The sequence below is a fragment of the Flavobacterium niveum genome (genome assembly GCF_055231775.1).
The window spans coordinates 980,418-1,038,088 of the sequence record NZ_JBUYSX010000001.1 but is presented as its reverse complement, the minus strand read 5'-3'; the positions used below and the strand labels follow the sequence as shown (position 1 = coordinate 1,038,088).

The 57,671-nt window shown below is 44.8% G+C and carries 53 protein-coding genes and 5 tRNA genes (2 of these 58 cut by a window edge); 18 read left to right on the top strand and 40 right to left on the bottom strand.

All coding sequences use genetic code 11. The features are described from left to right. From ACZIX4_RS04255 to ACZIX4_RS04185, 15 genes are all read right to left on the bottom strand, one after another. A protein-coding gene (locus ACZIX4_RS04255; RefSeq protein WP_463334368.1) for a S8 family serine peptidase crosses the window boundary here: on the bottom strand, positions 1-1,666 show its 5' portion. The gene continues 863 nt to the left of window position 1, outside the view; 1,666 of the gene's 2,529 nt are visible here — the first part of the coding sequence; its start codon is at positions 1,664-1,666; its stop codon lies off the left edge, out of view. Positions 1,667-1,668: 2 nt separating this feature from the next. After that, the gene (locus ACZIX4_RS04250; RefSeq protein ID WP_463334367.1) at positions 1,669-3,222 is read right to left on the bottom strand and encodes a hypothetical protein; all 1,554 of its coding nucleotides are present in this window, start codon (positions 3,220-3,222) and stop codon (positions 1,669-1,671) included. Continuing rightward, positions 3,212-4,228 carry a caspase family protein gene (locus ACZIX4_RS04245; protein ID WP_463334366.1) on the bottom strand — a complete coding sequence of 339 codons (1,017 nt, stop codon included), beginning with the start codon at positions 4,226-4,228 and terminating at the stop codon, positions 3,212-3,214. Before ACZIX4_RS04245 ends, ACZIX4_RS04250 begins: the two co-directional genes overlap by 11 nt. An 8-nt stretch (positions 4,229-4,236) precedes the next feature. Continuing rightward, on the bottom strand, positions 4,237-5,301 hold the full coding sequence (locus tag ACZIX4_RS04240) for an alpha/beta hydrolase (RefSeq protein ID WP_463334365.1): 1,065 nt from the start codon (positions 5,299-5,301) through the stop codon (positions 4,237-4,239). A gap of 44 nt (positions 5,302-5,345) precedes the next feature. Further along, positions 5,346-5,732 carry a hypothetical protein gene (locus ACZIX4_RS04235; protein WP_463334364.1) on the bottom strand — a complete coding sequence of 129 codons (387 nt, stop codon included), beginning with the start codon at positions 5,730-5,732 and terminating at the stop codon, positions 5,346-5,348. A 231-nt stretch (positions 5,733-5,963) separates the two neighbouring features. After that, positions 5,964-6,512, bottom strand: coding sequence for a DNA-3-methyladenine glycosylase I (locus tag ACZIX4_RS04230; protein WP_463334363.1), 549 nt, complete (start codon positions 6,510-6,512; stop codon positions 5,964-5,966). 19 nt (positions 6,513-6,531) lie between these two features. Continuing rightward, positions 6,532-7,446 carry a helix-turn-helix domain-containing protein gene (locus ACZIX4_RS04225; protein ID WP_463334362.1) on the bottom strand — a complete coding sequence of 305 codons (915 nt, stop codon included), beginning with the start codon at positions 7,444-7,446 and terminating at the stop codon, positions 6,532-6,534. Positions 7,447-7,484: 38 nt separating this feature from the next. Beyond that, entirely contained in the window at positions 7,485-8,288 is an 804-nt protein-coding gene (locus tag ACZIX4_RS04220) for an SDR family oxidoreductase (RefSeq protein WP_463334361.1), read from the bottom strand. 161 nt (positions 8,289-8,449) lie between these two features. Continuing rightward, positions 8,450-8,926 (bottom strand): nuclear transport factor 2 family protein, encoded by a 477-nt coding sequence (locus tag ACZIX4_RS04215; protein WP_463334360.1) that lies wholly within the window; start codon positions 8,924-8,926, stop codon positions 8,450-8,452. A gap of 11 nt (positions 8,927-8,937) precedes the next feature. After that, the gene (locus ACZIX4_RS04210; protein ID WP_463334359.1) at positions 8,938-9,774 is read right to left on the bottom strand and encodes an oxidoreductase; all 837 of its coding nucleotides are present in this window, start codon (positions 9,772-9,774) and stop codon (positions 8,938-8,940) included. Between the two features lie 18 nt (positions 9,775-9,792). Next, positions 9,793-10,431 carry a putative quinol monooxygenase gene (locus ACZIX4_RS04205; RefSeq protein ID WP_463334358.1) on the bottom strand — a complete coding sequence of 213 codons (639 nt, stop codon included), beginning with the start codon at positions 10,429-10,431 and terminating at the stop codon, positions 9,793-9,795. A 5-nt stretch (positions 10,432-10,436) separates the two neighbouring features. Then, positions 10,437-11,078, bottom strand: a complete 642-nt coding sequence (locus tag ACZIX4_RS04200; protein ID WP_463334357.1) for an SDR family NAD(P)-dependent oxidoreductase — start codon at positions 11,076-11,078, stop codon at positions 10,437-10,439. 182 nt (positions 11,079-11,260) lie between these two features. Then, complete coding sequence (locus tag ACZIX4_RS04195; RefSeq protein ID WP_463334356.1) at positions 11,261-12,190, bottom strand: AraC family transcriptional regulator; 930 nt, start codon at positions 12,188-12,190, stop codon at positions 11,261-11,263. A 111-nt stretch (positions 12,191-12,301) separates the two neighbouring features. After that, the gene (locus ACZIX4_RS04190; RefSeq protein WP_463334355.1) at positions 12,302-13,114 is read right to left on the bottom strand and encodes an SDR family oxidoreductase; all 813 of its coding nucleotides are present in this window, start codon (positions 13,112-13,114) and stop codon (positions 12,302-12,304) included. A 64-nt stretch (positions 13,115-13,178) separates the two neighbouring features. Then, positions 13,179-13,571, bottom strand: coding sequence for a GlcG/HbpS family heme-binding protein (locus ACZIX4_RS04185; RefSeq protein ID WP_463334354.1), 393 nt, complete (start codon positions 13,569-13,571; stop codon positions 13,179-13,181). Between the two features lie 380 nt (positions 13,572-13,951). Here ACZIX4_RS04185 and ACZIX4_RS04180 point away from each other — a divergent pair, with 380 nt between their 5' ends. Then, positions 13,952-14,479, top strand: coding sequence for a VOC family protein (locus ACZIX4_RS04180; RefSeq protein ID WP_463334353.1), 528 nt, complete (start codon positions 13,952-13,954; stop codon positions 14,477-14,479). A gap of 89 nt (positions 14,480-14,568) precedes the next feature. On the opposite strand, the gene acs is transcribed toward ACZIX4_RS04180, so the two are convergent. The 11 genes from acs to ACZIX4_RS04125 all read right to left on the bottom strand — a co-directional run bounded on the left by acs (position 14,569) and on the right by ACZIX4_RS04125 (position 26,258). Beyond that, positions 14,569-16,476 carry an acetate--CoA ligase gene (gene acs, locus ACZIX4_RS04175; RefSeq protein ID WP_463334352.1) on the bottom strand — a complete coding sequence of 636 codons (1,908 nt, stop codon included), beginning with the start codon at positions 16,474-16,476 and terminating at the stop codon, positions 14,569-14,571. 85 nt (positions 16,477-16,561) lie between these two features. Then, positions 16,562-16,927 carry a response regulator transcription factor gene (locus ACZIX4_RS04170; RefSeq protein ID WP_463334351.1) on the bottom strand — a complete coding sequence of 122 codons (366 nt, stop codon included), beginning with the start codon at positions 16,925-16,927 and terminating at the stop codon, positions 16,562-16,564. Further along, positions 16,924-19,623: an ATP-binding protein gene (locus tag ACZIX4_RS04165; RefSeq protein WP_463334350.1), complete on the bottom strand. Its 2,700-nt coding sequence runs from the start codon at positions 19,621-19,623 to the stop codon at positions 16,924-16,926. The genes ACZIX4_RS04170 and ACZIX4_RS04165 overlap by 4 nt, the downstream gene beginning before the upstream one ends. Then, a complete protein-coding gene (locus ACZIX4_RS04160; protein WP_463334349.1) occupies positions 19,616-19,810 on the bottom strand; it encodes a hypothetical protein in 195 nt (64 codons plus the stop codon). The genes ACZIX4_RS04165 and ACZIX4_RS04160 overlap by 8 nt, the downstream gene beginning before the upstream one ends. Positions 19,811-19,872: 62 nt before the next feature. Continuing rightward, positions 19,873-20,094, bottom strand: a complete 222-nt coding sequence (locus ACZIX4_RS04155; RefSeq protein WP_463334348.1) for a DUF6814 family protein — start codon at positions 20,092-20,094, stop codon at positions 19,873-19,875. 11 nt (positions 20,095-20,105) lie between these two features. Next, positions 20,106-21,641 carry an MFS transporter gene (locus ACZIX4_RS04150; protein WP_463334347.1) on the bottom strand — a complete coding sequence of 512 codons (1,536 nt, stop codon included), beginning with the start codon at positions 21,639-21,641 and terminating at the stop codon, positions 20,106-20,108. A 26-nt stretch (positions 21,642-21,667) separates the two neighbouring features. Continuing rightward, positions 21,668-23,044 (bottom strand): porin, encoded by a 1,377-nt coding sequence (locus ACZIX4_RS04145; RefSeq protein WP_463334346.1) that lies wholly within the window; start codon positions 23,042-23,044, stop codon positions 21,668-21,670. Between the two features lie 87 nt (positions 23,045-23,131). Beyond that, complete coding sequence (locus ACZIX4_RS04140) at positions 23,132-23,551, bottom strand: IS1/IS1595 family N-terminal zinc-binding domain-containing protein (RefSeq protein ID WP_463334345.1); 420 nt, start codon at positions 23,549-23,551, stop codon at positions 23,132-23,134. 242 nt (positions 23,552-23,793) lie between these two features. Then, entirely contained in the window at positions 23,794-24,816 is a 1,023-nt protein-coding gene (locus ACZIX4_RS04135; protein ID WP_463334344.1) for an LLM class flavin-dependent oxidoreductase, read from the bottom strand. A 31-nt stretch (positions 24,817-24,847) separates the two neighbouring features. Continuing rightward, complete coding sequence (locus ACZIX4_RS04130; protein WP_463334343.1) at positions 24,848-25,861, bottom strand: LLM class flavin-dependent oxidoreductase; 1,014 nt, start codon at positions 25,859-25,861, stop codon at positions 24,848-24,850. Positions 25,862-25,886: 25 nt separating this feature from the next. Next, a complete protein-coding gene (locus tag ACZIX4_RS04125; RefSeq protein ID WP_463334342.1) occupies positions 25,887-26,258 on the bottom strand; it encodes a winged helix-turn-helix transcriptional regulator in 372 nt (123 codons plus the stop codon). 101 nt (positions 26,259-26,359) lie between these two features. Here ACZIX4_RS04125 and ACZIX4_RS04120 point away from each other — a divergent pair, with 101 nt between their 5' ends. The 5 genes from ACZIX4_RS04120 to ACZIX4_RS04100 all read left to right on the top strand — a co-directional run bounded on the left by ACZIX4_RS04120 (position 26,360) and on the right by ACZIX4_RS04100 (position 30,268). Next, entirely contained in the window at positions 26,360-27,103 is a 744-nt protein-coding gene (locus ACZIX4_RS04120; RefSeq protein WP_463334341.1) for an SDR family NAD(P)-dependent oxidoreductase, read from the top strand. Between the two features lie 145 nt (positions 27,104-27,248). Beyond that, on the top strand, positions 27,249-28,175 hold the full coding sequence (locus ACZIX4_RS04115; RefSeq protein WP_463334340.1) for a helix-turn-helix domain-containing protein: 927 nt from the start codon (positions 27,249-27,251) through the stop codon (positions 28,173-28,175). Positions 28,176-28,275: 100 nt separating this feature from the next. Next, positions 28,276-29,013, top strand: coding sequence for an SDR family oxidoreductase (locus ACZIX4_RS04110; protein WP_463334339.1), 738 nt, complete (start codon positions 28,276-28,278; stop codon positions 29,011-29,013). Positions 29,014-29,026: 13 nt separating this feature from the next. Next, positions 29,027-29,506, top strand: coding sequence for a DUF1097 domain-containing protein (locus ACZIX4_RS04105; RefSeq protein WP_463334338.1), 480 nt, complete (start codon positions 29,027-29,029; stop codon positions 29,504-29,506). A gap of 9 nt (positions 29,507-29,515) precedes the next feature. Next, on the top strand, positions 29,516-30,268 hold the full coding sequence (locus tag ACZIX4_RS04100) for an SDR family oxidoreductase (RefSeq protein WP_463334337.1): 753 nt from the start codon (positions 29,516-29,518) through the stop codon (positions 30,266-30,268). Positions 30,269-30,547: 279 nt separating this feature from the next. Here ACZIX4_RS04100 and ACZIX4_RS04095 read toward each other — a convergent pair whose 3' ends face one another. Further along, positions 30,548-31,105: a hypothetical protein gene (locus ACZIX4_RS04095; RefSeq protein WP_463334336.1), complete on the bottom strand. Its 558-nt coding sequence runs from the start codon at positions 31,103-31,105 to the stop codon at positions 30,548-30,550. A 128-nt stretch (positions 31,106-31,233) separates the two neighbouring features. Between ACZIX4_RS04095 and ACZIX4_RS04090 the strand changes: the two genes are divergently transcribed. Further along, a complete protein-coding gene (locus ACZIX4_RS04090; RefSeq protein WP_463334335.1) occupies positions 31,234-32,109 on the top strand; it encodes a LysR family transcriptional regulator in 876 nt (291 codons plus the stop codon). A gap of 24 nt (positions 32,110-32,133) precedes the next feature. Here the strand turns inward: ACZIX4_RS04090 and ACZIX4_RS04085 are convergent, their stop codons facing one another. Then, complete coding sequence (locus ACZIX4_RS04085) at positions 32,134-33,459, bottom strand: sensor histidine kinase (RefSeq protein ID WP_463334334.1); 1,326 nt, start codon at positions 33,457-33,459, stop codon at positions 32,134-32,136. A gap of 6 nt (positions 33,460-33,465) precedes the next feature. Further along, positions 33,466-34,815 (bottom strand): sigma-54-dependent transcriptional regulator, encoded by a 1,350-nt coding sequence (locus ACZIX4_RS04080; RefSeq protein WP_463334333.1) that lies wholly within the window; start codon positions 34,813-34,815, stop codon positions 33,466-33,468. Between the two features lie 142 nt (positions 34,816-34,957). Here ACZIX4_RS04080 and ACZIX4_RS04075 point away from each other — a divergent pair, with 142 nt between their 5' ends. The 5 genes from ACZIX4_RS04075 (at position 34,958) to ACZIX4_RS04055 (ending at position 43,381) form a co-directional block, all read left to right on the top strand. Further along, complete coding sequence (locus tag ACZIX4_RS04075; RefSeq protein WP_463334332.1) at positions 34,958-36,196, top strand: efflux RND transporter periplasmic adaptor subunit; 1,239 nt, start codon at positions 34,958-34,960, stop codon at positions 36,194-36,196. A 110-nt stretch (positions 36,197-36,306) separates the two neighbouring features. Then, entirely contained in the window at positions 36,307-37,011 is a 705-nt protein-coding gene (locus ACZIX4_RS04070) for an ABC transporter ATP-binding protein (RefSeq protein ID WP_463334331.1), read from the top strand. 115 nt (positions 37,012-37,126) lie between these two features. After that, entirely contained in the window at positions 37,127-39,544 is a 2,418-nt protein-coding gene (locus ACZIX4_RS04065; protein ID WP_463334330.1) for an ABC transporter permease, read from the top strand. Beyond that, complete coding sequence (locus tag ACZIX4_RS04060) at positions 39,545-41,977, top strand: ABC transporter permease (protein ID WP_463334329.1); 2,433 nt, start codon at positions 39,545-39,547, stop codon at positions 41,975-41,977. It abuts the gene before it with no gap. 72 nt (positions 41,978-42,049) lie between these two features. Beyond that, the gene (locus ACZIX4_RS04055; protein ID WP_463334328.1) at positions 42,050-43,381 is read left to right on the top strand and encodes a TolC family protein; all 1,332 of its coding nucleotides are present in this window, start codon (positions 42,050-42,052) and stop codon (positions 43,379-43,381) included. Positions 43,382-43,438: 57 nt separating this feature from the next. Here the strand turns inward: ACZIX4_RS04055 and ACZIX4_RS04050 are convergent, their stop codons facing one another. The 10 genes from ACZIX4_RS04050 to ACZIX4_RS04005 form a co-directional block, all read right to left on the bottom strand. Further along, positions 43,439-43,984: a 3'-5' exonuclease gene (locus tag ACZIX4_RS04050; protein WP_463334327.1), complete on the bottom strand. Its 546-nt coding sequence runs from the start codon at positions 43,982-43,984 to the stop codon at positions 43,439-43,441. A gap of 142 nt (positions 43,985-44,126) precedes the next feature. After that, on the bottom strand, positions 44,127-45,224 hold the full coding sequence (locus tag ACZIX4_RS04045) for a slipin family protein (RefSeq protein WP_463334326.1): 1,098 nt from the start codon (positions 45,222-45,224) through the stop codon (positions 44,127-44,129). Positions 45,225-45,802: 578 nt separating this feature from the next. Continuing rightward, the gene (locus ACZIX4_RS04040; RefSeq protein ID WP_463334325.1) at positions 45,803-46,189 is read right to left on the bottom strand and encodes a hypothetical protein; all 387 of its coding nucleotides are present in this window, start codon (positions 46,187-46,189) and stop codon (positions 45,803-45,805) included. Positions 46,190-46,325: 136 nt separating this feature from the next. Beyond that, positions 46,326-46,646: a hypothetical protein gene (locus tag ACZIX4_RS04035; protein ID WP_463334324.1), complete on the bottom strand. Its 321-nt coding sequence runs from the start codon at positions 46,644-46,646 to the stop codon at positions 46,326-46,328. Between the two features lie 38 nt (positions 46,647-46,684). Continuing rightward, positions 46,685-46,758, bottom strand: a tRNA-Phe gene (locus ACZIX4_RS04030). Positions 46,759-46,761: 3 nt separating this feature from the next. Then, a tRNA-Tyr gene (locus ACZIX4_RS04025) sits at positions 46,762-46,848 on the bottom strand. Positions 46,849-47,207: 359 nt separating this feature from the next. Then, positions 47,208-47,279 (bottom strand) — tRNA-Asp (locus tag ACZIX4_RS04020). Between the two features lie 14 nt (positions 47,280-47,293). Continuing rightward, positions 47,294-47,366 (bottom strand) — tRNA-Leu (locus ACZIX4_RS04015). Positions 47,367-47,573: 207 nt separating this feature from the next. Further along, positions 47,574-47,646, bottom strand: a tRNA-Asn gene (locus ACZIX4_RS04010). An 832-nt stretch (positions 47,647-48,478) separates the two neighbouring features. Further along, a complete protein-coding gene (locus ACZIX4_RS04005; protein ID WP_463334323.1) occupies positions 48,479-49,900 on the bottom strand; it encodes an RtcB family protein in 1,422 nt (473 codons plus the stop codon). A gap of 134 nt (positions 49,901-50,034) precedes the next feature. On the opposite strand from ACZIX4_RS04005, the gene ACZIX4_RS04000 reads away from it, so the two are divergent. The 6 genes from ACZIX4_RS04000 (at position 50,035) to ACZIX4_RS03975 (ending at position 56,355) form a co-directional block, all read left to right on the top strand. Then, entirely contained in the window at positions 50,035-51,066 is a 1,032-nt protein-coding gene (locus ACZIX4_RS04000; protein WP_463334322.1) for a helix-turn-helix transcriptional regulator, read from the top strand. 100 nt (positions 51,067-51,166) lie between these two features. Then, positions 51,167-51,682, top strand: coding sequence for an RNA polymerase sigma factor (locus tag ACZIX4_RS03995; protein WP_463334321.1), 516 nt, complete (start codon positions 51,167-51,169; stop codon positions 51,680-51,682). Between the two features lie 57 nt (positions 51,683-51,739). Then, positions 51,740-51,949 (top strand): hypothetical protein, encoded by a 210-nt coding sequence (locus tag ACZIX4_RS03990; protein WP_463334320.1) that lies wholly within the window; start codon positions 51,740-51,742, stop codon positions 51,947-51,949. Between the two features lie 11 nt (positions 51,950-51,960). Continuing rightward, positions 51,961-52,803, top strand: a complete 843-nt coding sequence (locus ACZIX4_RS03985; protein ID WP_463334319.1) for a FecR family protein — start codon at positions 51,961-51,963, stop codon at positions 52,801-52,803. 97 nt (positions 52,804-52,900) lie between these two features. After that, positions 52,901-55,525, top strand: coding sequence for a TonB-dependent receptor (locus ACZIX4_RS03980; RefSeq protein WP_463334318.1), 2,625 nt, complete (start codon positions 52,901-52,903; stop codon positions 55,523-55,525). Between the two features lie 5 nt (positions 55,526-55,530). Then, positions 55,531-56,355 (top strand): DUF4249 domain-containing protein, encoded by an 825-nt coding sequence (locus ACZIX4_RS03975; RefSeq protein WP_463334317.1) that lies wholly within the window; start codon positions 55,531-55,533, stop codon positions 56,353-56,355. 80 nt (positions 56,356-56,435) lie between these two features. Here the strand turns inward: ACZIX4_RS03975 and bglX are convergent, their stop codons facing one another. Next, positions 56,436-57,671 carry the 3' portion of a beta-glucosidase BglX gene (gene bglX, locus ACZIX4_RS03970; protein ID WP_463334316.1) on the bottom strand. 1,053 nt of this gene lie beyond the right edge of the window, so 1,236 of the gene's 2,289 nt are visible here — the last part of the coding sequence; its start codon lies beyond the right edge, outside the window — the gene reads right to left on this strand; the stop codon is at positions 56,436-56,438.

The window sequence follows — 57,671 nt, the reverse complement described above, 5'->3', positions numbered from 1 at the left end:
CAATTATAACCCCGTTTTCATAGGCCCTGTTAACCGCTTTTGCCACACGCCTGGTAGGATATCCTGCCATAGACATGGTTATTACATCGCACTTGTTATCTACGGCATAGTCTATAGCTTCAGCCACATCATTGGCATTAAATAAATTATATACCGTATCGCATACCCTTATAGGTATTACCTCTGCAAAAGGCACAGCGCCTATAGTATGGCTTTTGCCGGTGTAGGTGTCTTCTTCACTTATTACACCACCTGCCAGCAGCGCCAGGGTTGCAGCCCCGTGGCCGTCCTGCTCTGCAGGGAAGTTAGTATCTAACTCATCGATACCCTTGTTTTTACCATTCTCTTTTTTAAAAAAGCTGGTACCTAAATTTTTAAGCAGGTTTACCGGTATACTCACGTGCCCGGGGATATAACCGGTATCTATATGCCCTATCCTTACTTTAGGTGTGGCAACAGAACTTATTACTTTAGCAGATGCTTTGGCTAACTGCGAATGTTTATCATCAAGGTGCCATATAAATTCGGTTTCAGAAGCATCGGGCTTCGGCCAATTTATCAGATAATTGTTTTCTGCCTGCGACCTTGAAAATTCGCGCACCTTAAATGGTGATGTTACATCGGGCTCTACAAACTTTACATTAGTATCCTGCAAATATTTCTCATAAGCCGCATCCCAACCGGAACCTTCGTTTTTTTCAAAACGTGTTTCGCCGCCGGTAAGGCTCCTGCTTCTGTGTGGTGCGTTAAGTTCTACGATAAGGCCCGATGCTGTTTCATTATCTTCTGCCGGTGCCTGGCGTGTGTCTTCTGCCCAGTCAATCACAGCACCATTTACATCTATAATAAAAGGCAGGCTGTCTGTAAAATCGTATTGACTGTTGCCGTACTTGTACAAAGCAGGCTTTTGCCCCGCGTCAAATCCTTCCAGTATTTTTGCATACAGGTTTTTATAAGTTACAGCGTTGTAGCCCAGTACGTTTTTAAGCTTTGAGGTAAACATACCGTTACCCCACACTTCCATAGCTTCCTCATCGTCCTGGCAGGCGCCAAATTGCAGTACAAACGCAGCTATGCTGTTTTTATCTATGTTATTATTCTTTTCTTTCTCCTTATACAATTCCTCGTTTGCCTTAAAGGTCCTGTACATTATAGACAGCGGTGCCATACGGCTCCTTCTCGCCATTTTTGGGTCACTCGAAGTTGGCTCTGCAACTGCTGTTAAACGTGCTATGCTCCCGGAATGGCAGCTATCTGAAAAGACAAGTATGCGTACCCCTTCTCCAAATCCCGAAAAAAGTACAAACAACTCGTCGTCTATCATTTGCTGGTCATAAAGGCACCAGGTTTCATCCATAATATCGCCTTTACCATTATCCCGTTTTTCGTCACCGTTAAGGTCGGCAACAGAACCTCCGTGGCCGGCATAGGAAATAAAAAATATGTCCCCCTTTTTAAGTTTCCCTGCTGCCGATACTATAGCGCCCTTTACATTTTCTATAGTAGCGTCGGCAGTAAGCAGCTTCTGCGTTTCATAACCTGCTTTTTTAGCGATGCTTTCATATACTTCAGCATCATTTTCGCAGCCACCAAGTACACCGTCCCATCCGGCATAATGTGCTGGTGATACGGCATTAAGCCCAATGTGTAATGAGATACCTTTCATAATTATATATCGTTAAAATTTTTTCTCAGGGTGTCTATGTTTTGACTGCTGTACAATTGGTTAAGAGGGACAGTACCTTCTTTACCTAATGCACGGGTAGCTTTTTGTACCATTTGGCTGCTGCCAATAATGGTATTTACCGTTTCCTTTACTAATGAAGGGGTTACCATAAGCTGGCGGGCCACTTCTTTTACGTTTGTTATTGCGCTAAGTTCTTCTACTATTGCCTGGTGCAGTTCTTTAGGTTTCTTTTCGGCAGAGGCCATTACAGCAGAAGCCGTATTTGATATGCTCATAATAGATTTTGCAAGATCTGACTCCAGTATGGCCTTTACCGCCTTATCTCCTGTAGACTCATGCTGTAGTATAGGCAATGGCTTATAAGTTGTAAAGACTGAATTGTGCATAAGCCCCGGCGACATTTTTTCCATAACAGAATCTTTTTCTATTATTTTAGGGTAGAGCAGCACAGCCTCAAGCAGCGCCCTGGACGAACGTAACAGCATTGGCGGCTCTGTGGCAACACCATCAGGGAAAGGCTCATTAAAAAATGTTGCTTTAAGTATGTTCAGTGCTATAACATCGGGGCAGTCTTTGCCCAGTATTTTTTCAAGGTTGCCTATTACCTCCCTGTAAAGGTTTTGTGTTTCTATACTGCTTGATGTGGTGGTAACATTATGCTCTTTTGCAAAATACACGTGTGCGGCCAATATGCCCTTTAACGGATTTTCCCATTTACGATCTTCAAATTCCTCCATCAAACTATCGGGCACATAGTATATACCGTTGTAGAGTTTTTGCAGTACCCCTTCTATCTGCAATGTATCTTTTTCAAGCCTTTCCGGGGAATCCAGATGATAAACCGGTTTTATAACCGAAAGGCTTGCCGTGTTGAACAGTGGTATATCGGTAAAGAAAAGGCAAAATTCTGTTTGCCAGTCCGCAAAAACACGTAGCGGTATTTCTAAAGGCTCTACATTCCCTACTCCCTTAAATATAAGGTAGTAATTACCCACAGGCAGTTTTGAATTAAAAGCAAGCCATCCGTTTTTTTCTTCCTTTTTAACGTGCTTACCTGCTATAGAGCAAATGGTTTGGCGCCGCTCATTAAGCAATATAAACCTCCTGAATGGGTTAAGCTTATCATTTGCAGCGCGGTCAGTGGCCTTACCGTCTACTATTTTCTGCTGGAAAAAAATATACAGGCTGCCGGAATCTGCTTTTTCTAAACGGGCATCTACGGCAGTTGTTTCTGTTGCACCGTATTTGTGGAACATCCTGCGGTAATCTGCAGGCAGGTCAAGGTCACTGTATTGCTTATTGTATTTCTCAATTTCAAAGTCAACATGTACATCTTTTTCTAATGCCACAAACTGCTTCTTAACCACTTCATTATATGTGGCTTCTATACAATATAATCCTTTTTCGAGTGATAAAGCCTTAGCAAAGAAGAATCCGGTAATTTCTGCCATAGCGGCATCATACACCTTAAAGTAGAAAAATTCAGCAAAAGGCCCCACACCTTGTATGCTTAGTGTAAATTTTTCAGTATTCATATGTAAAAGGGTTTGTTGAAAATTCTACTGCAAAAAGCTCCTTATCTGCGTTGTTATCACCGCTTATCATGTACAGCCCCTGGGGCAATTGCAGCTGCCAGCTATCGCCTACAGCTACAGTAGCGACCTTAATAGGTGTAATGGCCGGTGCACCATAAAGCGTTATATGGCCTGCCTTGGTAAACTTAATAGTAGTACTTATATCAGGAACAGCACCAGGTTTAATAACAAAGTTACCTACAGTCTTTGGCATGCTTAATTGCGCATTTTGGACATGTCCTTTCGCAGCAGCTAATTCTTTTGTGCGCCTGGCCACAAAACTGTGAAGCGAGTTAACAGTAATATCCCCTGTAAGTGGGTCAGCTGCACCTCCTTTAAGGCCTTCAATAAGCGCTTTAGAAAAATAACCTGTAATATAGGATCCTGTAGCATCATTTACCCATCCTTCGCGGGCTACATCCTCATAATCAGTGGCATGCATTGTCATAATATTATTGCACTGCCTGCCACCAAGCCTGGGCCAGCCTACAGCGGGCTGTAAACCCTGCACCCCAATTTTCCTGGTACGGCAGCAATCTAAAAAGAAATATACCTCGTCAAATAAATTTGATGTAACAAAATAATTAAGATACGCATTTGTAGACATTGCATAATGAAGCCTTGATTCTGACCACTTAGGGAGGCACAGGCTAACATCGCTCCAGCTTACACCAATACCATGCCCCGAAAAAAAGAAATATAACCTGCGATACCCTGTTTGCTGGCCTTGATCCATAATTTCTATGAGGGCATCATCTATATCGTCTATTATGGGTGGATATGGTGCCTTGTCCAAATCATTTATGTTTTCAATAAATTTTATATTGTTCAAAGGCACATCCCCTCCTGTGGCGTCGTTAAGCCATTCGCTAAAGCTTAGCGCATCACTAATAGGGGCATCAAGGCACTTTAAAACATCATAGTTTTTTATCCCTATAATTACGGCGTAATCCTGGTCGTTTGCCATTTTTCGGTTTATTTAGATAGTATATACGCTATGCTGTCCATGGTTATTTCTCCATCGTCATCAAAAGCACCGTGCTTTTGCGAACCGCTTTTTAAACCATCAAGGGCACCTTCATCAGTTACCGAGTAAATGGTCCTGTTTTCGGCTGCCTTAAAAAAGCCAATTATACTATCCAGCACTGCATCACCTCCGTAAGGCGTATTGCCAAGGTGGTAGCGCTCCATACCTAAAATGTAAGCATCGTCCTCATCTTCTTCCAGGATGCCGCTTATAAGGTACAGCAGTGAGCGGGTATATAAAAATGGCACCAGGTGGTCTTTTATTTCAACGGAATCATACATGGTAAACATCCTAAAGTTTTGCACCATGGTCGAGTTAGCCACAACATTTTCATTAAACAAGTCGGCACGGCAGGCAGGTGCCATAAAAATAATGTTCCTTATTTCGGCCTTTACCCCCAGGCGTTGCAGCTCTGCTACCATATGGCAAACGGCTATGGAACCTGCAGAGTGGCCTATAAGGTCTAAGGTTATGCCCCCGTCTTTAGAATATTCAGCAAGCTTTTTAAGGAAGTAAGCACCGGTATGCATACTTCCAGGAGCGGTACCCGGGGCATCTTCAATCCACAAATCGCGGGCCTTATCTTTCATGGCGCCCCACAGCCAGCAGCCTATATCTGCTATATATACCTCACGCAGTATTTCTTCTATAATGGTGGGGTAAAAACCGTGGTCGCGTTTACTTACATGCCTCTTAATTACTTTATATATAATTTTAATTGCTGCTTTTATAACGCCTGCCCACGAAAAGAATCCCTTAGTGCCTTCCTGGTCATTTCCATCAAAAAGTTCGGGCTTCAACAACTCCTTTTCTTCATCAGAAAGGGCATTGAATGCTTCCTCAAACTCTTCGGTGCTGCTAAATTCATACTCTACTTCTGCGTAGATACGGTTTTCCAGCTGTATATCGTCCATTGTTTCAATGCGGTTGGCAGCCTTTTTACCTTCATCAATACTGTAATCTTCAAAAGGCGCCTCGCGTGAAAGCTCAACTTCAATTTCGTTGTATTCCATTCCCCCCACACCTTTGGTACCTACTAAGGTATCGGCATCTATACCTAACTGCTCCCCTGCAATTTTAATAACCCTTTTAAGGATAGCTTTTGCATTTTAAGGATAGCTTTTGCAAAAGAGGTATTTATAGATGAACCAAGGTTTTGCTTGATGGTTTCAAGAGGGCCGGTTTCCCAAATAAAAGATACTGGGTGTACGCCGGTTTTTTCCAGGGTCTTTTTGGTAAACCGCTTTGCCGTATCCATGCCCGACTCCTCATCTACAAGCCCGCCGTGAAAGTATACGGCAATGCGCTTTTTATTATTTTGTTTCAGGTATTCAAAAATGGCGTCTACATCTGCAGGTACAGAATCATAGGCAGTATTGCCCGAAGCGGAAAATGTACCATTTTTACCGGCATTGATGTAATATAATTTTGAAAGTGTATCCATAGTAAGGTTTTTGATGGTGATTAGTATAATTGGTGGTTAAATTTAACCAAATTTTATGAGCCGCATATACCCATCAATAGGTATTTTATTCACATCAAAAACATAGAACACTAAAATACAACACATTAAATTTATACCTGAGAAAATATTTCATATTGATTTAACAGCAAAAAAAACCTGCTTGTATGTAAGCAGGTTTTTTTTGCTGAACCGGGAATACCCCTGTAAATCTTATTTTATTGCCCACATGGGGTTTAGCTTTAGTATCTCTTTATGTACCGGGCAGTTTTCGGCATGGGCGCCCTTGAGGTAACCGATGCTCATTAAAAACTCATTTACAATTTCGCCACCTGTAAACCGGAATGTCTTTTTAAACAGTTTTACCCATTCATCCTTTGTTTTGGGGTGATGGTGTTCCAGCCATCTTTCAAACGAACCAAATTCCTTTTGCAGGCCAAGGATAGTCTTTGCGTTTTCTATAGCGGCATTTACCTTCAGCCTGTTACGTATTATACCGGCATCAGCCAGCAGCCTTGCACGGTCTTCTTCGGTATAGGCTGCTACTTTTTCGATACTGAAATTACTGTACGCCTGCCTGAACGACGCTTCTTTTTTAAGGATGGTTTCCCAACTCAGGCCTGCCTGGTTTATTTCTAAAATCAGCCTGCCAAACAGTTCATTATCATCATGTATCGGGAAACCGTAATGGTTATCGTGGTAATTTTGGTGCAGGCTGCGGCTGGGTTCCTTCATATTAGGGATATAACTGCAATAGCTCATAATGTATCTGTTAGTTGTTTTAATTAAAAGAGTGTTTAAATGCTACAGGTGTAAGTTTTGTGCGGCGTTTAAACAGCTTGCTGAACGACTGTTGCTGTGCAAAGCCCAACTTAAAGGCGATTTCCCCTACCGACATTTCGGTTGTGGTGAGGTACTCCTTTGCCACTTCTATAAGCTTGCTGTGTATGTGCTGCTGCGCATTTTGCCCCGTTACCGAACGCAGCATATCGCTAAGGTAGCGCGCCGAAACATTTAGCTTGGCCGCAAGGTAATCTACCGTGGGCAAACCGTTTTCCATAGGAATGCCCTGCTCAAAATACGCATCCAGAACCTGTTCTAAACGGGTTAACAGCTGGCTGTTAGCAGGCTTACGGGTTATAAACTGCCGCTTGTAGTACCTGTAGCAGTAATTAAGCAGTACCTCTATGTGAGACACCAGCAAATCCTGTGTGGTATCGTCTATATCAGAGTTCAGTTCGTCCTGTATATTACCAAATATCTTCAGGATGGTTTGCTTTTCCTTATCCGACAAAAAAAGCGCCTCACTGGCAGCATATGAAAAGAAACCAAAATTTTTAATGCGTGTGGCAAGCGGGTAGCCCGTTATCAGGTCCGGATGGAAAAGTAATGTATAACCCGACAAATCTTTATCGCCCTCTCCCCTTGCCAATACCTGATTTGGCGCCACAAAAGCCATGCGGCCTTCGTCAAAGTCATAGCTGTGCTGGCCATAGCCTATTTTCCCTGTAAGGTTCAGCTTGTACGAAATTTTATAGAAGTTAAACACAAATGCCTCAGGCTGTTCGTCAAACGGCGTTTGCATATCGGCATAGTTTACAAGGCTCACCAAAGGGTGCAGGGGTTTGGGAAGCCCCAAAACCCTGTTAAGTTCTGAAAGTGAATCAAATTTTGCAATCTTACCCTGCTTTTTCATAACTATTGTGTGGTAGTTTACCGGATGCAATTTACTTATTATGCAAACGCGCCCTTAATTTTTTTGTAATGCGCCTCGGCACCGTTTTGCTCCCTTTCAGTGTATTGGGCTATGGCATCGGTACCGGCCACATACCTCAATTGGTCTTTGCCGTCGGTTGCGGCATCGTAAATTATATTGGCAATATTTTCTGCCGTTGCAAACTGTTCTACCTTTTCGGGGCTGTAACCCTCCATAACCTTCTGTTCCAACACCTTGTAAGCCTCATGCTGGCCGCCATCAAGCGAACGCCCTGCAAAATCGGTCTGTATGCCACCCGGCGCTACTACTTTTACCTGCACGCCAAATTGGGCAAGCTCATACGCCAGGCTTTCTGAAAATCCGTCCATGGCGAACTTCGTAGCCGAATATACCGAACAGGTAGGATAACCGAACAGCCCCAGCATAGATGAAACATTAACAAAGACTCCTTTACCCTGTGTACGGAAATGCGGCACAAAAGCTTTGGTAACCCTGATAACCCCAAGCAGATTGGTGTCTAACTGCCGTGTAATCTGTGTATCGGTTAATGATTCCAGTACGCCTACAAGGCCATAGCCCGCATTGTTCAGCACCACATCTACCGAATGTTTGGCTAGGGTTTCTGCCACTGCTTCATTGATTTGGGTTGCATCAGAAACATCAAGCTTTAAAAGCGTTACGTTACCCAGTTTGGTAAGTTCTGTTTCTTTTTCAGGGTTACGCAGGGTAGCGATTACATTCCAGCCCTTTGACTGGAACAATACAGCGGCGGCTTTCCCCACTCCCGAAGAAGCGCCCGTAATAAAAATTGTCTTTTGCATGTTCTTGTTATTAAATTTTGATACTGCAAAGTTTTAAAGAAATACAGCCAGCGGTGTTCCCCTATTGAGTTATGTTGTAGCCAAAATGACGTGCTGATTTATAAACAACACAAAAAAAATCCCAACCTGATTTTGGGTTGGGATTAGAGTTAATATGCTAATTATTCCTGTACCGTTATGCGCTTCATAATATCAGCAAACTGTATTCCATCCAGGAAGGCATCAACCTTTACAATCTTACCGTTTTTCATCTGCATAAACCAGGCATACGACATGTTGTAGGGTTTACCGTCTTTGGCAGTAGCCTTGCCATCCATGCGTACAATAACCACATCGCCTTCGGCATAAAGCGCACGTACTGTAGGTACTATTTTTTGCGAAAGGCGCAAGTTCAGCGGGTTTATCACCTCGTCCAAAAACTGCTTTTTATTAGTATAGGTTTTAGATAGGGGCGCACTGCCGTTTATCGTCCACTGCACATCATCGGTCAGCAGTTCAAAAAAACTGCCTTCGCCTTTGGTCCAGCGTTCAAAACCTGCTTTTACTATCGCTTTGTTTTCTTCCGGGGTTTGTGCCTGTACTACAACACCTGTGGCGGCAAACAACAGTACCACCATACTTTGCTTAATGCGTTTCATGATATTGTGTTTTAATTATCAAATCCTGTAGACAGGGTTATATGCTTAGACTGTTCAAATTCCTCCTGGAGCCAGGCGGCCTTTTGCGTGGCTATTTTGTAGGCATCTTCTCCCAGCAATAGCCTGAAAGGTGGGTTCTCAGCTTCGGTAATGTTCACAATGGCCGCTACTGCCTTTTCGGGGTCGCCAGCCTGCTTACCATTATTGGCCAACAGTATCTGTTTAAAGTTGCCCGCAGTGGCATCGTAGTCGGCTATGGCATGTTGCGCTACGGCCAGCGAGCTATCTAAAAAATTGGTACGGAAAGCCCCCGGCTCTATCAGGGTCACTTTAATGCCCAGGTTTTTCACTTCGTGGTACAGTGCTTCGGTGTAGCCTTCTACGGCGTATTTTGCCGCATTATAAATACCAAAGCCCTGAGTACTCCTTACCCCTTGTATAGAACTAAGGTTTATAATATGCCCCTTGCCCGCTTTGCGCATTACCGGCAGCACATTCCTGGTCATCCTTATTGATGCTTCAAAGTTTATGGCCATCACCTGGTTAACTTCGGCTTCGGTAGCCTCTTCTATAGCCCCGGCAAAACCATAGCCTGCATTGTTTATCAGTACATCTACAGTGCCATATTTTTCGGCTATTGCAGCTACGGCATCTTTTACGGCGGCTTCGCTTGTTAGGTCAAGCGATACCACCTCAAGTTGCGGATTGGTACGCAGCACAGCATCAAACTTGTCTGCATTACGGGTGGTGGCTATCACCCTCTGGTCCCTGCTCAGCAGGTATTTTACTGTTGCCAGTCCCAGCCCTTGTGAGGCGCCGGTAACCAGCCATGTTTTTGTATTTTTCATGATTTTTATTTTAAAATTTTAACTTACATCTTCAGCAAACAATACAAAACTGATAACCGGCGCTGTAACCAACTGCTGCACACTGTTTACCAGAGTAGCAGTGGTTTGCAACGCATTATGGGCATCCAGGTGTGCCTGGGTTTCCCAGCGTTCATACAGTACATACCTGTTTTCATTGCCCTCCACAGTATGGAAGTGGAACTCCACATTGCCGGGTTCCTGCCTCACCTGCGGTACAAAATCATTGAACAATGCTACCAGTTCAGTACCCTTTCCGGGCTGTACCTCAAAGTGTACAATCAGCGTGGTAAGCGGCCTGTGTTGCTCCTTTATCCGGCTGCTTTCTAATGGCAAAATGTCGGCCAGGTAATTCATTTCAATGGGTGCCGTGAGGTGGCCGTTTTGCAGGTCGAATGCCCCTTGTGTATAAGGTTGGGCAAAGTGATACTCCAGTGCTGCCCTGCTTTCCCAGCGCTCAAAAAAGTAAAAGCTATCAGGCTCACCTTCGGCCTTATACAGTTCCATTTTATAGTTACCGGGTTCTGTCCTTGCGCCCAGTACATCGGCCAGCAGCGCTGCTTTGGCTACTTCAGCACTCTCTGGTTTAGCGGCTACCTTTACAAAAAGGATAACCGTTTGGTTTTTACTTGTTTCCATGATTTTTATTGTTGATGTTCTACAGCATCCCTTTCACTGTACAATTTCCAGAACAGGTTAGCCAGCACTTCCGGCGAATGGGTTTCACTCTCCGGTGAAATAAGCCCCGCTACGGTAAGCAGGCCTACGTAAATATTATCCTGCTTCAGCCTGTCGCTTAGCTGGTACGCCAGGCTGCGGATACCCGCCTTGCCTATAGACAGCGAACCATAGTCGGCACTTGGTGTAATGCCGAAGCCACCGCCGGTAAGTAAAAAGGCGCCCTGCTTTTGTTTAAGGCCGGGGTAAGCGGCTTGCACAGTGTGCAGCGCATTGGCTACATTTGTGGTAAACTCCTGCGTAAGGCTTTCGCTTGTTTCCTCAAAAATGTCTTTTGCCTTAAGTACGGCAGCATTATACAGCACGGCGTCAAACCCGCCCACCGTTGCAGAAAGCGCGTTTATGGCATTGCCCAACTGTGCGGCATTACCGGCATCGGCTGTAGCATAACGGATAACTATCTCTTCAGCGGCAAGCTCCTGCTTTATGGTTTCAAGGTTTTGTGCATTACGGCTTATAAGGTTTACGGTAAAGCCTTCGGCGGCAAATTTTCGGGCAACACCCCTGCTTAAACCCGGGCCTGCCCCAATGATCAGTATTGATTTCATGGTTATAAAAATTTATTGTTTTAATACTGATACAAAGTTCGGTACACACCCTGCCTTACCCCTTAGCCATACCAAAGGGGGTATTATTAAAATCAAAGATTAAAGTATTACAACTTGATTTTCAGCAATAAAAAAAGCCTTCCACATAGTGAAAGGCCTGTACAGTAATGAATATGTTTTACTTAAAAACTCCGCCTGAACTCTGCCGGGGTTACACCCGTGTTCTTTTTAAAGAACTGGTTAAAGTTAGGCTGGTCTGCAAAACCTATACTAAAGCTTATGTCCTGAAGGCTCCAGTCGGTTTGTACCAGCAGTGCCTTGGCTTCGTCCAGTATGCGGTTGCGTATGTGGGTACTGGCGTTTTGGCCGGTATGCTTTTTTAAAACCGCATTAAGGTAGTTAGGGTGCATTTGCAGGTCGCCCGCAAATTCCTTGGCCGTTTTTATACGGATGGGCGTATCGTAATTAATGCCCGAGGTTTCTTTTTCCAGCAGCGCAAAAAAACTGTGTATGTGCGAGAAATCCTGGGTTACCACGTCGGGCTTGGGGTAGCGTGCCACCTTCATGCTCTCTACCATAAGCAGCTGCAAAAAGGCCTGCAGGGCATCTTCCCTAAAGTCGGCATTGTCCTTGTCCTGCTCTTCCTCCTGCATCTTTTCAAAATACTGGATAATGCGCGGCACCTCATTTTCAGCCAGGCGGATAACGCTCTTGTCCTTATCGGTAAACAATGCAAAGCGGTCTATAATTCCCTTAAGGTGTGTGTGGTGGTTTATGAATGTTTTTTTAAAGAGTACATAATACCCACCCGATTCTTCCGAAAGGTTTTTCCACGATATAATATCATTAGGGTGTATGTACAGCAGCGTAGGCTCCTCTATATAATAGGTATTAAGGCCCATAGTAAACACGCCGCTGCCTTTGGTAATCAGCAGCACCTTATAAAACTCGCGCCGGTTTGGCGACAGGTAGTTGCGGCATTCGTGCTGTTCGCGGTTAAACACACGTATGGTCCAGTCTTCAAAAAATTCGCGGAATACCGGAATCATGTCCGGCAGGTCGCGCAGGGTATTAATTTCCTTACTGTCAAGTGTTTCTCGTACCATCCTCATAGCTAATTGGGTATTGTAAAGCTAATTAAAAAAACAATTACTTTGATACTTTGATAAAACAATACGGACGGCACTATTGCCGTCCGTAAAGATTATTGCATTTTTTGGGGATTAAATGGTGTTTTCCCAGGCTTTAAGCTGATGCTCTTTCAGCATGTCTTCTACAAACTGTGGCACCACATTACGGAATTTACCGGTGTCTGATGGCACTATCTGTATCATGGCATCAATCATCTCCTGAGGATCAAGCCTGCCTTGTGGTGTACCAAGTAGCGAATCGAAATTGGCTTTCATATCGGCACGTTTGGTAAAGTTAACCTCATCATCTAACCAACGGAAGGCGTTTTCGGCCATAGTTTCGTTGTAGCCGGTAAGGTAAGCACCCGGGTTAATGGTTTGTATTTTAATGCCGTAAGGGTTCAGTTCATCGGCAAGGGCTTCGGCTACGGCTTCAAGGGCGTGTTTGGTAGATACATATATACCGTAACCGCTTGGGGTAAACAGCCCACCCATAGAAGAGGTAAATACTATTTTGCCTTTTTTGCCTTCCCTTATCCATTTGGCGCTAAAGCCTTGTGAAAGCTGAAGCGGGGCAAACACGTTGGTTTCATAGTTGGCACGTACCAGGTCTAGCGGGATTTCAAATACCGGGCCGCTTTCGCCTATACCTGCATTGCTGAAGAATACATCGATATCCAGTTTCAGTGCATTTTTAACGTCGTACTTGTCAAGGATGTCCAGTTTTATAACGGTAATGTTGTCTTGCAGGCCTGCTGCTTCTACTTTTTTACGCAGTGCGGTAAGTTCCGGTGCTATTTGCACACCTGCGTAAATTTTGTGGCCAAGTTTTGCAAGGCCAAATGCTGTTCCTTCACCAAATCCGGAACCTGCTCCGGTAATAAGAATTGTTTTTGTTGTTGACATGATTTCTAAAGTTTTAATTGTTTGTAAAAATTTTATGTAATATGATTAATTGTTTCTTAAGGAATTATAGTTGGCTGCCTGCGGTTGCTATTTCAAAATCCTGGTCAGGGCTGCCGCCGCTTACGCCTATGTAAGCTATTATTTCACCTGCCTGTGTTACCGGTACACCACCTTTAAAACCTACCAGTCCGCCGTTTGTAAGTACCATACCGTGGGTTTTGTTTTCGGGGTTTAAAAACTCGCCTACCGCTTCAGAGTTCATCCTGAAAAGCATGGCGGTTTTTGCCTTGCCCATTGCTATATCTATAGAGCCTAAGTAGGCATTGTCCATGCGGGTAAAGGCTTTAAGGTAACCCGCTGTGTCCAGCACGGCTATGTTTGCAGGTACACCCAGTTGTTGTGCTTTTTCAATAGCTTTTTCTATTGATGCAAAAGCTTGTTTTTGATTTGCTTCCATGATACTTTGTTTTTGAGGTTATTGTTTTGTTTTATTATCCTGTTTTGTATGAAGCAAAGTTCGGCACAAACAAAGAGGTAGTTTATAGCGATACCAAAGGGGGTATTATGAAAATCAAAGATGTGGTGAAAAAAATGTTTTTTTATTTACCAAAGAACAGGTAATACGCTGTAATATAGCAGTATACTTTAATAGTGCGCACGTGTGTATACGGGCGCGTATATCTATATAGCAACGTCTTTTTTACCCATTTCCCAATCCTTCAAAACGCCATATTTGATTTTCATAATAAAGGCTGTGATAATGCTAAGCCCGGGCACGCCCCCTTGCCCGAACTTTGTATGAGTAAAATTTTAGAAACAATTAAATCTTTTTAAATCATGAAAACTTTTATTAAAAACACAGCCATCGCTTTAACCCTTATTGCAGCAGTAACCGTAAACGCCCAGGAAAAAAGGGACGTAAAAATGCCGGCGCTTAACCCTGCCAGCCCACTGGCCGGCCTTAGCGGCAACCACGTAGGCCTGCGCGTACCTGATTTTAAAGCCGCTGTAAAATGGTATACCGAAAAACTGGATTTCCGTGTGGTGCACGAGTGGGATTATGCCGATGAAAAGCTTGCATATATAGCCCCGGCCAACTCTAATGCCTTTATGATAGAGATACTGGGCAATGGCAAACTGAACACACAGGTAAAATATAACGACCTGGGCAAAAGCCTTGAAGAACCGGGCTACCACCACCTGTGCCTTGAGGTAAATAACATCGAAAAAACCGTAACCGAACTTAAAAAACGTGGCGTTACCGTAGTAGGCGATATTTTTTACCTGCCTGCCATAAGCCGTAAGCTGGCCTTTATACAAGACCCATGGGGTAATATGATAGAACTGGCTGAAACGGTAAAATAAGTAACCTCGCATAACGCAAAAAGCCCCACGATTAACGTGGGGCTTTTTGCGTTATCCAACTAAAATGAGACCGTTTGGGTTGCCTCATTTTATACTTTGCCGTTCTTGATTTCTTCTACAATTTCGGGATTCAGCAGTGTGCTGGTATCGCCAAAGTTACTGAAGTCGCCTTCGGCTATCTTGCGGAGTATACGGCGCATAATTTTACCCGAACGCGTTTTTGGCAATCCGCTTACAAACTGTATTTTATCGAGTTTGGCAATAGGCCCTATGTGGCTGGAAATATGTTCGTTTATTTCCTTAACAAGGTTTTCCTGCTTTCGCCATGCACCGGCTTCTTTTAGTATAATAAATCCGTAAAGCGCATTGCCCTTCACATCGTGCGGGAAGCCCACAATAGCCGATTCGGCCACCGAAGGATGTTCGTTAATGGCATCTTCTATAGGCGCCGTACCCAGGTTATGGCCCGAAACGATAACAACATCGTCTACCCTGCCCGTAATGCGGTAATAGCCTACTTCATCCCTTAATGCGCCATCTCCCGTAAAATACTTACCCGGATAAGCAGAGAAATATGTTTCCTTAAACCTTTTGTGGTCGCCCCAAATGGTACGTGCCATACCCGGCCACGGGAATTTAATACACAAACTGCCCACTACCTGGTTGCCCTCTATCTCGTTTCGGCGCTCATCCATAAGTACCGGCTGAATGCCCGGTAACGGCAGCGTAGCATAGGTAGGCTTTGTAGGTGTTATAAACGGCAGGGGCGATATCATGATGCCGCCCGTTTCAGTCTGCCACCAGGTATCAACAATGGGTGATTTCTTTTTACCCACGTGGTCGTTATACCAGTGCCATGCTTCCTCGTTAATCGGCTCACCTACAGAGCCTATTACTTTAAGTGAGGTAAGGTTGTGCCCGTCTACCCACTTCCAGTCTTCTTTGGCAAGCGAACGTATGGCTGTAGGTGCCGTATAAAACTGGGTAACTTTATGCTTATCTATCACTTCCCAAAAACGCCCAAAATCAGGGTAAGACGGTATGCCTTCAAAAATAACTGTAGTGGCCCCGTTTAGCAGCGGGCCGTATAGTATGTAAGAGTGCCCTGTTATCCAGCCAATATCGGCGGTACACCAGTACACATCGTTTTCTTCGTAGGCAAATATGTTTTTGAAGGTATAAGCAGCATACACCATATAACCGGCAGTAGTGTGTAACATCCCTTTTGGCTTGCCTGTAGAACCCGATGTATATAATATGAACAGTGGGTCTTCGGCATCCATAATCTCCGCTACGTTGTTGTCTATAGCCTCATCAAGAAGCGGCTGCAGCCACAGGTCGCGCCCCTCCTGCATATTTATTGTTGCATTGGTACGTTTTGCCACCAGCACATTTTCTACCGATGGGCAGGTTTTAAGGGCTTCATCCACAATACCTTTAAGGTCTATGGTTTTGTTGCCACGGTAACCGCCGTCAGATGTTATTACCATTTTACAACCGCAGTCTATTATCCTTGCGGCCACCGCAGATGCCGAAAAGCCTGCAAAAACCACCGAGTGTATGGCACCTATCCTCGCACAGGCCAGTACAGCAACGGCAAGCTCGGGGATCATGGGCAGGTAAATGCATACCCTGTCGCCTTTTTTAATGCCTTGTTCACGCAGTACATTGGCCATTTTAGAAACCCGTTCATACAGCTCGTTGTAGGTTATGTGCTGTGCCGGTTCGTCGGGGTTATTGGGTTCAAAAATAATAGCGGTTTTGTTGCCCCGTTTGGCAAGGTGGCGGTCTATGCAGTTCTTTACAATATTAACTTTAGCATTGGTAAACCATTTAAAATCGGCTTCCTGCATGTCAAATTCAAGTACTTTATCCCATTGCTGGTACCAGGTAAAATTTTCATGGGCTATACGGTCCCAAAATTTGCGGGGCTCGCGTATGGATTTATTGTAATGCTTAAAATATTCTTCAAAATTACTGACTTTGTAATAGCTCATTTTCAGTTTGTTTATTGTTATAGTATTGTAAATATAACACCCTTTACCCTGAAAACATCATGTATTTATGCTAAAATACTATACACTATTCCGCCAGTAAACCGTTAACCTGCTCCACCAGTTTTTTTAAAGAAAAAGGCTTGGTAATGTACAGGTTAGCCCCAAGGGATAAACCCTTTTCTATATCGCTTTCCTTGTTCTTTGCCGAAAGGAAAACTACTTTACACCCGCTTAACCTTTCATCCTGCTTTATGGCCTCAATGGTTGCAAAACCATCTACCATCGGCATCATTACGTCAAGCATTATCAGGTCGGGTATTTTGTTTTGCAGTAAGTCCAGCGCCTCCTGCCCGTCGCGGGCTATAAATACCTCGTAACCGCTTTTCCTGAAGGTATATTCAAGCGACATTACTATGTTAGGTTCGTCATCGACAATCAAAATCTTTTTCATTCTTTCTCGGTTTGCTGTTTTGGTAGTGTAAAGATAATACTTGCACCGCCTTCAGTCCTGTTTTCTGCCCAAATTTTACCTTTATGGTATTCTATAATCTGGCGGGTAATGGCCAGCCCAAGCCCACTGCCCACAGGTTTTTTAATATTCTGGTTGGTAGACTGGTAAAACTTATCAAAAACATTCTCTATATCTTCTGCCTTGATCCCCTTACCGTTATCGTTTATTACAGCCTTAATACTGTCCGTTCCGGTTTCTATATAAATGCTGATAATACCCCCGGTTTCAGGACAAAATTTAATGGCATTTGAAATCAGGTTGGTAATAACCTGTATCAGGCGGTCTTCATCATATTCTGCCTCTACCCTGTTATTATCATCAAAAACTACAGCAATACCCTTATTACGGATAAGCTGTTGCAAGGGTTCAAGTGCATTGACTATAGTAGCGGTAAGGTTATGCAGGCCAATATTTATTTTCTGTTTGCCGGTCTCAAATTTCTCCAGGTCGAGTATCTTATCTATCAAACGGTTAAGCCTATCCGATTCGGAGATGATGTTCTGCAAAAACTGCCGCCTCATATCATCGGGTATATCGTCGTCTTCGTACAATATTTCGCCTGCGGCCTTAATCGCGGTTATGGGTGTACGCAGCTCGTGGGTTACGGTATCCAGGAACTCGTCTTTCTGGCGGTCTTTCCACAACAGTTTTTCATTGGCGGCCTGTAGCTGGTTGGTGGCGGCTTTCAGTTCTATAGAGGTTTCGGTGAGCTTTTTATTGATGGTAATATTCTCCTGCGACTCTTCCAGTATACGCAGTACTTCAGGCAATGTAATCTTCTCTTCCTTAACCACACTGGATATTAAAATTTTGGCGGAAGCCGTACCAATATGCCCCGTAAGCAGGTTCTCGGCAAACTTAATAAGGCGGGCATCGGCCAGTTCCCTGTCATTCTCCACACCATATTTAAGGTTAAAGAGCTTAAACGCCCTCGCCGTACGTTCTTCACCCAAAAAGCGCTTTACTACTTTCAAAATATCAGACGTATAAGCGGTGCCCTTCCATATAAAAGCATTTTCATGCATGGTAATGTATTTGTCTACATCTATAAACATTTCGGCATAGTTGCGCTCGCGGTAGTTGCCTTTAAAGCTCACCGAAACCGCCATATAGGTGAATACATTGGCCAGCATACTCCAGAAAAACGCATGGGCTATCGGGTTAAGGTAATCCAGCCCGAAAAGTGCGAACGGTTTTAATAATGCGATGCCAAACAAACCCTTATTTATAAACCCGCTATCGGCATTTACTGCACCGGTTACATAAGGTATAAGCATGGTGTAGGTGCAGACTGTAAAGCCAATTATAAGGCCCCATATAGCACCAAGGCGTGATGCCCTCCTCCAGAACAATGCACCAAAGAACGACGGTGCCAACTGCGAAATGATTACAAATGCAACAAGCCCTATGGACACCAAACCGTAATCTAACGCTACCATACGGTAAATAAAATACGAGATAATAATAAGGCTGAATATGCCCACCTTACGGATGTTTACAATACGCTTGTTGTTATCCTGAGGATTGCCCGATTGCAGCGTCCCCAAAAAGCCGTAAGGTATAATAATGTTATTACTCAGCATGGTACTGAGGCTGATGGATGCCACCACTATCATGGATATAGCCGCCGAAAACCCACCCAAAAATACCAATACGGTAATGGTAGTGTTGTCAAAAAACTGCGGTATCAGCAACGAATAAGTGTCGGGGTTGGCAGTAGTATCTTTAAAAAGGATGTTGCCGCCCCATGCTATAGGGAATACAAATATATTGATTATCAGCAGGTACAGCGGGAACAGCCACAGGGCAACTTTTATATGGTTTTCGCGGTTGTTTTCTACCACGCCCATCTGGAACTGGCGGGGCAACAGGAAAATAGCAAACAACGACGTCATACACAAAAAGAACCAGTTTATGGCTTGTGGCAGCCCGCCTATGGTATTTTTTGCAGCGAAATCCTCAAGTACCGATGCTTTGGCATAAATATCATCGAATCCGTCAAAAACGTAAAATGTTACATACAGCCCTACCAATACAAAGAAGAACAGTTTCAGCAGGCTTTCGAGCGCTACAGCCGTTACTATCCCTTTACGTTTCTCAGAAGCATCTACATAGCGGGTGCCATAATAGGACGCAAACAGTGCCAGTGCTACGGCTACGTAGGTAGTGGTATCGCTAAATATATCAGAATGCACGGAGGTACGTGTCACCACGTGAAAAGTTTCTGAAATGGCCTTTAGCTGTAATGATATATAAGGGATAATACCAAAAAGGCAGGTTAGTGTAACCAGTGCGCCAAGGAAACGGCTGTTGCCATAACGGAGGGATATAAAGTCGGCAATGCTGGATATTTTATTCACCCGCGATATCCTGATTATTTTGCGGAGGATAATAATCCACGCCGGTATGCCTATAATGGGGCCAATGTAAGTGGGCAGGTAGCTTAGCCCCGATGTGGCCGCCACACCTATGCTGCCATAGTACGTCCATGCAGAGCAATACACCGCTAACGACAGCGTATATACATAAGGGTTATTTGCCCAGCGGGAATTGTTTTTCTTTTCGGCCCAGTGCGCCACATAAAACAGCAGTGCCAGGTACAGCGACAGGATGAGCAATAAAACAGCACTACTCATAATACTTTTTTACTATTATATAGCTTAACAATACGCCCAGCAGCCATACCGAAAACAGGTATACATAAATAACCGGTATGCCCCTTATAGCCTGCGAACTGTCGAAAATAAGCAGCAGCGGTAAGTTAAATGCCATGAGCAGCAGTATGGCCAGTATTATTAGTTTTTGTTCGTGCCTTTTTTTCATATAAATAAAAATGCCATAGCCCCCTTACAGGAGGCTATGGTAAATTATGGAAAATAAATTAATTACACATCATCATATTCGCCTTTTAGCGCATACACCCCAAAAGTGCCCAGGCCAAGTACAATAAGTGGTGTAAGTACACATAGTATGATTATACCAAACACCAGGTCGTCCTGCTTGCCGGTGGAAAACTTTGGCAAACCAAATTCAATAATGCAAAAGTATGCGGCTGCGGCGGCAAGAGCCAGCCATACTATGCCAAGTATTCTTTTTAATGCTTTCATATTCAGACAGATTAATCGTGGTCAATATTATTTTTTCTCTTAAGGTATACCATGCCTATTACAAAGCTTATGGCGGCAATAATTATCGGGTACCAAAGCCCTTCAAGGTAAAACTTGGCATCACCCGCATTCTTGGCATTGGTAGCCAGGTAAGTAGATATTGCCGGAAGCAATCCACCGAAGATACCGTTACCCACGTGGTATGGCAGCGACATGGATGTGTAGCGTATTTTTACCGGGAACATTTCCACAAGGAATGCCGCTATAGGCCCGTAAACCATGGTTACAAAAATTACCTGTATAAACACCAGGAATATCAGCGACCATTTATCAAAATCATTGATTTCAACAGTGGTCTTAATATCCGTTTTGGCTTTTCCGTCTACCATTATAGGCTGCCCGTTTTCTAAATGTACGGTTTTTAGCTGTTTAAACTTGGTGCCGTCGGTATATTCCTTCGAAATATCGTAGATGGAATCGCTTTTGCCCTCACCAAGGTCTTTTACAGATTTACTGATAAGTGATTTCTCGGCAACTTCAGTTTTAAGCGCCACATCGGTAGTGGTGTACATTTTATCATATATGGGCCTGTACAGTAATATAGCTGCCAGCATACCCAGCATCATAATGGTTTTGCGGCCTATTTTATCACTCAACCAGCCAAACACCACAAAAAACGGTGTGCCAAACAGCAGCGCAATACCCAATAGCCCGTCTACCTGAGATGAATCTACAAACATTACCGTTTTAAGGAAACTCATGGCATAAAACTGGCCCGTGTACCACACCACACCCTGGCCCATAGCAGCACCAAACAGCGCAAGGAGTACAAACTTAAGGTTGTATTTGTTGCCAAAACTTTCCTTTAATGGGTTTGTGGTAGTTTTACCTTCTGCCTTTGCCTTAGCAAACACAGGCGATTCGTGCATGTTTTTCCTGATGATGTACGACACGATTACCATAAGTATCGAAATCCAGAACGGTACCCTCCAGCCCCACTCGTCAAAGGCTTCACTGCTCAGGCTGCCCCTTGTAATAAGGATTACCATAAGCGAAATAAAAAGTCCGAAGGTAGCCGTGGTTTGTATCCACGATGTCCAGTAGCCCCTCTCCCCTTTCGGTGCGTGTTCGGCTACGTAAGTGGCAGCACCACCATATTCACCTCCCAGTGCAAGGCCCTGTAGCAACCTTAGCAGCAGCACCAGCAGCGGCGCCATAAAGCCTATGGTTTCATAACTGGGTATACAGCCTATTAAAAACGTGGCTCCACCCATAAGCAGCAGCGTAACCATAAAGGTATACTTACGGCCTATCAAATCACCCAGGCGGCCAAAAAACAGCGCCCCGAACGGCCTTACCACAAAACCTGCGGCAAAGGTGGCCAGTGTAGACAGGAATGCCGCCGTAGGGTTATCTGCCGGGAAAAATTTGGTGGAAATAACCACGGCAAGGCTCCCGAAAATGTAGAAGTCGTACCACTCAATCAATGTTCCTAAGGACGAGGCTGTAATAACCTTCCAGATTCCTTTTGTTGATTTTTCACTCATAATGTGTTTTGCGTAAAGTGTTTGTGTTATAGATATACTTGAAGTTGAAGAATAAATTCGCCTTTGCTTGTCCTGGAGTCAGGTGCAGTATACACCGGCCTTGTAGAGTATTGGGTGGTAATTTTGGCATGGTGCCCGTCTAAAAAGAAGTTGGCCCCTATGTCAAACTGTGTACTGGCTTTTTCAAGCGCTTCAAAGTTTTTGTAGGTAAAAGCCCCGAACGGCTGTATGCGCACTGCCGGTTTCTCGTTAGCATTTGGCAACAGCACACCGGCCTGTGTGTACCATATATTACCCGAACCTATGGTAGGCTGTGCATTACCCGGGCCAGCCATTGCAGGGGCACCGGTAAAAGCAGGGTTAGCCACACCCACATTCATAATACCCAGGTTACGCAGGTAGTTAGGGCCAAAATCGTAGCTATAGAATACACTGTATGCCGTTAACGCCATTTTGTTTTCAGGTTTTCCAATAGGCATATCGGCAAAAACATCGGCTGAGAATAGATTGATGTCGTGCTTTTCAAGGGTACCGTTTACCGAAGTACGTGTACCATCCGGTGCCATATAAAAACCTGCGCCTATGTTAAACACCTTTTTGGTACCCAGGTAGCTTCCCACCTTGTATGGCAACAAATTCGATTCCTGGTCCAGGAACTGGTATTCTACATACCCGGCCTTGCTCCATTTGGTATTACCGTTGTTGTCTACTGCTACGGCTATATCGCCATTTGGCGCGTCTACAGGAACAAGGTTGGTTGCAAAAGGCTTGTTGTAGCTGAACCTGTACTCCAGCTTACCGTACTTACCCTTGGCAAAGATGCCCATCTGGCGGGCAAACTGGTCTGAGTTTTCAATGAGCGGCCAACTTAGTATAGGTGAATCTATAGTTAAAAAATTAAGCGTAGAGGCCATAGTAATACGCGACAGCCCCATGTAGTAATGCAATCCGCCACCCAGCGACAGGCTGAACTTGTTAGCCTCGCCAGGCAATACTACAGCATATTCGTTCCACGCATCGTGGAAAAACATACCCGGTTTTTTACCGGCGCCATAGCCGCCCGTACCCGTTGTACTTACCGCCCCGCCATTAGTAAACGTCTGGTTGTTTACCCCAAAGTGGGTAAGCACCATATAGCGTTTAGATATCTGTGCATACAGCAGCACCCTTAGCCTTCGGTTACCTATATCAGTACTTGTAGTGGCTTCTTCGCCGTTTATCATAGTACCGGGGTTCATTTCACTTGAGCGGAGCCATATCTGGTTCCAGGCGATAACCCGCATGTACTTAGAGCCGTCTTCATTCAGGTTAAATTTTAACCCCGAACCGTATTCTGTAGAGCCTTGCGAAAAGCCCTTTAAGGATAGCAGTAATAATCCTGCCAGTAGAGAAATTCGTTTCATAGAGCAGCGTTATGTTTGTTACTGCCAAATTCCAAAAATGTAACGAACGGGAGAAATTTTGATATATACAGCTGTAAACAGGTATAGCTAATCTTTAAAACGCTCCCATTTTATAAGCATAAACTTATCGCCCAGCTCAGTAATAATCATGCCCGCGCCCGATAGGTTCTCTTTATTTTTAAGGTGTTCCACCACTTCCGCATGGCTATAAATCTTATACGTAGGGTGATAATCGCCGTGCGATGGCTTTTTCACCTTAAATTCCTTTACCCAGTTGCTCACCGTAACGTGCGACACACCTATAATACGCTCTATCTCACGGTAGCTAAGGCCTTCCAGGTAGAGCTGCAATGCCTTAGTAACATAATAGTTGTCTATCTTTTTACCAATCTTGTTTACGGTGAAGTAATACTTACACTTTTTACACAGGTAGCGTTGCTTATCGTTAATTATACCGCTCTTAACTATATGGTTATCGCCGCATTTGGGGCATGCTAAAATCTGCATATATATTATTTTTGCATAAATATAGTAAATTAGCAAATATACTCCCTAAAAAATTATTCACTATGTAATTTTAGTTAGATTAAATTTTATAATGTGTTTTTTTAACCTAAAAATACTAATAATACTTCTAAAAAAGCTTACTCCTCAAAGTATATGTCTTGAAAAATCCCCACACCAAAATCCAATAAAAAAAGGTTGCCCCAATTTCGAGGCAACCTTTGTCGTTTTTATTTCTGTTTAAATTACTTCCAGCCCAATGCAGGCGCTACATGCTCTAATATAGCCGAAAGCACGTGTATGTTATAATCCACACCCAGCGTATTCGGTATGGTTAAAAGTATAGTGTCAGCTTCCTGTAGCGCTTCATCCTGTGCAAGTTCTGCAACAAGTTTATCCGGTTCAGCAGCATAGCTTTTCCCAAAAATAGCGCGTTTGTCGCTTTCTATATAGCCAAAACTATCAGCCCCTTTAGCCTGCTGGCCAAAGTAAAGCCTGTCCTGATCATTAACCAGCGCAAAAATGGAACGGCTTACCGAAACCCTTGGTTCTCTCGTGTGGCCGGCATCTTTCCATGCTTCCTTGTAGGCCCTTATCTGTTCAGCCTGTTGTATATGGAACGGTTTGCCATTCTCGTCAAACTTCAGGGTTGAACTTTGAAGGAACATACCGTTTTCAGCAGCCCAGACAGCTGTTGCATTAGATGCCGCTCCCCACCAGATACGCTCACGCAATCCCTCAGAATGCGGCTCCAGTCGCAACAGCCCCGGCGGATTCGGGAACATCGGGTATGGGTTTGGCTCTGCAAACCCCTTGCCTTTAAGCCTTTCAAGGAACTCCAGGGCTTTTTTACGCCCCATATCGGCATCGGTTTCACCGGGTTCTGGCTCGTAGCCAAAGTAACGCCAGCCATCTATAACCTGCTCCGGCGAACCACGGCTGATACCAAGTTGCAAACGCCCTTCAGAAATAAGGTCGGCCGCACCGGCATCTTCCACCATATACAATGGGTTTTCGTACCGCATGTCTATAACACCGGTACCTATCTCTATTTTCTTTGTTTTGGCGCCAATAGCCGAAAGCAACGGGAAAGGCGATGCCAACTGCCGTGCAAAATGGTGCACGCGGTAGTAGGCGCCGTCTACCCCTATCTCCTCGGCAGCTACAGCCAGGTCAATGGACTGCAGCAGGGTATCGGCTGCCGTACGGGTTTGGTAGGCCGGATGGTCTGCCCAGTGCCCGAACGATAAAAATCCTATCTTTTTCATGGATTGTTTTTACTGTTTACCAAATATACGGTTAATTATTACGCTCTTTTATTATCTCAGACAGTATGCTGTAGGATTTTAACCTGTCATCATGCCCGTGGAAGTTAGACACTACCATAAGTTCATCTACCCCGGTTTCCAACAGGAATTTATCCAGTTGCTTGGCTACTGCTTCCTTACGTCCTACAAACGAATATTTAAGCATCTCGCGTACGGCTGGGTTATGCTGAATCATCATCAGCTCATCGGTCATTTCCATAGGTGGCTGTAACGCTTCCCTTTTTCCTGTCAAAATTCCGAGGAACATACGGATGAGCGATGTAAAGTTACGCTCAGCTTCATCATCAGTATCAGCTGCGATAACATTTACACCTGCTATAGTATACGGTTTATCAAGGTGTGCAGAGGGCTGGAACTCTTTCCTGTAAATATCCAGGGCTTCATGCAGCAACCCGGTGGCAAAATGGCTGGCAAAGGCATACGGTAAGCCCATTTTAGCAGCAAGGTGGGCACTATCCAGGCTTGAGCCTAATATGTAGATTGGCACATCTACACCTTCGGCCACCACGGCACGCACCTGCGACCATTCATTCTCCTCAGAAAAATATTCCTGTATCTGTTCTATTTCCCCGGGGAAATTGTGTACCGCCTGCATCCTGTCGCTGCGTATGGCATGTGCCGTAAGCTGGTCTGTACCCGGCGCTCGGCCCAGTCCTAAATCAATACGTTTAGGGTATAGCCTGCCCAGCGTACCAAACTGCTCGGCCACAATAAGCGGCGAATGGTTGGGCAGCATAATACCACCCGAACCTACCCTGATGCTTTTTGTGTGACCGGCTATGTGGCCTATAAGTATTGATGTAGCCACGCTGGCCACATGAATCATGTTATGGTGTTCGGCAAGCCATAAACGGCTGTACCCCATAGCCTCTGCCTTTTGGGCAAGGTCTACACTGTTTTTAAACGTTTGTTCTATCGTTACGCCACTTGATACTATAGCAAGCTCCAGTATCGAATAAGCGATGTCCTTTTTTGTTGTTTCCATAATTTAATTACATCATCCGGCCGCGTTATTGTTGCGGCTGGTTTACATTCATTTCCGTTTCCCCAATTATCATTTGGCGGTGTTTTACCCCCCAGTCCGCAAGGTCGTGGATAAGGCTTTGCAACGACCAGCCATATTCCGTAAGGTTATATTGTACCGATATGGGCTGGGTATCCAGTACGGTACGTTTTATAAGTTTGTTTTGCTCCAGCTCCTTTAGTTCCTTGCTTAACTGTTTGTTAGAAATACCGTTAAGGTCGGCAAGCATGTCTGAAAAGCGCCTTTGGTTATAGTAGCATATACTCGATATAATAGATATTTTCCATTTACCGCTCAGCACATCCATAGTATCATGGATGGCCCTTATCTCTTTTTTATGGCATAAATTTTCACTCATAGGTTACCTTGTTACTCTAAAGTTACTGTTACTTTTAGTTACAAAGTTACATTAATTAATCAACATACATTAAGTTTGTACTGTTAATAAATAAAAACAAAATGAGTTTAGAAAATAAAAAAGTAGTGATAACAGGTGGTACTACAGGCATAGGCCTGGCTACTGCCAAAGCTTTTATAAACGCAGGTGCAAATGTGCTGATTACCGGCAGGAACACGGCCAACCTGCAAAAGGCCGCTGAGGAAATAAACAGCCCTAACCTGAAAACCCTGGTATCTGATACCTCTAACTTTGAGGGTATTGCCGCTTTGGAGAAAGCAGTTACAGAAAGCGGCAACAAGCTGGATGTACTGTTCCTGAATGCTGCCATTGCAACCTTTGGTCCAATAGAAAGTGTAACCGAAGCCGACTTTGATGCGCAATTTAATACCAATGTAAAAGGGCACTTCTTTACGTTACAAAAACTGCTGCCACACCTTGCCGATGGTTCGTCGGTAATATTTACCTCATCGGTAGTGGCTTCAGCTGCTAATATAGGCACCAGTGTATATTCATCTACAAAAGGCGCACTAAATAAAATTGCCCAGATAGCAGCAAATGAGCTGGCAGAAAGAAAAATCCGCGTGAATCTTGTAAGCCCGGGCCCTATACAAACACCGGGATTAGAATCGGTACTGGATGAAGATGGTAAAGCATACATGGCATCGCTAACCGGGCTGCAACGCCTGGGTACTGCCGATGAAATTGCAAACACCGTACTCTTCCTTGCTTCTGATGCCGCAAGTTATATAAGCGGTACCGATATTACTGCCGATGGTGGTTACCTTACCTACAGCAGGAAATAAACTGTAGGTTCATTTACTATTTATAAATATAGCCGGAAGATGGAATATCTCCCGGCTATTTGTTATTTCAAGGTGTTTTACAGCCGGTGTATTTTTAATAGCACTGTGCAAAATTTGTGTACTTTTACCTTACACAATCATCAGGATGAAACAGGCACAACAAGCTAAGCTGCAAACCCATTCTTTATACGAACTGTATAATTACCTTGGGCTTCCTGCGGATTTAGTAAAACCATTAGACGGATTTACCATACACAACCTCAGGGACTCAGGGTTTCAACTGCCGTATGAGTCGCCATCCTTCAGGCCTGACTATTTTTCGTTCCTGTTTGTAAAAGACGGCGCAGGGAAATATACCATTGATGATTATACCTTTGAGGTGGCACCTAAATCGGTTTATTTTACCAACCCCAGCAATTACCGCACCTTTAGCTGGGAAAGCGTAAACGACATTTACCTGATTACCTTTGATGAGCCTTTCCTGAAAAAATACATCAGCAAGGAAATATTTGAAGATTTCCCGTTCCTGCTTACCGAAACCATAAGCCCAAAGGTGGCAGACGACGGTTTTTATGCCATAGCAGGCCAATTGTTTACCGATATCCATACCGAATTTGTAAACAACACGCCCGACAGCCCTAAGGTAATAGGCCACCTCCTCGCAGTACTGCTCTACCGCATACGCGATTATTTCTGGAAAGAATACAACCCCATTTACGAAGGCAATCGCAGTTCGCAAATTGTAAAAGCGTTTAAGCAACTGCTGGAAAAACATTACCATGATGTAAGTGCCGGAAAGGTAGAAACCCTGTACCGGGTAAAAGACTACGCCGATGCCCAGCACCTTAATGCCAACTACCTGAGCAATGTTATTAAAAGCAAAACCGGAAAACCCATAGCCACCTGGATAGCCGACAAAACCATAGCTGAGGCAAAACTGCTGTTGGAAAAATCGGGCTTATCTGTTAAGGAGATAAGCTACCGCCTTGGTTTTTCTGAAACGGCGCACTTTAGCAACTACTTTAAAAAGCATACGAGCATAGGCCCTACAGAATACAGGAAGCAATTGTAGCACCATGCTGTAATATTTGCAACACATGCTGTAACCCTCGCAACAACCACCCTGTACCCCCGCCCTACCTTTGTGATATAATTTTAAACAAAATAATATCATGAAAAATTTATCAGGTAAAGTTGTCCTTATCACAGGTTCATCTAAAGGTATAGGGGCAGCAATTGCAAAACGCGTAGCAGGCGAAGGTGCCCGCGTAGTGGTTAACTATTCCGGCAGCAAGGCCGATGCCGATGCTGTAGTAGAAAGTATAACGCAAAACGGCGGCGAAGCCATCGCCCTACAAGCCGATGTAAGCAAACCTGCCGATGTAACAGCATTGTTTGACCAGGCCATAGACCACTTCGGGAAAATTGACGTGCTGGTAAACAACGCAGGCATTATGCTTACCAAAACCCTTAAAGATACTACCGACGAAGAATACACACGCCAGTTTGACATCAACGTGCGTGGGGTATTCAATACGCTTCGTGAGGCCGCAACCAAGCTGGCCGATAACGGTAGTATCATCAACTTCTCTACCAGCGTTAACCGCCTTATGCTTCCGGGCTATGGTACGTATGTAGCCTCAAAATCGGCTGTGGAGCAACTAACCCGCGTGTTTTCTAAAGAAGTAGGCCGTGGTATTAACGTAAACTCTGTGTCGCCCGGCCCGGTTAACACCGAACTGTTTACCAAAGGCAAACCACAGGAAGTTATAGACCGCCTGGCATCGCTAAACCCATTCAACCGCATTGGCGAACCCGAAGATATTACCGAAGTGGTGGTATTCCTGGCCAGCGATGGTGCCAAATGGATAAATGCACAAAACATAGGTATTAACGGCGGTATGGCCTAATTCATCAATAATCATGAAAACACTTTTAACAGCTTTGGTAATGGGCCTGTGTGGCGCTGTTGCCGCAACGGTATCTTTTTCGGCAGGCTGGCCCACCTGGGTTATGTTTATTGCCTGGGTTAGTTACTATCTTTTTGGCAAAAGCATCCCTTCAGCGGGGCAAACCCTGCTACAGCTATCGGCAGGCATCCTTTTGGGCGTTGCCATGAGTGCACTGTCCGGTGCATTAACAGCTGCCATCGGCGGATTGGGTTTCCCTGTAACCGTGTTCCTGCTCATCGGCTCACTGACCTTCATTTCTAAAATAAAAGGGCTGGGTAATATACCGGCGTGGTTCCTGGGGCTTATCATTTTCTTTGGGGTACACCCGCCTTTAGAGCCGCTTCCGATTTTACAGTTATTAATCCCAATACTTGCCGGCTTTGCATTTGCCATAATCAACGATTACGGTATGAGGGCCATTCACAAACAACAATTTCAAACATCTAAATAATTTTTTACAATGAACACTTTATATAACAAAACAGCAATAATAACCGGCTCTGCACGCGGGCTGGGAAAAGCAATCGCAGAACGCTATGCCGCACTGGGTGCCAACATAGTAATCAACTATTCACGCGATAAGGCATCGGCCGACGAGGTAGTATCTAACATAAAAGCCATGGGCGCAAAAGTAATTGCCGTACAGGCCGACGTAAGCAAGGTAGCCGACATAGAGCGCCTTTTTGACGAAGCCACAAAAGCCTTTGGTACCATAGACATTGTAGTGGCCAATGCCGGTATAGAAATGGTGGAAACCCCGGTAACGGAGTTTACTGAAGAACAGTTTGACCGCCTGTTTTCCATCAACACCAAAGGGGCGTATTTTACCATGCAGCAGGCTGCCAAAAAAGTGCAGGACAACGGGCGAATTATTTACATTGCATCAAGTACCACAGCCTTCCCTATACCGGGCATGGCGGTATACGGCGGCAGTAAAACAACCCCACGCTATATGGTAGACGTACTGTCTAAAGAAATAGGCCATCGCGGCGTTACGGTTAACAGTATCATACCTTTTGCGGTAGACCATTCGGGTATTTTTGCTGAGGCAGACAGTTACCCCGAGTTGCGCAAATCGCTTGTAGACAGCTGCCCTATGCAAAGGCTGGCTGAAGTAGAAGACGTAGCAAACGTAGCCGAATTCTTTGCGAGCGGGCTTTCGTCTTTTGTAAACGGGCAACACCTTTTGGTTAACGGAGGGGCTAACCAATAAACACCTCAATATATACAATGTAAAAAACCTGCTTAGTTTTTAAGCAGGTTTTTTATTTTGGAGGATTGTTCCGTCTTTGTATCCATCATTTATATACATCTTAGCGGCTTGGCGCCTTTGCGCGAAATTTTACCACAAAGGACGCTAAGGCAAGCACAACGTTTCACCAAGCTACTCAAAATTAATTAGTAAACTTATAACAGGACACAAAGGCTTTCCTTCGGAAAGCTAAAAAGATACAACGTGATTTGTGTACACATAATAGCCCGGTGAAGCCTCTTAAAACGGCAGATTGTATTTGCCATACAGGGCTTTGTTTTCAATGCTTTTGGCAAAGTTCGGGGTTTCTTCATGATTGTGCGCATCAGATGCATCCTGCCTGGCTTTTGCGGCCTGTGCCAGCGTTATGTTGTTGGCTTTAATAAACTCCAAAAACTCAGGTGTGGCAGTGGCATGGATGCTGTTAATGTAGCGTGTAGTGTTTTCATCTATACGTTCGGCTTTCAGTTCCCACAGCACCTGCACTTTAGAGCGCCCGGCAGCGGTGATGGTGTCTGAAACCGACAGCATACGGCAATAATCGGCACGGTATTCTGTGGCTACATAGTGTTGTATAACTAATGCATTGCCCACATACTCTACATTAATGGACATAGGATCGCCGTCAAAATTTGACGTTATACCCGCCGCAATGTGGTTTACAGAGCAGCGTTGGTACTCGGCATCAGGCAGGCAGAACAGCCAGTCGGCGATGTTTACTTTTTCAATTGGTGCGTTGATAACAGCTGATACTACAGAGGCTGATAATGCATTTTCGGGTGTTTGCAGAATTTCCATGATTTTTTGTTTTTAAATTAATACTGTAAAGTTCTGCACTATTACTAAATCTTAAAAACGATATTTTTAGATATAATCAATCGAAATTATCGATTGATTATTATCTTTGGAGTAAATTGAAATGTATCATGGAACTCCGCCAGTTAAAATATTTTGTACGTGCCGCAGAGCTGTTGAACTTCACAAAGGCTGCCGATGAATTGTTTATTACCCAAAGCACGCTTTCGCACCAGGTAAAAGAACTGGAAACCGGATTGAAAACCCCGCTTTTTGACCGCGTAGGCAAACGGGTAAAACTCACCGAAGCCGGGGAAATGATGCTGGCACACGCCAAAAAAACAATACGCGCAGCAGAAGAAGCGCAGCAGGCGCTGCTTGATTTGGAAAACCAAAAAACAGGCACCATAATTATCGGCGCTACTTACGGGCTTAGTGAATTGCTCATACAATCTTTGGCGCAGTTCAGCAGGGAGTTTCCTGATGTGCATGTAAAGGTTGTATTTGGCTCGACAGCCGATTTACAACACAAAATGAATAATTACGAAATTGACTGCATGCTGTCCTTCCTTCCTGTTTCAGGTAATGGCGGTGCACTGGATGTAACGGCATTGTTCAGCGCAGGTCTTTCCCTCATTATCCATGAATCGCATCCGTGGGCCGATTTAAAAAAGGTTTCATTGCAAAAGGCGGCTACAATACCGCTCGCGCTTCCATCTACCGGTTACAGTATACGGCTGTCACTAGACACTATGCTTGCCGAAAACAACATAAGCCTGAATGTAAAACTGGAAACCAACGATATCCACAGCCTATTAGAACTGGCCAAGACAAAGCAATGGAGTACCATTTTAATGGACAGCTCTTTATTTGGTTATCCTGAACTGAGGGCAATACCCTTAGAAGGAAAAAACACACTGCGTAAGGCCACTATAGCGTTCCCGAAAGAGGTGTACCGAAAAAAGGCACTCATTTCATTCTATGAAATTATCTGCCGCAATTGTTAAGTACATACTGTTATAAATAGCCGCTTACTGTAGCAACAGGCAAATTACAAAGCTGGTTTCGTTTCCTTCGGTAGTGTAATTAAGGTAACCGCCGTGGCCTTCTATAATGTTTTTAGATAGCGTAAGGCCAATTCCTGCACCCTGTTTTCGGGTCGTGAAAAACGGCATAAAGATTTTGTCCTCAATTTCTTTTTCTATACCCAGGCCGTTATCGGTAATGGTGATGAAAAGCCTGTTGGCGCGCACTTCAGCCGACAGGGTTATCCTTTTATCACGCTTGCCGTCAAGGGCATAAATACTGTTGGTTATCAGGTTGATGAACACCTGTTCCATTTGTTGCTCATCCAGCAATAATGGTTCTGTAACCGTTATTGTATTGTCTACAGTAATGTTATTTCCCTTTAAAACCGGAGCCATAGCAGATAATACATTAGTCACTAGGTTGTTAATATCCACAGGCTTTTTTACTGGCAGCGGCAGCATGGCCAGTGTGCGGTAACTTTCTATAAAGTTTTGCAGGTGGTTGCTGCGGTGTATCATGGTAGAAAGGCTTTGGCGCATGTCCTGTATGTCGTCTTTGGTAAACTCCTCCTGCAGGGCCATTTCATTCAGGTTTTGCGTAAGCGAATGTATGGGCGTTATAGAGTTCATAAGCTCATGCGATATTACCTTCATAAGGTTTATCCACGCATCCTTTTCCTTTTTGGCAACCACCGACTGTATGGAATCAAGCAATATAATGTAATACGAACTGCCAAAAGCCTCGGTATTATTGGTTTGCAGCATAAAAGCCTGGCTCTCGCTGTTGCCCACTTTTATTTGCACCGAAGTACGCAGGTCGGCAAATCCCTGTTCTTCAATAACATTGCATAAGGCGGGCAAGTGCTGCTTCATATATTTCCAGCGGCTTACTTTCGGTACACCAAACAGGGTTGAAAAATAATCGTTCATCAGGAATACTTCACCATCAGCATCACTGCGTTTCAGGATAACTACCCCGGTTTCAATATTGTTTAGTATGGAGCGGTATACCAGCTCTTTGGTAAACTGGTCGTGCTGTTTATCTTTAAGGGTATTGTAGAGTTTAAACAGCTCCTTATAATCGCCCGAACGGTTATAGCGGCTGAAATCGGACGAAAAATCATTGCTCAGTATGGCGCTTATGGTTTTGTCATAAAACAGGAAAGCATTGTTCATAAAACTGAACAGCTCTACCAGCATGAATACAAAAACCAGGAGTAAAAAGCAGGCCGTATATGGCAGGTGTACCGTAAACGCATAAAAACTGGCCGCCACCGTACCTATAATAAGCAGCAGCCTCAGGAATAATGATTTATAGATTTTTGTCATTTGCTGTTAATCGGTTTTACCAAGCTCGTGTTTTTCTATCCTGCGGTACAGCGCCGCACGCGAAAGGCCAAGCTCATCGGCGGTTTTGCTAATATTATAGTTGTGCTTGCGCAATGCTTTTTCTATCGTGGCTTTCTCTATGTCGCTCAGCTGGGCATCATCGGGCAGCAGTTGGCCCGAAATGTTTTCCAGTCCCAAACCGGAGGCGGTAATCAATGTATCGTCGCTTAGTATCACGGCACGTTCTATACGGTTTTCCATCTCGCGGATGTTACCGTTCCAGCCGTGTAGCTTTATGTTTTTCAGAGCATCATCGCTAAAGGACAAGTTGCTGCGATCGTACTTATCGGCCATTTTTTCCAGCAGGAAATGTGCCAACGGAACCAAATCTTCCTGCCTTTCGCGTAGTAATGGCAACTCTATAGGCATGGTGTTGATGCGGTAGTACAAGTCTTCCCTGAAGTTTTTTAAGGCGACTTCCTTTTCAAGGTCAACGTTGGTAGCGGTAATGATCCGTACGTTTACCGCCCTTGGCCGCACTTCTCCCAAACGCGTAACCTGTTTGTTTTGTAGTACCTGAAGCAGTTTGGTTTGCAGGTGCAGTGGCACATTCCCTATTTCATCCAGGAAAATAGTACCGTTTTCGGCAGCCTCAAAACGTCCGGGCGTATCGGTTTTGGCATCGGTAAAAGCTCCTTTGGCATAGCCGAAAAGTTCACTTTCAAACAGGTTTTCGTTAAGCGAACCCAAATCCAAATGTACAAAAGGCCCTGCCTTGCGGTTGCTTTCCTGGTGGATGTAATGCGCCATAACGTACTTCCCTGTACCGTTTTGACCGAGTATCAACACATTGGCATCGGTTTTGGCTACCCTTTGCGCTAATGTGTATGCTTTTTTTATCGTGGCAGATTCCCCCATAAAAAAACGGTTGTCCTGTTTTTGGGCGGTCTCTTTCTTTTTGTCCTTGCGGGCTTGTGCTACGCCGGCCTTTACGGTTTCCAGCAGCTTATCGTTGTCCCACGGTTTCATGATATAATCAAATGCCCCAAGTTTAAGCCCCTCTACAGCGGTTTCCACCTTGCCAAAAGCCGTCATTAATATGACCACCGTATTCGGCGAAAGGGTCTTGATTTCACGCAACAGGTAAATCCCTTCGCGCCCGTCTTCAAAACCTATGCGGTAATTCATGTCCAGCAGTACCACATCTATATCATTTTCAGCCAGCATTTGTACGGCTTTTTTAGGATCCGAAAGCGTAAAAATCTCCTCAAAATGCTTTTTCAGCGTCATTTTAGAGGCGAAAAGAATGTCTTCCTGGTCGTCTATGATTAAGATACGGGCCTGTGTTTTTTTCATGGGTGTGCTGTTACGGACAAACAGTGTCCGATAACGGACACCAACCGGCATTTATAAATACTTAATTTTATGAAAAACAGATGGTTGTGAAATTTTAATTTGTGGCACAAAATTGTTATTCTGTAAGGCAAACAAATTAATAATGGACACCATCATTGCCCGTAAAAATAAAAAAAAATTATACCTGCTGCTTGCTGCGCCGCTTTTTTTAGGGACGGTTTACCTGCTGTATAGTGTGGCAAACAAAAAGAGCAGCCTTACCGTAAACAAAAACGAAATAACCATAAAAACCGTTGAGAAAGCATTTTTTGAAGATTTTATTGTGGTACAGGCCAAGGTAGAGCCTTTAAACTCTATGTTGCTAAACGTGGTAGAAGGTGGTTCCATTAAAGAGATATTTGCTGCCAATGGCGATTTTGTAAAAGAAGGACAACCATTGGCAAGGCTGTACAACCCCAATACGGAGCTGAACTACATGACGCAGGAGACAAGCATCATAGAACAGATAAACAACCTGGACAAGGCGAAGCTGGACCTGCGTAACCAGGAACTCAGCATGGCTAAAGACCTGGTTGCCATAGACCACGACTACCAGGATGCCAAAAACCTGTACGACCTTAACGAAAAGCTTTATAAACAGGAGATACTGAGCAAGAACGAATGGGAAAAGACCCAGGAGAACTTCAGGTTCCAGAAGGAGCGTAAAAGCATTATACAGCAAAGCATGCAGAAGGAAAAACAAGCCAACCGCATACAGATAGGCCAGATAAGCCAAAGCCAGGCCACCATGATGAAAAGCCTTGAAATACTGCGAAACAACAAACAAAACTTTTTGGTAACGGCGCCGCTATCTGGCAGGCTTACGTCTTTTGAGCCGGTATTGGGCAAGAACTACCTGGCCGGGGAAAGCATCGGCAAAATAGATGTTATGAAGGGCTATAAGCTGGTAGCCGAAGTGGACGAATTTTACCTGTCGCGTGTTACCAAAGGCCAGAAAGGCAAGGTAGATTTTAAAGGCGAGGAAATTGAGGTGGAAGTAGCCCGGGTAATCCCCGAGATAAAAAATGGCCGTTTTACCGTCGAGCTTAATTTTGTTACCAAAAAAGAACTGGCACTACAACAGGGGCTTAGCTTTGGGGTAAGGCTTACGCTGAGTGAAAAAGCACAGATAGCTGTGTTGCCAAAAGGCAGGTTTACTGAGGAATCGGCAGGGAAATATGCCTTTGTGGTAAACGGCAACAAGGCAGAACGCCGCACCATAAAACTGGGTCGCGAAAACCCGGTATACCATGAGGTGCTGGGCGGCCTTAAACCCGGCGACCAGGTGGTAACCAGCACTTATACCGACTATAAAGACGTGGAAGTTTTAAATTTAGAATAAACAAAATATACGGAGTTCATCATCAAGCTGTAAACGTTAATTATTAACCAATCGGGTACGGCGGCAGGACTAATCAACCCGCTGCTGGCCCCTAAGAAAAACAAAGTGTTATGATAAAAATTGAAAACCTATCTAAAGTATTCCGCACCGAAGAGGTGGAAACCCGTGCGCTAAACGGCGTATCTGTACAGGTAAATAAAGGCGAATTTGTAACCATTATGGGCGCTTCGGGTTGTGGTAAGTCTACCCTGCTTAACATCATTGGCCTGCTTGACGGTTTTGACGAGGGCAGCTATAAACTTCTTGATAAAGAAATAAAAGGCCTGAAGGAAGCGGAAAAATCAAAAATACGCAAGGAGAACATCGGGTTTATCTTCCAGAATTTTAACCTGATTGACGAGCTTTCAGTATATGACAATATAGAGTTGCCACTGGTGTACAACAACGTACCGGCAAGTGAAAGGAAGAAAAAAGTGGAGGCCATCGCCGAAAGGCTTGCCATAAGCCACAGGCTGAAACATTATCCACAACAGCTGTCGGGCGGGCAGCAACAGCGTGTGGCGGTAGCAAGGGCACTGGTAACTGCCCCCAAAGTAATACTTGCCGACGAACCCACCGGAAACCTTGACAGTAAAAACGGCAACGAAGTAATGGAACTGCTTACCGACCTGCATGCCGAAGGCGCTACCATACTTATGGTTACCCACTCTGAATATGACGCGTCGTTTTCGCAACGCACTATCATTATGAAAGACGGTATGGTGCTTAGCGAAAAGCAGAACACCAAAAAGGTAGACGTTTTAATTACCAACTAACAGGGAGCCGGAAGTCCGGGGTTATATGACATTATAGAGTGCCTGATACCACTTTACGGGTGTAAAAGCTTCGGACTTAGGGCATCCTGACCTTTAAATCAATCAAAAGACAATCATGCTAAAGAACTGGATTAAAATATACTGGTACAATGTAAAGGGCAATATGTTCTTTACGGTGCTCAATACCTTTGGCCTCAGCCTGGGTATTGCAGGGCTGGTGTTTGCATTGCTGTACTGGAACGACGAACATTCCTACAACGCCTGGAACCCCGAAAAGGAAAAAGTATACCAGGTAATAAACGACCTGGGTACCGACCTGATATGGCCTACAAACGTAGCGCCGCTGGGACCACACCTTAAAAATATGCCCGAAGTAGACGAATACTGCTATTTACAGTTGCATTACTTTAACGAGATTATAAAATACGGGCAAAAGAAAGAACAGATAAAAATACTGGATGCCCAAAAGGACTACTTTTCATTCTTCCCGTATGATTTTATAAAGGGCAGTGCCAAAACCGCAATACAGGATGATGCCAGCATAGCACTGGAAGAAAGTGTGGCGCAAAGGCTATTCGGCAATGAAGACCCTATGGGTAAATGGCTGCAGTACGGCACCGGAAAATTTCTGGTAAGAGGGATATACCGCATTCCAGGTAATTCATCTTTTAAGCCGCAGGCAGTTACAAACCTTATAGAACCCCGGCTTAAACAAAATTTAGACCAGTGGGGTAATTTTACCTTTGGCCTGCTCATAAAGCTTAAAGATCCTGCAAAGGCAGATATCGTTAAGAAAAAAATTCAGGATGTTTTTTTGGAATACCGTACCAAAAAAGACGCCCGTGAAGAAGGCCTTTCGCTTGAAGAATACATAAAGAAAAACGGTACAAGCAAAATAATCCTGGAACCGCTTGCCACCGCAAGGCTGCATTCTGTAACGCAGGGCTACCCGGAAGGGAAAGGAAATTACCAGTTTTTGGTTATCATGCTGGGGTTGTCCATACTTATCCTGATACTGTCTATAGTAAACTACATTAACCTCGCTACGGCCAACACCATAAAACGTGCCAAAGAAATAGGCGTACGCAAAATACTCGGCGCTGATAAGGGTAATATTGTAAGGCAGTTCATCTTTGAAACCTTCTTAACCACTGGCATTGCACTGTTGTTTGCGCTGACTTTGGTAGAGCTTGGGTTACCGTTTTACAACAACTTCCTGGGCAAAACACTGGAACTTAACGGCGGTGTGTTCTTTGTACAGCTGCTTGCCATCCTGGTAATAGTGATAGTACTTGCAGGTATATTCCCGGCGGTATATGTTTCAAATTTTGAGACGCTGCTGGTACTTAAGGGTAACTTCAGCCGCAGTAAAAACGGTATCTGGCTGCGCAATGCTATGCTGGTACTGCAATTTGCCATAGCGGCATTCTTTATAACCGGTTCTTATATTGTATACCAGCAGGTAAACTACATGAGCAACAAAGACCTTGGCCTTAAAGGTGCGCAGGTTATAGATGTTACGTACCGTGGGCAGCGTCCGCAACCCGACGACGCAAATCAAATTTATGCCCATTACGAAACGATAAAGAATGAACTGCGCAAAATTAATGGTGTGGAGGCCGTATCTGCCGGGGCATTTTCACTGGGCAGCGGAGCCGGTTCCACATCGGGATTCTCATATAACAACCACAACATACAGGGTCACAATATGGCGGTTGATTTTGATTTCATCAGTATGATGCAGATTAAAATGGCTGAGGGCAGGGAGTTATCCCCCAAATTTTCATCGGATACTATAAGCGGTATGCTAATCAACGAAACCGCCCTGAAAATGATGGAAGAGAAAAACCCAATAGGAAAGCCGATAGAATGGAATGGCGAGAAGCTGAAAATTGTAGGCGTGGTAAAAGACTTCCACATATTTGGCCCGCAGGATAAAATACCGCCCATGTCATTCTTCCATTTTAAAACCATTGACTGGATGAGCTACAACCTGAACCACATTTACATCAAAATAAATCCCGAAGATATGGAAGGTACGCTAAAAGCCCTTGACAGCTTCTGGACTACAAGGGTAGATACCGAATATCCGTTCAGCTATGATTTTGTAGATAAGAACTTTGCCCGTACCTATGAGAATTATGTAAAGCAGCGCAACCTGTTTTCGCTGTTAAACGGCACGGTGATTTTTATAGCGTTGTTTGGCCTTTTTGCACTGGCTTCGTATACCATACAGGCCCGCATGAAGGAGATTGCCATACGCAAAACACTGGGCGCAGGTACGGCTACATTGCTTAAAGAGCTGTCTAAGCAGTATGTAGTATACTGTGTTATCGGCTTTATAATAGCTATGATCCCGGCCTGGTTTTTATTGGATAAATGGCTGGAAAATTTTGCCTACAGGATTACCATATCGGCAGTGCCGTTTATTGTTGGGTTTATAGTCCTTTTAACGCTGACACTGGCCGTGGTGCTGGGCAAAGCGTACAAGGCTACGCAAGTAAATGTGCTTAAATACCTAAAATACGAATAGATGCTAACCAACTGGATAAAGATATTTCTATATAATGTAAAGGGCAATAAGTTCTTTACAGCACTAAATATACTGGGGCTTTCGCTGGGTATTGCCGGGCTGGTGTTTGCCATACTGTACCGCAATGACGAATACAGCTACAACGCCGATAATCCCGGTAAGGAAAACATATTCTTTACGGTTTCAGACCTTGGAGAGGATAAAGTATGGGGTTCCAGCACGGGTGCAATTGATGCCGTAAGGAAAGCTGCGCTGCCGGAAGTAACCGAACATTGCTATATGGAGGGCTGGTACAACAGCAACATTATAAAAAGCGGCGATAAAAAAGTAATGGCTGAAAAGGTTATTGATGCACAGGCTAATTTCTTCAGCTTTTTTCCGTCTGCATTTATAACGGGCAATGCCAAAACAGCGCTCACCCCTACCACTGTAGCACTATCGGAAGAGCTGTGCCTGAAGCTGTTCAACACTACCAATGTTTTGGGCAAAGAAGTAATGTATAACGATAAAACCTTTACCATAGGTGGTGTATACCGCCTGGAGGGAAAGGCATCGTACATGCCTGATTTGGTTACCAACATGATAGACTGGAAGCTGAAGGAAGAGGTAAACAACTGGGGCAACTTCAGGTTTGCATTGTTCTTTAAGCTAAAAAAGAAGGAAGATGCAGCATTGGTTAAAAAGAAAATGGAGGATTTGTACTATGAGTACGCCACTAAAGTACACGCTAAGGCCGATGGCATGACCCCTGAGGAGTATGTAAAGCGCTTTGGCAAAATAAAGATATTCCTGGAGCCGCTTAAAGACATAAGGCTACACACTCTGGCCGGCGATGTACCTGAAGGCAAAGGCAACTACCAGCTGCTGCTTATTATGTTCGGGCTGTCAGTGCTTATACTTGTTATGTCTGTTGCCAATTATATCAACCTGGCTACGGCTAATGCCATAAAGCGCGCTAAGGAAGTGGGCGTACGCAAAATAATGGGCGCATCGACCCGGAATATTATAAGTCAGTTCGTATTTGAAACCGTTATTACCACACTGTTTGCGATATTACTGGCGCTGGTTATCATAGAAATATCATTGCCATATTACAATGAATTTCTCTATAAAAAACTGACCATGAACAACAGCCAGTTCTTTGTGCAGATGGTTGGTATATTTATAGTTGTAGTGCTCATGGCGGGGGTATTTCCGGCGGCTTATGTGTCTAAATACAAGCCTGTGGCAGTGCTTAGGGGTAATGTGGGCCGGAGCAAAAGAGGCATCTGGCTGCGCAATGCCATGCTGGTACTGCAATTTGCCATAGCAGCGTTCTTTATTACAGGTTCTTATATAATTTACAGCCAGGTTAATTATATGGTTACCAAAGACCGTGGGTTTAATGCCAGCCAGGTTATTGCGATATACTATCGCAACCCGTATGACTGGAAGGTAGAAGGCTTTAAAAAAATGATATCTAACCGGTATGACCATGTTAAAACCCGCCTTAAGGCCATAAAAGGTGTTGAGGGCGTTGCAGCTACAACTGCCGCGGTGGGCTATGGTTCAAGTTTTTACACAAGCTATGGTTTTAACGGGCACTCTTATGCAATGCGTAACATGGTGGTTGATTTTGATGCGCTGGAAATGCTGCATATAAACATAAAAGAGGGCCGCGGCCTTTCGCAGCAATTTGCAGAAGATACCGTGGCAACGGTAATACTAAATGAATCGGCAGTTAAGTTCATGGGCATTAAAGGCCCGGCGGTTGGCGCCTTGCTCGACTGGGATGAGGGCAAGAAGCTTAAGGTGGTCGGTGTTACACAAGACTTCCACCTTGATGGGCCGCACGTTAAAATTGCCCCCACAATAATATACCATTACAAAACGGTAGACTGGATGCTGCAAAACGCACACCATATTTATGTAAAAATTAACCCGGAGGAACGTGAAAGCGCCATAGCAGCCATGGAAAAATTATGGACTGAAGAGGTAGACCCCGATTTTCCGTTCCACTATGATTTCGTAGATAAAAACTTTGCCAAAACCTACCAGCAGTACATCAGCCAGCGCAACCTGTTTTCGCTGCTTAATATGGTAGTAATCATTATAGCGTTGTTCGGGTTGTTTGCATTGGCATCGTTTAGCATCGAACGGAGAATGAAGGAAATCGCCATACGCAAAACACTTGGCGCAAGCACCATAGCATTGCTGAAAAGCCTTTCGATGCAATACATACTGTACTGTATTGCCGGTTTTTTAATAGCTATGGTCCCGGCGTGGCTGCTGCTGGACAAGTGGCTGCAAAACTTTGCCTACCGTATAGAGGTTACTGTATGGCCGTTTATTATCGGCTTTATTGTATTGCTGCTGCTTACCCTTGCCGTAATACTGGGCAAGGCCTATAAAGCTACACGGGTACACGTGATTACCTACCTGAAGTACGAATAATAAATTTGAAGTTAGTTTATAATAATAACAACCCGCAGCTCCTTACCGCTGCGGGTTGTTAATCCCTGTATTATGAAAAGGTTTTATCATTTTTATATTGCAATGCTTATACTCCTTGTGCCAAATGCCAAGGCGCAGCAGATACTTACGCTGCAACAATGCCTGCAAACGGGACTGGAAAACACGCCCGATTTCCAATTGAAGCAACTGGATATACTCAGTGCCGAAATAACCCATCGCAGCCCTGCACTGGAGTACCTCCCTACCGTAAGTTTATCGGGTACGCATACCTACAGTATCGGTTCAGTGATAGACCCTGCTACAAACAACAGGGTTACCAGCCGTATACAATCGGATAACGTAGGGCTGAATGCCTCTATGAACCTGCTGGATTTTAACGTGTTTACCACTGCCCGCCGCAACAAGATTGCTGCACTGAAAGCCAGGGCAGATAAGCAGGCTACCGAAGCAGAATATGCACTTACGTTGCTGGACAATTACGTTAATGTAATCTACAGCCAGGAGTTGTTAAAGATACAGCTGAGCCAGTTTGAGAACGCTAAATTCAACCTGAACCGCATTACGCAGGAAGTGGAGCTGGGCAGCCGCCCCAAAAGCGACCTGTATGATATGCAAATGAGCTACACCCAGGAAGAAAGCAGTATACTGCAAACTAAACAACTGCTATACAACCAGAAACTGCTGTTGTTGCAACTGATGAACGACACCACCCATCAGCCCGATGATGTGGTGCTTGAAAACGTAAAGGCCATAACAGCCTTTGAAGAAATCACGGTACAGCAAATGCTGGATAAGGCTATGAGCGTATCGCCTACGATAAAGGCAGCGGAACTGGGCGTACAGGTAGCACAGAAAAACGTAGCAATGGAGCGTAATAATTACCTTCCGGTACTATCGGCGTTTTACAGTTACTCGTCTTTTTACTACCTGCCGCTAAACCAACCGGGCAGCCAACCGGTAGCGCCTTTCTTTACCCAGCTTGATAATAACAAGAACCATTATGTGGGGCTGCAACTCTCTATTCCAATCTTTAACGGGTTAAAAACCAACCGCAATGTGCAACTGGCTAAGGTGGAGCAACGCAGGAGCATTGTACAACAGGACCAGGAAAAAATAAAGCTGCGCCAGGCCATAGAACAGGAAACTGCCAAAAAGCAGCAAAATAACGACATGGCCGCAAAACTGGAAGAAGCCCGTACCTATGCCGAAAAATCGTTTACCACCACGCAGGCAAAATTCAGCAGCGGTATTGTAGATGCCATAACATTTACATCGAGCAAAAACCAGTTGCTTACCGCCGAATATAACCTGTTAAAAGCCAATGTTGCCGCTGTCCACGCCGGTATTAAACTGCATTTTTTACAGTTTAACAGTTTGCCATAAACAAAAAAAGAGCCACCGGTTACGGCAGCCCTCAGGGTTAATTGGTTGGTAAGGATATTATTGGTTTTGTAAACACCAGTGCAAAATTTTGGCAATGTTCTTCGCATCGTCCACTCCCCTGTGGTGCGTACCCTCCAGCGGGATGTTAAGGATGCTTAACGCACCGTTCATGCCGGTAGGCTTAATGCGTTTGGTTTCGGCGAAGAGTTGCTTCACGTTTATGTGCTGCCTGCCCATAGGGTACCGCACACTAAACTTTTTACACTGCTTTTGCAGCATATTGATGTCGTAAGCACCGTAGCTGGCCCAGGTATAATCCTCAGGTTCATACTCCTCTGCAAGCATGGCTATGGCTTCGTCAAAATATACGCCGTGTTTATTCAGCATATCCTGGGTTATGGTAGTGAGCTCCGTACAAAACGGACTGACCTTAGAGCGCTGGGGCTTTACCAATATGCCTTGGTTTTTGGATATTGCCCCCGTATGTACATCGAGCACACTCAGGCCGATTTCAATAATTTCGTTTTCCTGCCCCGCAGGAATTGCCCCCTGCCAACACGTGGCTTCGAGGTCTATAATGATAATTTTATCTGTAGTTTTCATTTTATTTTAAACGTTTTATTAGGGTTCTCTCTTCCATGTCGACTGGAGCGCAGCGCAATGGAGACATCTCAACTATTTTATAATTCTTTTATTAGAGATTCCTCCACTCCGTTGCACTGCGGTCGGAATGGAAACCCCTGTTCTATTTCACAAAAATCTCTTTAAGCTGGCCTATGATGTTACCGCCTCCGGTTACGGTGATTTCACCAATTTTGTCGGCAATTTTTTCTACATATTCCATCTCTTTCAGTTTCCACAGCATTTCGTTTTCCTCCATTAACTTGGCGGTGTTAAGCAGGCTGCGTGTTGCTGCGGTTTCCTCACGCCTCATAATGCTGTTTGCCTGAGCTTTCTTTTCGGCTACCAGCACCTGGTTCATGATTTCCTTCATATCTCCTGGCAGGATAATATCTTTAATACCCGCATCGGCTATTTCAAGGCCCAGGCCTGTAATTTTGGCCTCGGCATGCTCCAGGATTTCCTGCGCCATGGTATCTTTCCTGCTAAGGAGCTCATCCAGCGTATACCCACCGGTAAATGCCCTCAGTGCCAACTGCATGATTACATACAGTTGCTTTTCAAAGTCCTTGTTGGCCGTTACGGCTTTAAGCACATCTGCCACACGGTATCTCACAAAAAAGTTGATCCGCACACCGGCCTTGTCTCTGGTAAGCAGCTCCTGCCCTGCTATTTCCAGTTGTTGCTGCCTGGTATCTACAGTCTTTATTTCTACTGTGGTGGCATTGTTCCAGAAGTAATGCGTACCCGCACCTACCTGTTTTACAAACACACCATTGACAATCAAAAGCCCGGTTTCAAAATTGGCCACAACAAACTTCCTTACATAAGGGCGTAGTTTTGCGTTTTCAAGTAAAACCTTTGATACATCCTCAGTAATTTCAGGCTTAGATAAATCTACCCTGATAAACTCATTTCGTGTAAGGCCTTTCCAGAACGCATAACGGCCGGGCACCAATACATCGCTAAAGTTACCGTTCTTAAACAGGATAACAATTTCGTTATCTGCTATTTCCACTACGGTAAGCAAGTTGGCAAGGTCCTCGTTTTGCAACAGCACATTAAAGTTTGTAAAGGCTGTAAAAGACTGGTTCATATCATAAATATGTACCTGTTTTTCGCCAAATACCCAGTGGTCACCCTCTTGTAATACATCAATAAGACGGTTATCTTTAAATACCAAACCTGCGTGGTATGCTTTAATATGTACTTTTTTAATCATGTTTTCTAAAGAATTAATCGTTAATAAATAAGGAAACGGGCTGCCGCTGTCTCCGCAAAGCCGCGGAATATGCAGTGTTGTACCTGTGTGCCGTAATTGTTTAATGCCTTTTATAGTAACAGCGGTGCGGTTACCATGCCGGGCAAAAAAGAAAAACAGTTGGCAGGTACATTGCTGCCATTCGGGCGTTTTGCCGGATGCTGCTGTTGGGATACATCCCGTGAGCTGCCGACGGCGGTGGCCCCATTTCCTTTGGTGCATTTTTTTAAAGAGCGAACGCTGCTCGTGTTGATTTACAGATTTTAAGCCTATAAATGCGACAACCACTGTCAGACCGGAAAACCCGGTACAGGAATCGAACCTGTCAAACTAATCTATTGCTCTAACCAAACTGAGCTATCACATACTGAAACGTGAACGGGATTCGAACCCGCGACACATAGAAATTGTGGGGCGCTTTTTTGGCAAAACTCCCAGAACCTCCAGGCCAGGCTGGACAGTAACGCCCGATACCAAACGGCAAGGCATACCGCAATAGTGCTATACTGAAACACCCAACATGGCCTGCCTGATATTATTCAGACTATGATGGTTTTGTATTCATAGTCGCTTATTTTTTGTTTTAGCGTAACTTTATCTGTATCAAAAGCTACGTAATGTGGCATATAACAATCAGAATATTCAGTGGCTACCTCATGGCCGTTACCACAAAGTTTATTAAGGCCATCCATACCCGAACTTCCGCAACAACCCTGTAAACGCCATCGTTCATTATGGTTTTTTAAATAACCTTCACCCAGGGCCACTACAATTTCATTTTTACCATCGTCAGATGTTATTGCTATCTGCCTTTGTCCTAATGCGTTTTGGCGGTCACCTTTTCTCAGGCTGTTTTCATTAATTTCGGTTAACGGCTCTGTTAAGGTTATACCACAGGTTTTACAGTAAATTTTTATTGTCCTCATTAGTTGGTTCATTTTTATAAGGCAAATATTCAAACTGTACTGCGCAATCATTTTGCGTAGTAAATTTCTTTTTACAAAAAATCGGGTTTTTTAAAGGCGGGTAGCCTTCCCGCAGGCAGGCTACCCACACAACCCATTATATAAGCCCCATCCTCTGCATGTGTTCGCGGTCGCGGCGGTCTATCTCTCCAAAGGGGCTGCCTTTAAAATAGCCTATGTTTGTAAAACCGTTTTCTTCGGTAATAAGCGATTGCTTTTTGGTAACGGCCCCGGTGTACTTGGAACCGTAACTACCTGTGATTTTCTTAGTAGCCGGATCCAGGTCGCCCCACTCAGGGGTTTTGCCGTTGTAAATAGGCTCCACAAAATAGATTATGCCCGTATGCCTTGATTTCATCAGGAAACGCCCTGTTTCATCGGTATTGGTCAAAAATCGTTTTAAAATGTCCTGTCTCATGGTTACATGGTTTTAAAAATTAAACTTCTTTTACATTGTGGAACAGACCTGAATCGAACAGGTACCTCTTGTGCTTCAAACAAGCGTGCAACACCTTGTACACCACCGTTCCGCGTGGTGGAAGTAGCAGGATTCGAACCTGCTCAGCCGTAAGGCAACAGATTTACAGTCTGCCCCAACTCTCCAACTTTGGCGTACTTCCATTTTTTGTCCGGGAAGCATCCCGATAGCTATCGGGAGCACCTGCGATCTCCTGCTCCCAAAGCAGGCAAACAACCTCCGTTATCTTCCCGGTTGCATTATTTTTGGGTGTCTTCGGGGCTCGAACCCTGTTCTTCAGAACCACAATCTGAGGTTTTACCACATAAACTAAAGACACCATTTGCAGGAGCATTTTGTACACTCCCGAATTTGTACAGGAAGGGTCCCGATAGCTATCGGGACGAACTCCCAGAATACTGATCCTAAGTCAGCCGCGTATACCGTTCCGCCATTCCTGCTGGTTGCCCCCGCATGATACGGAGGACTTTTTCAAACTAAATTCTCATTCACAAACTATTGCGGCTCATACGGGAATCGAACCCGTTTCTCCCCAGAGACAGTGGGGAAGGTTAGCCGGTACCCCAATGAGCCTTATCAATCTTTTGTACAGGAAGGGAGATTCGAACTCCCAAAATACTGATCCTAAATCAGCCGCGTATACCGTTCCGCCATTCCTGCTGGTTGCCTCCGCATGATACGGAGGACTTTTTCAAACTAAATTCTCATTCACAAACTATTGCGGCTCATACGGGATTATTCACGGCTTTCTATTGTTTGCAATAGGAGTTCATGAATGCTCCGCATTTCGAACCCGTTTCTCCCCAGAGACAGTGGGGAAGATTAGCCGGTACCCCAATGAGCCTTGTTCCTTTCTACAGAACGATGCGATTCTAACAGGACTTGAACCTGTAACCTACGGATTAACAGTCCGCCGCTCTGCCAATTGAGCTATAGAATCAGAAATGTATGGGCATAAAAAAAGCACCCGGTTACAGGTGCTTCTATTACATGGTATGGAAATACGGCTATCCCATACTGTGTGTATACACCTGTTTTATATGCCCGAAATAATCCGGGTTTAGTAGGCTGTGCCCGTCGTGGCCCGGCCTGTTGTTGTTATATATGTTGCTGAATAGAAGCATGGTTATTTCTTTTTATTTGTTGTGATGCCGTGTGGGCATCGTTTCATTTTCCGGGGCAAAGATAAAGTGGAAAAAAATTAACTTCCAAATTTATTTTTGAATTATTTTACTGATTATCAATTAGTTAATCTAATTTTTAAAGCATAGAAAAGCCTGTCCGCAGTAGTGCAGATTATTGCTTTTGTATCAAATGACTGTCTCTCACCGGATTACTTTCCAATTTTATATTTCGATATTCAGGTTAATCATTAAACATTTTTCGCTTTATTTTTTTACTATTTTTTGATATTGGTTTGTATTACTCGTTTTTGCATGGGTTTAAAACAAAAAAAGCGCCCTGATTTCACCAGGACGCTTTGTTGTATATTTGTTTGTAACTATAGTTTACACCTATAAATCCATACAATACATGCCGCATCCGTAGCGCACAGCCGGAACATATCCGTCTTTGCGGTCTGAATTTTGCCCAAAAGGCAGGCTTGTATGTATGTTATTATTTGTCATTTCGGGTGCAAATGTAAATAATTATTCCAATTTAACAAGCTATCCTTTACGTATCAATATATATCCCAAAGGTTTTCCCGGCCTAAACTACTGCGTCTTACTGTCGCGCAGGGAGGATTTGAACCTCCGTCTTTGGGAATTTTTTTAATCCTCACGGCTGCCATCGTCAGCCATACGCACCATTTTCGGGGTGAATTTTGCCACAACATCTACCAGCTCCTGCTGCGATGCCATAACCATGTTGATGTCCTTATAAGCCATAGGCGCTTCATCAAGGCCTGCACCTATAAGGGTTACGCCATGGTCTTTCAGTATGGACTTCATATCGTTTTTGGTAATGTTCTTAATGGCCTGTGTACGGCTCATCTGCCTTCCCGCACCATGCGATGCCGAGTTAAGTGCATTGGCCTCGCCCTTACCCCTCACAAGGAAACCGGGTGCCGTCATGCTACCGGGAATAATACCCATAACGCCCTCTGCCGCAGGTGTGGCACCTTTTCGGTGCACAATTACTTCTTCGCCGTTATGCATTTCTTTCCAGGCAAAGTTGTGGTGGTTTTCCACTTTGGCCAGTACCGTAGCACCCAATGCACGCTCCATCTTGTTATGAATAATCTCGTGGCACGCCGATGCATAATCGCCCGCAAGGTTCATGGCTATCCAGTATTCCTGGCCCAGCCCTGAATTTAAATCCAGGTAGGCAAGGTTACGCGCCACCTCAGGCAGCTTGCACACATCTTTAGCCAGCTTGGTATAATGCCCTGCAATGGTAGCACCAAAACCACGCGAACCCGAGTGCGTAAGCAACGCCACGTATTTACCTTTAGGGATGTTTAGCACTGCATCGTCTTTTTCAAACTCCATAATACCGAACTCTACAAAGTGGTTACCACCACCCGACGTACCCAGCTGCGACCAGGCCTTGTCTTTCAGGTTCTTTATAAACGGGTTGGTATCAAAGCCTGTATCCTGTAAAACCACGTGGTCTGACTTATACTGGCCGGTAAAACCGTGGCCTGCGCCAAATTTAGAATGTGCCACCAACTCCCTTTTAAACTTATGTTCGTTCTCGTAATAAAAATCTTCAGGGATATCGTAAACCGACAGCGCCATTCGGCAACCTATATCTACACCCACACCGTACGGGATAATTGCGTTTTTAGTAGCCAGCACACCGCCTATGGGCAGGCCGTAACCCTGGTGGGCATCGGGCATAAGGGCACCGGCAACCGTTACCGGAAGCTTCATGGCTACCTCCATCTGCTTCATGGCGCCTTCCTCTATATGGCCGGCTCCGTACACAGAGTAGGCATCCGGGGTTTCATTCAGCGCGATAAAGTCTTCCTGCTTTTCGTTGGCTTTTTCTATCATTGCCACAGCCAGCTTGCTAAATACCTTATCGTCAATATAGTTTTCGGGCGCTTCAAGGATGGCAGTGTAGTGCTGCATCATCTGCTCACGGTTAAACCCGTTTCGGCCACGGTTTATTTTTAATGCGATTCCTAAAATCGAACCTTCGGTATAGCCCAGTGCTATAAGGTCGTTTCCGTTGATTGGTGTACTCATAATGTCTTGCTTTATTTTGATGGTACAAAGATGCAAACCCAACTACGCAATGATTTTGCGTAGTAAAAAATAATTTTTAAATTGGCATTGTTTTACACTTTTGCCTTATCCCTTTTGCCTAATAACTCACCAAGATGTCACAGAATAAAAACGCTCTCATCCGTTACAAAACCATAGACAAATGCCTGCAAAACCGCTACCGCCAATGGACGCTGGAAGACCTTATGGACGCATGCAGCGAGGCGCTGTTTGAATATGAAGGTAAGGAAAACACCATAAGTAAGCGCACTACCCAACTGGACATACAGCTGATGCGCAGCGAAAAACTGGGCTATAACGCCCCCATTGTAGTGTACGACAAAAAGTATTACCGGTACGATGATGAGGAGTATTCTATTACCGATATACCGCTTACGGAAACCGACATTAATGTACTGACCGAAACTGTAGCCATGCTGAAGCAGTTTAAGGATTTCTCACTTTTTAGTGATGTATCCGATATTTTGCAGCGCCTGGAGGATAAGATATATGCCGAGAAATCGCATACCCGCCCGGTGATTTACCTTGACAAGAACGAAAACCTGAAAGGGTTGCATTTCCTTGATGTGCTGTACCAGGCCATAGTGAAGAAAATCATGGTGATTATTACCTATAAATCGTTTAAATCTGCGGTAGAAAACCGGTTTGTATTTGTGCCCTTTGTGTTGAAGGAGTTCAACAACCGTTGGTTCATGGTGGGTAAAAAGCAGGGCCACAGGACTGTGAGCAACCTGGCGCTGGACAGGATCATCAGCGTGGATTTTGATTTCAGCCTGCCGTTCCCTGAAGAAGATTTTGATGCCGAACGCTATTATAAAGATGTGATAGGCGTTACGGTAAACGAGGGTTTAAGGGCTGAGAAAATCAAACTCTGGGTTGATGCCACCAATGCACCTTATGTAATAACCAAGCCCTTCCACGCCTCGCAGGTACTGGAGCAGGAAAACGAAGACGGCAGTATTATCATTACCGTAAAAGTGATTATAAACTATGAGTTCGAAAGGCTGATACTGGGCTTTGGCAACGGTATTAATGTGCTGGCGCCCCATTATTTCAGGCGGCGTATAAAGTCCAGGATTGAAGCGGCGTTAGTGCATTACACACCGCAAGATTCTCCGAAGGCCTAAACTAATGGTTGTCATCTTCATAAAACGTTTTAGTGAATTATGTTAAAATAAATCATACTACAGCACGCCAAAACGAGTTATATACATATTCTGCACGGATATGGACAACAGTAACCTTATAAAAAAACTGAAACGCGGCGACCAAAAAGCCTACAAAGAGGTGTATATGGCCTACTTTGACAGGCTGGTACAGGTAGCCCGGAAGTTTGATTTTAAATTCCTTACGCCCGAAGACCTGGTACAGGAAACCTTCCTGCACCTGTACAAACAGCGTGAGCTTTTAAAAGAAGAGGTACTTTTTGACAAGCAGCTTTTTGTTATCTGCAAAAACATCATCATCAACCACATTAACAGGGAAAATAAGGTAATACCGCTGGACCCGCGTAAATTTTCACTACAGGAAGACGAGGAAGACACCTACCCTGCCCTGCTTGATGAGCAGCGACAAAAGCTTACCCACCTGCTGGAACAGTTGCCGGAGCAGCAGCGTAAAATATTTACCCTGCACAAGCTGGACAACTATTCGTACCAGGAAATAGCCGAAATTACTAAGCTTTCGGAGAAAACCATAGCCAACCACATTTACCTCGCTAATAAATTTATCAAAAAAAGTTAGCCTTCCATTAGGAACTTTTTTCCGGCCGTTTGTTATACCCTAAAATCAGGAACTAAAATGGGGCTGGAAATCTTTAAAACAAATATCGCTACACAACAGCAGGCCGAATACCTGTTGCTGCTGCTACGCCATCGCATATCAGACGCGGTAATTTATTTCCGTCCCCAGGGGGCGGCACATATCTGCCATATCCGGACGAACCGGGATATTGCAGATATAGCCTCCGCCCTATTTATCAAAGAAGGTTTTGATTGCCAAAAACTATAATACTTTTCATTATGGACGAAAAAGACATAGAAAAAAGAATGCAGGAAGCCTGGAACGGCCACGCCCCGCAAAAACCGCAACAAGATAAGGAAGCGCTATGGCAGGAGTTTGCCGCAGAGGCATTCCCTGTACAGCAAAAGCGTTACAAAAAATGGCTGTACCCTGCGGTGGCTGCCGTACTGGTACTGTCGTTATCCATAAGCGCATTCATTTACATAAGCAATTCACAGCCTGCTGCGGGTACTTTGGCATATACCATAATAGAAAACCCGTCGGAAGCAATTAAGGTAGTTACCCTGCCCGACAGTTCGGTAGTGGAACTGGAGCCTGAAGCCGTAATCCGCTACGGTGAAAACTTTGCCTCCAACAGGAAAATAAAGCTTACGGGCAAGGCATTTTTCAGTGTGCATAAAGACAAGCTGCATCCTTTTAAGGTACAGTGCGGCGAAACCACCACAACCGTGCTGGGTACATGCTTTACCGTAGACGGCGCTACCGAAAACACGGTACAGGTTAACCTGTACGAAGGCCGTGTGCAAATGAATGTTAACGGCAATAACAGCAACTGGATACTGGCCCCGGGTGAACAGTTTGTGTACCGTAACCGTAACGTATCGGTAGAGGCGTTTAACCGTTTCAGGGATTTTGATAATACCGAGGTAAGCGTGGTATTGGTTTACATAAAAGCCACGTATGGCTACACGGTGCAAATGCCGGAAGGCTACCCGGAAATGAAGATTACACTTAGAATAAATAAAAAGGAAAAACTGCAAAACGTAGTGGGCGTTATAGCCCAGATGTATGACTTAAACCCCACAATTGATGAGAAACAAAAAAAAGTGACCCTGCAATAAAATGCAAAAGGATGCCATAGCCGCTAAACTAAACATCCTTTGCAGTGTAAAAGAGCCAAAAAAACCCTTTAACCTATTATCAAAAGTACAAAAATTTATGAAGCATATATTTTCAGCATGCTTTTTACTGTTCAGTTTCAGCGTATTTTCGCAGCAGTTATCCCTTACCATCGCAAAAGGCGCTTCCTTAAAGGAAATATTCGGGCTGATAGAGCAGCAAACCGAATATAAGTTTGCCTTTACAGACCAGATAGACCTGGGCCAGAAATACACCGGCGAAAACATCAGCCTTAAAGGTGCAGGCATACAGCAGGTGGTTGCAGCACTTGCCAAAGACCTGCCGCTGAAATTTGCCATAGTGGGTAATAACATCACCGTAAAACGCACCGCTGAAGCGCAACAGGCACAAAAGCAGGAAAGCCACACGCTTTCGGGTACAATATCAGACGGTACGCAGCAGCCGCTTCCGGGGGTATCCATCCACATACTGGAAACAAATGCCTGGAGCAGTACCGATGGTAACGGCAAATTTTCACTGCGCCTGCCTGAAGGCAACTATACTGTGGAAATGACGTACATAGGCTACCAGAAATGGACACAAAAGGTAAGCCTTACCAAGAATACCGCGCTTACTGTAGGCATGAAAGACGATACCCAGACACTACAGGAAATAGTAATAACCGACAACAAAAAGGCCGTGGACACCCGCAAGCCGCAGATGAGCGTAAACAGCCTTACTACACAGGAAATTAAGCAGATACCGGTAGCAATGGGCGAACCCGACCTGCTGAAATCGTTAATGACACTGCCGGGGGTAACTAATTCGGGCGAACTCTCATCAGGTATTAACGTACGCGGCGGCGCGGCAGACCAAAACCTTGTACTGCTGGACAATACCCCTATTTACAGCGATTCGCACATGTTCGGTTTCTTCTCGGTTTTTAATGCCGATGCCGTAAAGAGCCTTGACCTGTACAAAGGCGGCGTGCCTTCGAGATTTGGTGGCAGGGTATCTTCCATCCTTGATGTGCACCAGCAAACCGGCCGTGCCGACAGCCTTAAAGTAAACGGCGGTATCGGGCTTATATCGAGCAAACTGTTGGTGGAAGGCCCTGTGCAGCGCGACAAAAGTTCGTTTATGCTGGCCGGGCGCACCTCCTATGCGCACCTGTTCCTGAAGCTGGCAAACAACAATAACTCCGCCATGTTTTATGATGTGAATGCCCGCTTTAACCAAAAGCTGAGCGAGAATAACAGCATACATTTCTCGGGTTACCTGGGCAGGGATTCTTTTGACATTGGTAACAACTTTGCCAGCGCTTATGGTAATACCATGGCCAACCTGAACTGGAAGCACACCTTTTCAGACAAGCTAAATACCTCGTTACTGGTATACTATAGTGATTATATGTTTAAGCTGAGCATTGATTCCGAAAGCCTGGATGTAGACAGCGGTGTGCAAAGCCTTGGCATAAAGTACGACTGGCAGCACAAGGTAGGCGAAAAGTTTAAGCTTAACTATGGTGCCGATGCTGCTTACTACGATTTTAACCCCGGCACACTAACGCCACTGGGAAGCGACTCGCAGTTTAACTACCAGCAATTTGCAAAGAAATATGCGGTAGAACCGTCGGCATACCTGGACATTGAGCAGGAAATTACCAAAGACCTGAACCTGCGCTATGGTGTGCGCTACAGCATGTTCTACCGCTTCGGTTCAGAAAAGATAAACATCTATGCCGATAATAACCCGGTGGTGTACAACCCTACGTTCGGTATTTATGAAGAAGCCGACCCTATAGGTACCAGGGACTACGGCAGGGGCGATAAAATCATCAGCTTTAACAACCTGGAGCCAAGGGCAGCGCTTTCGTATTCCTTAAACGACGATAACTCCTTTAAGGCCAGCTACAATCGTATGGCGCAGTACCTGCACATTATTACCAATACGCAGTCTCCCCTGCCCATGAACATCTGGACGCCCAGCGGGCCGTACATAAAGCCGCAGCTGCTGGACCAGTATGCCATAGGGTACTTCAGGAACTTTAAAAACAAGGAGTACTCACTGGAAACGGAAGCCTTCTACAAAAACATTAAAAACCGTGTGGACTATATAGACGGTGCCGACATCTTTGGCAATGAAAACCTGGAAAGCGTATTGCTAAACGGCAAGTCGCGCTCGTACGGGCTTGAAGTACTGTTCCGTAAGAACACCGGGGCACTAACCGGCTGGGTTTCGTACACGCTGTCAAGGGCGGAGCAGAAAACCGTGGGCCGTACCCCCGAAGAACCGGGCATAGCCAATGGCAACTGGTACCTTTCGCCTTATGATAAACTGCACAACCTTAACGTAACCGGAAATTATGAGTACAACCCGAAATGGTCGTTCAGTGCCAACTTTACCCTGCAATCAGGCAGGCCGGTTACCTACCCTAACGGCTATTTTGATTTTGGCGGCATACAGGTCCCCAACTATGCCGACCGCAACCAGGACAGGCTGCCCGCATACCATCACCTGGATATAGCAGCTACCTATACCCCTAAGCCCGAAAAGAAAAAGGGCTGGCAAAGCCAGTGGGTGTTCAGCATATACAATGTGTATGCCCGCCGCAATGCCGCTTCCATACAGTTTGGCACTAACGAAGATACCGGGAATAACGAGGCCGTGCGCCTTTCCATATTCGGCATATTGCCAAGTGTATCGTATAACTTTAAATTTTAAGCCCTATGAAAAAGCATATAAAAAACAGGATTTTCGTTTGCATGGTACTGGTCGTTTGCCTCGGATTTTTTTCGTGTGAAGACGTAGTGCATGTAGACCTTAGCACCGGTGAGGCCAAATTAGTTATAGATGCCGAAATACTGTGGCAAAAAGGCACAGACGGTTCGGTGCAAACCATAAAAATAAGCCGTATGGCAGGCTATTACGACCCTGAAACGCCTAAGGTATCGGGTGCAGAAGTGTATGTGCTGAACAGCGACGGCACGCAATTCATTTTCCCGGAAACAGCGCCGGGTGTGTATACCTGTACCGATTTTGTGCCGGTGCTTAACGGCACCTATACCCTGCACGTAGCTGTAGACGGCGTAGTGTATACCGCCACCGAAACACTAACGCCGGTAACGGAGATAAATACCATAGAATATTCGGATAACGGAGGGTTTACCAGCGACGAACCCGAGGTAGCCATCTACTTTAACGACCCGGCCGTTGAAACCAATTATTACCTTATCGATTTTGTAAGCCCCGCGCTGGCGTACCCTTCTTACGAGCTTACCGATGACGAGCTGAGGGACGGCAACAACATTAAAGCCGATTTCTCTCATAAGGATCTTAAATCAGGTGATACAGTGAAAATCACCCTACGTGGAGTATCGCACCAGTTTTACAACTACATGGGCCTTATACTGGATGCAGCCGATTCTAACCCGTTTTCTACACCGCCCGCTAACATAAAGGGCAACATCCTTAACCAGGATAACAGCGGCAATGCGGCACTGGGCTACTTCAGGCTGTGCGAATCCGATTACAGGGAATATACCCTTGAATAACGCAGTTGGTTGGTTTTATATATGCTGAATGGGGCTGCCTGTAGTTCAGGCAACCCCATTCTATTATATTACGTTACGGTTTATTTCAGTTCAAACCCCGCTTCCTGCACTTTATCTGAAGAAGTACCCACGAACACTTTAAACGTGCCCGGCTCTACAAGGTACTGGCCTTCATTATTGTAGAAGCCCAACTCCTTATCGGTCAGGGTGAAAGTTACGGTTTTGCTTTCGCCCTTTTTAAGGTTGATAAGCTCAAAGCCTTTCAGTTCCTTAACCGGTCGTGCAAGGCTGCCCACTTCATCACGTATGTACAGCTGCACTACCTCTTTCCCGTCGTAGTTGCCTGTATTTTTAACGGTTACGCTTACTTTTACAGGTTCGCCTTTGGTATAAACAGCTTTATCAAGTGCTACCTTTCCGTATTCAAAAGTAGTATAGCTAAGCCCGTGCCCAAACGGGTACAACGGGGTTTTCTCAACATCGCTGTAGTGCGACCAAAATACGTTGTTATCAGCATTGGTAGGCCTTCCGGTATTTAGCAGGCTGTAGTAAATAGGCACCTGGCCCACATTCCTCGGGAAGGTCATTGGCAACTTACCACTTGGGTTATAATCGCCATAAAGCACTTGGGCTACAGCATTACCGGTCTCAGTACCAAGGTGCCATGCCTCTACAATAGCAGGGATGTGCGCATCGGCCCACGGAATGCTAAGCGGGCGGCCATTGTTCAGTACCAGTACTACATTCTTGTTCACTTTATAGATTTCCTCAAGCAATTCCTGCTGTAAGCCCGGCAGGTCAATATTGGTACGGCTGCGGCCCTCACCACTGCTAAAACCGTGTTCGCCCAGTACCATAACCACTACATCGGCATCTTTAGCGGCTTTTTTAGCAGCTTCAAAACCACTGCGGTCGGTAGTGTTGTACACAATTTCATCAAGGAAGGTGGTTTTGCCTACGGTAAGGTCGGCTCCCTTTTCATAAGTAAGCGTATTACCTTTGTATTGCTGCATGCCTTCCAAAACAGATACCGCTGTATTGTCCTGAGAAGCAATACGCCAGCTACCGAGCGGGCTGTTTTTATCAGCTGCAAGCGAACCTATTACGGTTATCTTTTGCCCTGACTTTTTCAGCGGAAGCAGGTTGTTTTCGTTCTTTAATAGCACTATAGATTTCTTAGCCATGTCCAGTACCGATTCATGGTTTGCTTTGCTACCGATAACCTCTTTTTCACGCTTTTCGTCGCAATAGCGGTATGGGTCGTCAAACAAACCAAGTTCAAACTTCACACGTAGTATGCGGCGCACGGCATCGTC

Excerpts from the sequence above, each read along its gene's own strand:
- ACZIX4_RS04250 (WP_463334367.1), bottom strand. The coding sequence starts at position 3,222 with ATGAATACTGAAAAATTTACACTAAGCATACAAGGTGTGGGGCCTTTT.
- ACZIX4_RS04245 (WP_463334366.1), bottom strand. The coding sequence starts at position 4,228 with ATGGCAAACGACCAGGATTACGCCGTAATTATAGGGATAAAAAACTAT.
- ACZIX4_RS04240 (WP_463334365.1), bottom strand. The coding sequence starts at position 5,301 with ATGGAATACAACGAAATTGAAGTTGAGCTTTCACGCGAGGCGCCTTTT.
- ACZIX4_RS04235 (WP_463334364.1), bottom strand. The coding sequence starts at position 5,732 with ATGGATACACTTTCAAAATTATATTACATCAATGCCGGTAAAAATGGT.
- ACZIX4_RS04230 (WP_463334363.1), bottom strand. The coding sequence starts at position 6,512 with ATGAGCTATTGCAGTTATATCCCTAATATGAAGGAACCCAGCCGCAGC.
- ACZIX4_RS04225 (WP_463334362.1), bottom strand. The coding sequence starts at position 7,446 with ATGAAAAAGCAGGGTAAGATTGCAAAATTTGATTCACTTTCAGAACTT.
- ACZIX4_RS04220 (WP_463334361.1), bottom strand. The coding sequence starts at position 8,288 with ATGCAAAAGACAATTTTTATTACGGGCGCTTCTTCGGGAGTGGGGAAA.
- ACZIX4_RS04215 (WP_463334360.1), bottom strand. The coding sequence starts at position 8,926 with ATGAAACGCATTAAGCAAAGTATGGTGGTACTGTTGTTTGCCGCCACA.
- ACZIX4_RS04210 (WP_463334359.1), bottom strand. The coding sequence starts at position 9,774 with ATGAAAAATACAAAAACATGGCTGGTTACCGGCGCCTCACAAGGGCTG.
- ACZIX4_RS04205 (WP_463334358.1), bottom strand. The coding sequence starts at position 10,431 with ATGGAAACAAGTAAAAACCAAACGGTTATCCTTTTTGTAAAGGTAGCC.
- ACZIX4_RS04200 (WP_463334357.1), bottom strand. The coding sequence starts at position 11,078 with ATGAAATCAATACTGATCATTGGGGCAGGCCCGGGTTTAAGCAGGGGT.
- ACZIX4_RS04195 (WP_463334356.1), bottom strand. The coding sequence starts at position 12,190 with ATGAGGATGGTACGAGAAACACTTGACAGTAAGGAAATTAATACCCTG.
- ACZIX4_RS04190 (WP_463334355.1), bottom strand. The coding sequence starts at position 13,114 with ATGTCAACAACAAAAACAATTCTTATTACCGGAGCAGGTTCCGGATTT.
- ACZIX4_RS04185 (WP_463334354.1), bottom strand. The coding sequence starts at position 13,571 with ATGGAAGCAAATCAAAAACAAGCTTTTGCATCAATAGAAAAAGCTATT.
- ACZIX4_RS04180 (WP_463334353.1), top strand. The coding sequence starts at position 13,952 with ATGAAAACTTTTATTAAAAACACAGCCATCGCTTTAACCCTTATTGCA.
- acs (WP_463334352.1), bottom strand. The coding sequence starts at position 16,476 with ATGAGCTATTACAAAGTCAGTAATTTTGAAGAATATTTTAAGCATTAC.
- ACZIX4_RS04170 (WP_463334351.1), bottom strand. The coding sequence starts at position 16,927 with ATGAAAAAGATTTTGATTGTCGATGACGAACCTAACATAGTAATGTCG.
- ACZIX4_RS04165 (WP_463334350.1), bottom strand. The coding sequence starts at position 19,623 with ATGAGTAGTGCTGTTTTATTGCTCATCCTGTCGCTGTACCTGGCACTG.
- ACZIX4_RS04160 (WP_463334349.1), bottom strand. The coding sequence starts at position 19,810 with ATGAAAAAAAGGCACGAACAAAAACTAATAATACTGGCCATACTGCTG.
- ACZIX4_RS04155 (WP_463334348.1), bottom strand. The coding sequence starts at position 20,094 with ATGAAAGCATTAAAAAGAATACTTGGCATAGTATGGCTGGCTCTTGCC.
- ACZIX4_RS04150 (WP_463334347.1), bottom strand. The coding sequence starts at position 21,641 with ATGAGTGAAAAATCAACAAAAGGAATCTGGAAGGTTATTACAGCCTCG.
- ACZIX4_RS04145 (WP_463334346.1), bottom strand. The coding sequence starts at position 23,044 with ATGAAACGAATTTCTCTACTGGCAGGATTATTACTGCTATCCTTAAAG.
- ACZIX4_RS04140 (WP_463334345.1), bottom strand. The coding sequence starts at position 23,551 with ATGCAGATTTTAGCATGCCCCAAATGCGGCGATAACCATATAGTTAAG.
- ACZIX4_RS04135 (WP_463334344.1), bottom strand. The coding sequence starts at position 24,816 with ATGAAAAAGATAGGATTTTTATCGTTCGGGCACTGGGCAGACCATCCG.
- ACZIX4_RS04130 (WP_463334343.1), bottom strand. The coding sequence starts at position 25,861 with ATGGAAACAACAAAAAAGGACATCGCTTATTCGATACTGGAGCTTGCT.
- ACZIX4_RS04125 (WP_463334342.1), bottom strand. The coding sequence starts at position 26,258 with ATGAGTGAAAATTTATGCCATAAAAAAGAGATAAGGGCCATCCATGAT.
- ACZIX4_RS04120 (WP_463334341.1), top strand. The coding sequence starts at position 26,360 with ATGAGTTTAGAAAATAAAAAAGTAGTGATAACAGGTGGTACTACAGGC.
- ACZIX4_RS04115 (WP_463334340.1), top strand. The coding sequence starts at position 27,249 with ATGAAACAGGCACAACAAGCTAAGCTGCAAACCCATTCTTTATACGAA.
- ACZIX4_RS04110 (WP_463334339.1), top strand. The coding sequence starts at position 28,276 with ATGAAAAATTTATCAGGTAAAGTTGTCCTTATCACAGGTTCATCTAAA.
- ACZIX4_RS04105 (WP_463334338.1), top strand. The coding sequence starts at position 29,027 with ATGAAAACACTTTTAACAGCTTTGGTAATGGGCCTGTGTGGCGCTGTT.
- ACZIX4_RS04100 (WP_463334337.1), top strand. The coding sequence starts at position 29,516 with ATGAACACTTTATATAACAAAACAGCAATAATAACCGGCTCTGCACGC.
- ACZIX4_RS04095 (WP_463334336.1), bottom strand. The coding sequence starts at position 31,105 with ATGGAAATTCTGCAAACACCCGAAAATGCATTATCAGCCTCTGTAGTA.
- ACZIX4_RS04090 (WP_463334335.1), top strand. The coding sequence starts at position 31,234 with ATGGAACTCCGCCAGTTAAAATATTTTGTACGTGCCGCAGAGCTGTTG.
- ACZIX4_RS04085 (WP_463334334.1), bottom strand. The coding sequence starts at position 33,459 with ATGACAAAAATCTATAAATCATTATTCCTGAGGCTGCTGCTTATTATA.
- ACZIX4_RS04080 (WP_463334333.1), bottom strand. The coding sequence starts at position 34,815 with ATGAAAAAAACACAGGCCCGTATCTTAATCATAGACGACCAGGAAGAC.
- ACZIX4_RS04075 (WP_463334332.1), top strand. The coding sequence starts at position 34,958 with ATGGACACCATCATTGCCCGTAAAAATAAAAAAAAATTATACCTGCTG.
- ACZIX4_RS04070 (WP_463334331.1), top strand. The coding sequence starts at position 36,307 with ATGATAAAAATTGAAAACCTATCTAAAGTATTCCGCACCGAAGAGGTG.
- ACZIX4_RS04065 (WP_463334330.1), top strand. The coding sequence starts at position 37,127 with ATGCTAAAGAACTGGATTAAAATATACTGGTACAATGTAAAGGGCAAT.
- ACZIX4_RS04060 (WP_463334329.1), top strand. The coding sequence starts at position 39,545 with ATGCTAACCAACTGGATAAAGATATTTCTATATAATGTAAAGGGCAAT.
- ACZIX4_RS04055 (WP_463334328.1), top strand. The coding sequence starts at position 42,050 with ATGAAAAGGTTTTATCATTTTTATATTGCAATGCTTATACTCCTTGTG.
- ACZIX4_RS04050 (WP_463334327.1), bottom strand. The coding sequence starts at position 43,984 with ATGAAAACTACAGATAAAATTATCATTATAGACCTCGAAGCCACGTGT.
- ACZIX4_RS04045 (WP_463334326.1), bottom strand. The coding sequence starts at position 45,224 with ATGATTAAAAAAGTACATATTAAAGCATACCACGCAGGTTTGGTATTT.
- ACZIX4_RS04040 (WP_463334325.1), bottom strand. The coding sequence starts at position 46,189 with ATGAGGACAATAAAAATTTACTGTAAAACCTGTGGTATAACCTTAACA.
- ACZIX4_RS04035 (WP_463334324.1), bottom strand. The coding sequence starts at position 46,646 with ATGAGACAGGACATTTTAAAACGATTTTTGACCAATACCGATGAAACA.
- ACZIX4_RS04005 (WP_463334323.1), bottom strand. The coding sequence starts at position 49,900 with ATGAGTACACCAATCAACGGAAACGACCTTATAGCACTGGGCTATACC.
- ACZIX4_RS04000 (WP_463334322.1), top strand. The coding sequence starts at position 50,035 with ATGTCACAGAATAAAAACGCTCTCATCCGTTACAAAACCATAGACAAA.
- ACZIX4_RS03995 (WP_463334321.1), top strand. The coding sequence starts at position 51,167 with ATGGACAACAGTAACCTTATAAAAAAACTGAAACGCGGCGACCAAAAA.
- ACZIX4_RS03990 (WP_463334320.1), top strand. The coding sequence starts at position 51,740 with ATGGGGCTGGAAATCTTTAAAACAAATATCGCTACACAACAGCAGGCC.
- ACZIX4_RS03985 (WP_463334319.1), top strand. The coding sequence starts at position 51,961 with ATGGACGAAAAAGACATAGAAAAAAGAATGCAGGAAGCCTGGAACGGC.
- ACZIX4_RS03980 (WP_463334318.1), top strand. The coding sequence starts at position 52,901 with ATGAAGCATATATTTTCAGCATGCTTTTTACTGTTCAGTTTCAGCGTA.
- ACZIX4_RS03975 (WP_463334317.1), top strand. The coding sequence starts at position 55,531 with ATGAAAAAGCATATAAAAAACAGGATTTTCGTTTGCATGGTACTGGTC.